The organism is Agrobacterium sp. a22-2, from assembly GCF_012276985.1.
Taxonomy (GTDB): Bacteria; Pseudomonadota; Alphaproteobacteria; order Rhizobiales; family Rhizobiaceae; genus Allorhizobium.
Window position 1 is genome coordinate 55,326 of the sequence record NZ_JAAXMM010000012.1, and the last position, 55,749, is coordinate 111,074.

56 protein-coding genes (2 of these 56 running past the window's edge) are annotated in these 55,749 nt (G+C 62.9%); 19 read left to right on the forward strand and 37 right to left on the reverse strand.

The genetic code is table 11. The features are described 5' to 3' along the window. Both adh and HFC70_RS18710 read left to right on the forward strand, forming a co-directional pair. Positions 1-567, forward strand: the end of a protein-coding gene (adh, locus tag HFC70_RS18705) for an aldehyde dehydrogenase (RefSeq protein WP_168474809.1). 948 nt of this gene lie to the left of the window's left edge; only the last 567 of its 1,515 coding nucleotides appear in the window; the start codon falls outside the window, past its left edge; its stop codon occupies positions 565-567. A 127-nt stretch (positions 568-694) separates the two neighbouring features. Then, a complete protein-coding gene (locus HFC70_RS18710) occupies positions 695-1,069 on the forward strand; it encodes a DUF779 domain-containing protein (protein ID WP_168474810.1) in 375 nt (124 codons plus the stop codon). A gap of 224 nt (positions 1,070-1,293) precedes the next feature. On the opposite strand, the gene HFC70_RS18715 is transcribed toward HFC70_RS18710, so the two are convergent. From HFC70_RS18715 to lgt, 7 genes are all read right to left on the reverse strand, one after another. After that, positions 1,294-3,576 (reverse strand): methyl-accepting chemotaxis protein, encoded by a 2,283-nt coding sequence (locus HFC70_RS18715; protein ID WP_168474811.1) that lies wholly within the window; start codon positions 3,574-3,576, stop codon positions 1,294-1,296. 175 nt (positions 3,577-3,751) lie between these two features. Next, on the reverse strand, positions 3,752-4,684 hold the full coding sequence (locus HFC70_RS18720) for a ribose-phosphate pyrophosphokinase (protein WP_168474812.1): 933 nt from the start codon (positions 4,682-4,684) through the stop codon (positions 3,752-3,754). A gap of 113 nt (positions 4,685-4,797) precedes the next feature. Then, positions 4,798-5,577, reverse strand: coding sequence for a hypothetical protein (locus tag HFC70_RS18725; RefSeq protein WP_168474813.1), 780 nt, complete (start codon positions 5,575-5,577; stop codon positions 4,798-4,800). 96 nt (positions 5,578-5,673) lie between these two features. Then, a complete protein-coding gene (locus HFC70_RS18730) occupies positions 5,674-6,825 on the reverse strand; it encodes a Xaa-Pro peptidase family protein (protein ID WP_168474814.1) in 1,152 nt (383 codons plus the stop codon). Between the two features lies 1 nt (position 6,826). Continuing rightward, entirely contained in the window at positions 6,827-7,621 is a 795-nt protein-coding gene (gene pgeF / locus HFC70_RS18735; RefSeq protein WP_168474815.1) for a peptidoglycan editing factor PgeF, read from the reverse strand. A gap of 127 nt (positions 7,622-7,748) precedes the next feature. Further along, on the reverse strand, positions 7,749-8,849 hold the full coding sequence (locus HFC70_RS18740) for a class I SAM-dependent methyltransferase (protein ID WP_168474816.1): 1,101 nt from the start codon (positions 8,847-8,849) through the stop codon (positions 7,749-7,751). 24 nt (positions 8,850-8,873) lie between these two features. Then, positions 8,874-9,722, reverse strand: a complete 849-nt coding sequence (gene lgt / locus HFC70_RS18745; RefSeq protein ID WP_168474817.1) for a prolipoprotein diacylglyceryl transferase — start codon at positions 9,720-9,722, stop codon at positions 8,874-8,876. Between the two features lie 188 nt (positions 9,723-9,910). On the opposite strand from lgt, the gene HFC70_RS18750 reads away from it, so the two are divergent. From HFC70_RS18750 to HFC70_RS18765, 4 genes are all read left to right on the forward strand, one after another. Next, a complete protein-coding gene (locus tag HFC70_RS18750) occupies positions 9,911-10,171 on the forward strand; it encodes an accessory factor UbiK family protein (protein ID WP_168474818.1) in 261 nt (86 codons plus the stop codon). A 502-nt stretch (positions 10,172-10,673) separates the two neighbouring features. Next, positions 10,674-11,174 (forward strand): YbjN domain-containing protein, encoded by a 501-nt coding sequence (locus HFC70_RS18755; protein WP_168474819.1) that lies wholly within the window; start codon positions 10,674-10,676, stop codon positions 11,172-11,174. A 2-nt stretch (positions 11,175-11,176) separates the two neighbouring features. Further along, positions 11,177-11,995 (forward strand): pyrroline-5-carboxylate reductase, encoded by an 819-nt coding sequence (gene proC, locus HFC70_RS18760; RefSeq protein ID WP_168474820.1) that lies wholly within the window; start codon positions 11,177-11,179, stop codon positions 11,993-11,995. Beyond that, complete coding sequence (locus HFC70_RS18765) at positions 11,992-12,351, forward strand: tRNA-binding protein (RefSeq protein WP_168474821.1); 360 nt, start codon at positions 11,992-11,994, stop codon at positions 12,349-12,351. The genes proC and HFC70_RS18765 overlap by 4 nt, the downstream gene beginning before the upstream one ends. Positions 12,352-12,388: 37 nt before the next feature. Here the strand turns inward: HFC70_RS18765 and HFC70_RS18770 are convergent, their stop codons facing one another. From HFC70_RS18770 to HFC70_RS18785, 4 genes are read right to left on the reverse strand one after another with little or no spacing between them, the layout of a single operon-like run. Continuing rightward, positions 12,389-12,970, reverse strand: coding sequence for a DUF1349 domain-containing protein (locus tag HFC70_RS18770; protein WP_168474822.1), 582 nt, complete (start codon positions 12,968-12,970; stop codon positions 12,389-12,391). Between the two features lie 30 nt (positions 12,971-13,000). Beyond that, positions 13,001-14,383: an ATP-binding protein gene (locus HFC70_RS18775; protein ID WP_168474823.1), complete on the reverse strand. Its 1,383-nt coding sequence runs from the start codon at positions 14,381-14,383 to the stop codon at positions 13,001-13,003. A gap of 39 nt (positions 14,384-14,422) precedes the next feature. Then, complete coding sequence (locus HFC70_RS18780) at positions 14,423-15,124, reverse strand: response regulator (RefSeq protein WP_168474824.1); 702 nt, start codon at positions 15,122-15,124, stop codon at positions 14,423-14,425. Position 15,125: 1 nt separating this feature from the next. Then, entirely contained in the window at positions 15,126-15,641 is a 516-nt protein-coding gene (locus tag HFC70_RS18785; RefSeq protein ID WP_368669730.1) for a MarR family winged helix-turn-helix transcriptional regulator, read from the reverse strand. 409 nt (positions 15,642-16,050) lie between these two features. On the opposite strand from HFC70_RS18785, the gene HFC70_RS18790 reads away from it, so the two are divergent. Next, entirely contained in the window at positions 16,051-16,218 is a 168-nt protein-coding gene (locus tag HFC70_RS18790) for a hypothetical protein (RefSeq protein WP_168474826.1), read from the forward strand. 74 nt (positions 16,219-16,292) lie between these two features. Further along, positions 16,293-16,943 (forward strand): MBL fold metallo-hydrolase, encoded by a 651-nt coding sequence (locus HFC70_RS18795; RefSeq protein WP_168474827.1) that lies wholly within the window; start codon positions 16,293-16,295, stop codon positions 16,941-16,943. A 389-nt stretch (positions 16,944-17,332) separates the two neighbouring features. Here HFC70_RS18795 and HFC70_RS18805 read toward each other — a convergent pair whose 3' ends face one another. The 5 genes from HFC70_RS18805 to HFC70_RS18825 form a co-directional block, all read right to left on the reverse strand. Beyond that, positions 17,333-17,548, reverse strand: a complete 216-nt coding sequence (locus HFC70_RS18805) for a cold-shock protein (protein ID WP_168474828.1) — start codon at positions 17,546-17,548, stop codon at positions 17,333-17,335. Positions 17,549-18,005: 457 nt separating this feature from the next. Further along, a complete protein-coding gene (locus tag HFC70_RS18810; RefSeq protein WP_168474829.1) occupies positions 18,006-18,896 on the reverse strand; it encodes a DMT family transporter in 891 nt (296 codons plus the stop codon). A 122-nt stretch (positions 18,897-19,018) separates the two neighbouring features. Next, on the reverse strand, positions 19,019-20,170 hold the full coding sequence (locus tag HFC70_RS18815) for a PQQ-dependent sugar dehydrogenase (protein WP_168474830.1): 1,152 nt from the start codon (positions 20,168-20,170) through the stop codon (positions 19,019-19,021). Between the two features lie 104 nt (positions 20,171-20,274). Then, the gene (locus HFC70_RS18820; protein WP_368669732.1) at positions 20,275-20,958 is read right to left on the reverse strand and encodes a class GN sortase; all 684 of its coding nucleotides are present in this window, start codon (positions 20,956-20,958) and stop codon (positions 20,275-20,277) included. Next, positions 20,948-23,287 (reverse strand): marine proteobacterial sortase target protein, encoded by a 2,340-nt coding sequence (locus HFC70_RS18825; protein WP_246735865.1) that lies wholly within the window; start codon positions 23,285-23,287, stop codon positions 20,948-20,950. Before HFC70_RS18825 ends, HFC70_RS18820 begins: the two co-directional genes overlap by 11 nt. Before the next feature lie 410 nt (positions 23,288-23,697). Here HFC70_RS18825 and HFC70_RS18830 point away from each other — a divergent pair, with 410 nt between their 5' ends. Further along, positions 23,698-24,900, forward strand: coding sequence for a pyridoxal phosphate-dependent aminotransferase (locus HFC70_RS18830; RefSeq protein ID WP_168474833.1), 1,203 nt, complete (start codon positions 23,698-23,700; stop codon positions 24,898-24,900). Between the two features lie 251 nt (positions 24,901-25,151). Here the strand turns inward: HFC70_RS18830 and HFC70_RS18835 are convergent, their stop codons facing one another. After that, positions 25,152-26,342 (reverse strand): OpgC domain-containing protein, encoded by a 1,191-nt coding sequence (locus tag HFC70_RS18835; protein ID WP_168474834.1) that lies wholly within the window; start codon positions 26,340-26,342, stop codon positions 25,152-25,154. 181 nt (positions 26,343-26,523) lie between these two features. Further along, the gene (locus HFC70_RS18840; RefSeq protein WP_168474835.1) at positions 26,524-27,618 is read right to left on the reverse strand and encodes a calcium:proton antiporter; all 1,095 of its coding nucleotides are present in this window, start codon (positions 27,616-27,618) and stop codon (positions 26,524-26,526) included. Positions 27,619-27,803: 185 nt separating this feature from the next. On the opposite strand from HFC70_RS18840, the gene HFC70_RS18845 reads away from it, so the two are divergent. After that, complete coding sequence (locus HFC70_RS18845) at positions 27,804-28,073, forward strand: DUF2188 domain-containing protein (protein WP_168474836.1); 270 nt, start codon at positions 27,804-27,806, stop codon at positions 28,071-28,073. Between the two features lie 162 nt (positions 28,074-28,235). Here HFC70_RS18845 and HFC70_RS18850 read toward each other — a convergent pair whose 3' ends face one another. Then, entirely contained in the window at positions 28,236-29,141 is a 906-nt protein-coding gene (locus tag HFC70_RS18850) for a LysR family transcriptional regulator (protein WP_168474837.1), read from the reverse strand. A 94-nt stretch (positions 29,142-29,235) separates the two neighbouring features. Between HFC70_RS18850 and HFC70_RS18855 the strand changes: the two genes are divergently transcribed. Together HFC70_RS18855 and HFC70_RS18860 are read left to right on the forward strand one after the other, a co-directional pair. Then, complete coding sequence (locus HFC70_RS18855; RefSeq protein WP_168474838.1) at positions 29,236-30,270, forward strand: NAD(P)H-binding protein; 1,035 nt, start codon at positions 29,236-29,238, stop codon at positions 30,268-30,270. Beyond that, positions 30,267-30,653: a DUF6220 domain-containing protein gene (locus tag HFC70_RS18860; protein ID WP_168474839.1), complete on the forward strand. Its 387-nt coding sequence runs from the start codon at positions 30,267-30,269 to the stop codon at positions 30,651-30,653. The genes HFC70_RS18855 and HFC70_RS18860 overlap by 4 nt, the downstream gene beginning before the upstream one ends. A gap of 253 nt (positions 30,654-30,906) precedes the next feature. On the opposite strand, the gene HFC70_RS18865 is transcribed toward HFC70_RS18860, so the two are convergent. The 4 genes from HFC70_RS18865 to trxB all read right to left on the reverse strand — a co-directional run bounded on the left by HFC70_RS18865 (position 30,907) and on the right by trxB (position 34,815). After that, complete coding sequence (locus tag HFC70_RS18865) at positions 30,907-32,007, reverse strand: alkene reductase (protein WP_168474840.1); 1,101 nt, start codon at positions 32,005-32,007, stop codon at positions 30,907-30,909. A gap of 74 nt (positions 32,008-32,081) precedes the next feature. Continuing rightward, complete coding sequence (locus HFC70_RS18870; RefSeq protein WP_168474841.1) at positions 32,082-32,375, reverse strand: metalloregulator ArsR/SmtB family transcription factor; 294 nt, start codon at positions 32,373-32,375, stop codon at positions 32,082-32,084. A gap of 549 nt (positions 32,376-32,924) precedes the next feature. Continuing rightward, complete coding sequence (locus HFC70_RS18875) at positions 32,925-33,821, reverse strand: LysR family transcriptional regulator VtlR (protein ID WP_168474927.1); 897 nt, start codon at positions 33,819-33,821, stop codon at positions 32,925-32,927. 19 nt (positions 33,822-33,840) lie between these two features. Further along, positions 33,841-34,815, reverse strand: coding sequence for a thioredoxin-disulfide reductase (trxB, locus tag HFC70_RS18880; protein WP_168474842.1), 975 nt, complete (start codon positions 34,813-34,815; stop codon positions 33,841-33,843). 244 nt (positions 34,816-35,059) lie between these two features. On the opposite strand from trxB, the gene HFC70_RS18885 reads away from it, so the two are divergent. Next, positions 35,060-35,527: an Lrp/AsnC family transcriptional regulator gene (locus HFC70_RS18885; protein ID WP_168474843.1), complete on the forward strand. Its 468-nt coding sequence runs from the start codon at positions 35,060-35,062 to the stop codon at positions 35,525-35,527. A 15-nt stretch (positions 35,528-35,542) separates the two neighbouring features. On the opposite strand, the gene HFC70_RS18890 is transcribed toward HFC70_RS18885, so the two are convergent. Genes HFC70_RS18890 through gmd form a run of 4 tightly spaced genes read right to left on the reverse strand, consistent with a single transcriptional unit; the run spans position 35,543 to position 39,650 of the window. Then, positions 35,543-36,511, reverse strand: coding sequence for a mitochondrial fission ELM1 family protein (locus tag HFC70_RS18890; RefSeq protein ID WP_168474844.1), 969 nt, complete (start codon positions 36,509-36,511; stop codon positions 35,543-35,545). 1 nt (position 36,512) lies between these two features. After that, on the reverse strand, positions 36,513-37,643 hold the full coding sequence (locus HFC70_RS18895) for a glycosyltransferase family 4 protein (RefSeq protein ID WP_256368936.1): 1,131 nt from the start codon (positions 37,641-37,643) through the stop codon (positions 36,513-36,515). Position 37,644: 1 nt separating this feature from the next. After that, complete coding sequence (locus HFC70_RS18900) at positions 37,645-38,580, reverse strand: GDP-L-fucose synthase (RefSeq protein WP_168474846.1); 936 nt, start codon at positions 38,578-38,580, stop codon at positions 37,645-37,647. Further along, positions 38,580-39,650, reverse strand: coding sequence for a GDP-mannose 4,6-dehydratase (gene gmd, locus HFC70_RS18905; RefSeq protein ID WP_168474847.1), 1,071 nt, complete (start codon positions 39,648-39,650; stop codon positions 38,580-38,582). Before gmd ends, HFC70_RS18900 begins: the two co-directional genes overlap by 1 nt. Before the next feature lie 157 nt (positions 39,651-39,807). Between gmd and HFC70_RS18910 the strand changes: the two genes are divergently transcribed. Further along, on the forward strand, positions 39,808-40,539 hold the full coding sequence (locus HFC70_RS18910) for a hypothetical protein (RefSeq protein WP_168474848.1): 732 nt from the start codon (positions 39,808-39,810) through the stop codon (positions 40,537-40,539). Positions 40,540-40,681: 142 nt separating this feature from the next. Here the strand turns inward: HFC70_RS18910 and HFC70_RS18915 are convergent, their stop codons facing one another. The 8 genes from HFC70_RS18915 to HFC70_RS18950 form a co-directional block, all read right to left on the reverse strand. Then, entirely contained in the window at positions 40,682-41,791 is a 1,110-nt protein-coding gene (locus HFC70_RS18915) for a glycosyltransferase family 10 (RefSeq protein ID WP_168474849.1), read from the reverse strand. A gap of 143 nt (positions 41,792-41,934) precedes the next feature. After that, positions 41,935-42,411, reverse strand: a complete 477-nt coding sequence (greA, locus tag HFC70_RS18920; protein WP_168474850.1) for a transcription elongation factor GreA — start codon at positions 42,409-42,411, stop codon at positions 41,935-41,937. A 183-nt stretch (positions 42,412-42,594) separates the two neighbouring features. Beyond that, positions 42,595-44,136 carry an MFS transporter gene (locus tag HFC70_RS18925; protein WP_168474851.1) on the reverse strand — a complete coding sequence of 514 codons (1,542 nt, stop codon included), beginning with the start codon at positions 44,134-44,136 and terminating at the stop codon, positions 42,595-42,597. Between the two features lie 300 nt (positions 44,137-44,436). Continuing rightward, entirely contained in the window at positions 44,437-44,913 is a 477-nt protein-coding gene (locus HFC70_RS18930) for an SRPBCC family protein (protein ID WP_168474852.1), read from the reverse strand. A 2-nt stretch (positions 44,914-44,915) separates the two neighbouring features. Further along, entirely contained in the window at positions 44,916-45,362 is a 447-nt protein-coding gene (locus HFC70_RS18935; protein WP_168474853.1) for an SRPBCC family protein, read from the reverse strand. Beyond that, a complete protein-coding gene (locus HFC70_RS18940) occupies positions 45,355-45,708 on the reverse strand; it encodes a helix-turn-helix transcriptional regulator (RefSeq protein ID WP_168474854.1) in 354 nt (117 codons plus the stop codon). Before HFC70_RS18940 ends, HFC70_RS18935 begins: the two co-directional genes overlap by 8 nt. A 563-nt stretch (positions 45,709-46,271) precedes the next feature. Then, a complete protein-coding gene (carB, locus tag HFC70_RS18945; RefSeq protein WP_168474855.1) occupies positions 46,272-49,760 on the reverse strand; it encodes a carbamoyl-phosphate synthase large subunit in 3,489 nt (1,162 codons plus the stop codon). 295 nt (positions 49,761-50,055) lie between these two features. Continuing rightward, positions 50,056-50,244 carry a hypothetical protein gene (locus HFC70_RS18950; protein ID WP_168474856.1) on the reverse strand — a complete coding sequence of 63 codons (189 nt, stop codon included), beginning with the start codon at positions 50,242-50,244 and terminating at the stop codon, positions 50,056-50,058. 147 nt (positions 50,245-50,391) lie between these two features. On the opposite strand from HFC70_RS18950, the gene HFC70_RS18955 reads away from it, so the two are divergent. Both HFC70_RS18955 and HFC70_RS18960 read left to right on the forward strand, forming a co-directional pair. Beyond that, positions 50,392-51,057, forward strand: coding sequence for a glutathione S-transferase family protein (locus HFC70_RS18955; protein ID WP_168474857.1), 666 nt, complete (start codon positions 50,392-50,394; stop codon positions 51,055-51,057). A 123-nt stretch (positions 51,058-51,180) separates the two neighbouring features. Beyond that, on the forward strand, positions 51,181-52,107 hold the full coding sequence (locus tag HFC70_RS18960) for a neutral zinc metallopeptidase (protein ID WP_168474858.1): 927 nt from the start codon (positions 51,181-51,183) through the stop codon (positions 52,105-52,107). A gap of 54 nt (positions 52,108-52,161) precedes the next feature. On the opposite strand, the gene HFC70_RS18965 is transcribed toward HFC70_RS18960, so the two are convergent. Then, positions 52,162-52,992, reverse strand: coding sequence for an SDR family oxidoreductase (locus HFC70_RS18965; protein ID WP_168474859.1), 831 nt, complete (start codon positions 52,990-52,992; stop codon positions 52,162-52,164). A gap of 129 nt (positions 52,993-53,121) precedes the next feature. Between HFC70_RS18965 and HFC70_RS18970 the strand changes: the two genes are divergently transcribed. Beyond that, positions 53,122-54,015 (forward strand): LysR family transcriptional regulator, encoded by an 894-nt coding sequence (locus HFC70_RS18970; RefSeq protein ID WP_168474860.1) that lies wholly within the window; start codon positions 53,122-53,124, stop codon positions 54,013-54,015. A gap of 86 nt (positions 54,016-54,101) precedes the next feature. Beyond that, positions 54,102-54,434, forward strand: a complete 333-nt coding sequence (locus tag HFC70_RS18975) for a carboxymuconolactone decarboxylase family protein (protein ID WP_168474861.1) — start codon at positions 54,102-54,104, stop codon at positions 54,432-54,434. Between the two features lie 33 nt (positions 54,435-54,467). Here HFC70_RS18975 and HFC70_RS18980 read toward each other — a convergent pair whose 3' ends face one another. Further along, a complete protein-coding gene (locus HFC70_RS18980; RefSeq protein ID WP_168474862.1) occupies positions 54,468-55,466 on the reverse strand; it encodes an aldo/keto reductase in 999 nt (332 codons plus the stop codon). 120 nt (positions 55,467-55,586) lie between these two features. On the opposite strand from HFC70_RS18980, the gene HFC70_RS18985 reads away from it, so the two are divergent. Beyond that, on the forward strand, positions 55,587-55,749 hold the 5' portion of the coding sequence (locus HFC70_RS18985; protein WP_168474863.1) for a LysR family transcriptional regulator. Its footprint extends 755 nt past the window's final position; the window shows 163 of its 918 coding nt (coding positions 1-163); it begins with the start codon at positions 55,587-55,589; its stop codon lies beyond the right edge, outside the window.

The window sequence follows — 55,749 nt, forward strand, 5'->3', positions numbered from 1 at the left end:
GAGAAGGCGCTGAAGCGCGTTGCCGCCATCAAACAGGGCAACCCGCTCGACATGTCGACGATGATCGGCGCCCAGGCCTCCAGCGAGCAGCTGGAAAAGATCATGTCCTACATGGATATCGGCCGGCAGGAAGGCGCCGAAGTGCTGATCGGTGGCGAGCGCAACAACCTCTCCGGCGATCTCGCCGGCGGTTATTACGTCAAGCCGACGGTATTCAAGGGCCACAACAAGATGCGGGTGTTCCAGGAGGAAATCTTTGGGCCTGTGGTCTCGGTCACCACCTTCAAGGACGATGCAGAAGCGCTCGAGATCGCCAATGACACGCTTTACGGCCTGGGCTCGGGCGTGTGGAGCCGCGATGCCAATCGCTGCTACAATTTCGGCCGCGACATCCAGGCCGGCCGTGTGTGGACCAATTGCTACCACGCCTATCCCGCACATGCGGCCTTCGGCGGCTACAAGCAGTCCGGCATCGGCCGCGAGACCCACAAGATGATGCTCGACCACTACCAGCAGACCAAGAACATGCTGGTGTCCTACAGCCCGAAGGCGCTTGGGTTCTTTTGAGGTATCTTCCTTCTCCCCGCTTGCGGGGAGAAGGTGCCCACAGGGCGGATAAGGGGCCGCTCGGATTTGCCCCTCACCCTAACCCTCTCCCCGCAAGCGGGGCGAGGGGACTATGCCGGAGCGAGCCATGAACGACATTGCAGGCACAGAACCCCGCGTCATCGCCACCGCCGCCGCGCTCGCGTTCCTTGCCGAAATCCGCAACGACCATCCCGATGTGCTCTTCCACCAATCGGGCGGTTGTTGCGACGGGTCGTCGCCGATGTGCTATCCGGCCAGCGACTACCGGGTTGGCGAGACCGATGTGAAGCTCGGCGAGATCGGCGGCGTGCCGGTCTATATCAGCGGCAGCCAGTATGAGGTGTGGAAACACACGCAACTGATCATCGATGTCGTGCCGGGCAGGGGCGGCATGTTCTCGCTCGACAACGGCCGGGAGCGGCGGTTTCTGACGCGCTCAAAGCTGTTCGGTGCCGGCGAAGCCTGCCCGCTGCCGGTATAGAGTTTTCGAGACGGGACTGATTGGCTCTTGCGGGGATGCCGAGCCACAACCTCCCCTTGAGAGAGAGGGTCGGGGCGTAACTCCGGGGGGACCGGCCACGCTTGCAGACATCAAAGGATCACTCCCATCCGCGCGTTCCGCGCGACCTCCTCCCTCAAGGGGGAGGTGGAAAACCCCGCGGCCTTTGGACCGCGGGGTTTCTGATCTGTGCGTGCCGGTGCCGATCAGGCGGCGCGGCGGGCTCCGGCCTGCGGGCGGCTCTGGCCGATGGCGAAGTGGCTGACCTGATCGTTCAGGCCATCGGCTTCGCTGGCCAGCGCAAAGGCGGCGGCGGTGGTCTGCTCGACCATGGCGGCATTCTGCTGGGTGACATGGTCCAGATCGTTGACCGAGGCGTTGATTTCGCCGAGCCGGGACGACTGGTCGCGCGACGATGCGGCGATGGCGCCGATATGCTCGTTGATCGACGCGATGTTGGCCTCGATGCGGTGCAGGCTCTCGCCGGTCTTCAGCACCAGCGCCACGCCGCCTTCGACATCGGTGGTCGAGGTGTTGATCAGCTGGCTGATATCGCGGGCCGCACCAGACGACTTCTGCGCCAGTTCGCGCACTTCCTGGGCGACGACCGCAAAGCCCTTGCCGGCTTCGCCGGCACGGGCGGCCTCGACGCCGGCATTGAGCGCCAGCAGGTTGGTCTGGAAGGCGATCTGGTCGATCACGTCGATGATCTGGCGGATCTTGGACGACGAGCTTTCGATGCGCTCCATGGCGACGATCGCCTCGTTGACGACAGTGGAGGACTCCTTGGCGCCTTTGAGTGCGTCGGACGCGACATTGACGGCCGTTTCGCAGCGCTTCAGGGCATCGTTGACCGAGCCGGTCATTTCGCCGAGGGCGGCGGCGGCTTCTTCGAGGGAGGCGGCCTGGCGTTCGGTGCGGTGGGCGAGGTCTTCAGAGGCGCTCTTCAGGTCTCCGGAACCGCCGCGAATGGTGTCGGCGCTGGCGGTGATGCTGCGGATGGTTTCTTCGAGCTTTTCAACGGACTGGTTGAAGTCGATACGCAGGTGGTCAAGCGAGGGCACGAAGGCGGTGTTGATGCGCAGGTTGAGCTTGCCGTTCGACAGGTTCTGCAGGCCGGTGGCAAGAGCCGAGACGGCTTCTTCCAGTTCCTGGGCGCTTCTGGCCTTCTCGACTTCGCGCTGCTGGCGCTCCTCGTCGATCTGGCGGGTACGGGCGACCGATTCGGCCTCCATGCGCTCCTTTTCCAGCGCATTCTGCCGGAAGGACTCCAACGCACGGGCCATCGAACCGATCTCGTCGGCGCGGTTGGCCGAAGTGATGTCGATCGACTTGTCGCCCTGGTTCAGGCGGTTCATCAGGGTGGCAAGGTCGGTCAGCGGACGTGTCAGGCTGGAGGAGACCAGCACGCCGACGCCGCCCATGGCGACCAGCACGGCAACGGTGGTGAGGAGTGCCGACCAGGCCAGCTCATTGGCGGAGGCAAGGACCGTTTGTTCGTCCTGGCCGACCACCAGCAGGTTCTTCTGGCCGAACAGGTCGACCGGCAGGTAGGAATAGAACAGGCTGCGATCGCCCGAAATGGCAAAATCGGACCCCTTTGCGGCGGCACTTGCCGCCTTGACCAGCGTTTCCGGGACGGCAGCGCCGGCACCGGCGGAAATTGTGCCGCCGCGCAAGGCGCCTGTATCGCTGAGCAGGAAGGCGTCGTCGATCGTCTGGCCGAGGCCATCGGGTGCCAGGTTGGCGGCCAGCTTGCCGGTCGCAACCCGCATGATGACCACGCCCTTCTTGACGGTCTTGCCCCAGACGGAGATGGCCAGTGGCCGGGCGATCAGCGCGGATATCGTGTCGTCCTCGGTCGCCATGGCGACGAAGCCGGAATTGTGGGTCTGATCCAGCGCGCCTGAATTGGCCGTATCGTAAATGGTCTTCAATGCGGCATTCTGCGGCTCGCTGACATTGCTCAGGAAGTCCTTGCCCTTGGTGACCGAGTAGACGATCAGCCCGGCATTGTCGATGACGTAGATATCGCTGACGCCGGTGTTTTTGCGGGCACTGGCCAGGGTGCCATGGATGCCGGCATGGCGGACGCCATAGAGAAGCTTCAGACCGGAACCGTCGAACGCGGCGCGCTCCTCGACCGATTTGGAGGCATCCTGGAAGGCTGTGCGAATGTCCTTGGCCTCGATGCCAACCAGGTTGGCCACTGTCTCGGTGGCTTCGCCGATGGCCGTGTTCTGGGCCAGTTCGGCGAGCGATTGCTCGATGCGCTGATTGTAGGCGATCAGCGCCTTGGACTGGTTGGCGGCAACCGACTCCAGCCGCAGCTTGCTGGCCTCGATCAGGCCGCTCTTGCCGACCTGGTAGCTCAAGATGCCGACGGACAGGCAGGAGACGAGCGTGGCGCCGACCACGAGGGCGGCAAACTTGGCCTTCACGGACGACAGAACGCCGATCCGGGCACTGGGTAAATTGTTAGGTGACATAAAAAATCTGCTCCTCCAGCATGTCCATATCCGCCACAGTCTGGTCAAAATTGCTTACGGCACGGTTAAGTGCGCGTTACCGGTTTTGCCAGAGCAGGGATATGTCAGGCTGGATGCGCTCACCAGCGCGGAACGCGACCGATGTCGACGGGCTCGATTATTGGCTGCGACCGAATCAATCGAACAGGCTGGAGACCGATTCTTCCTGGCTGGTGCGGTTGATCGCTTCGCCGAGCAGATTGGCGGTGGTCAGGACGCGGATATTGGGAGCGGACTGGACGGCGGTGGTCGCCTGGATCGAATCGGTGATCACCAGTTCGCGCAGTTTCGACGAGGCGACGCGCTGGGCGGCACCGCCCGACAGAACGCCGTGGGTGATATAGGCGGTGACGCTGGTCGCGCCATGCTTCAGCAGCGCTTCGGCGGCATTGCACAGCGTGCCGCCGCTATCGACGATGTCGTCGATCAGGATGCAGTCCTTGCCGGAGACGTCGCCGATGACGTTCATCACTTCCGACTCGCCCGGCCGATCGCGACGCTTGTCGACGATCGCCAGCAGACAGTCGAGCCGCTTGGCCAGCGCGCGGGCGCGTACCACGCCGCCGACATCGGGAGAAACGACCATCAGGTTGGCGAGGTCGTAATGTTCCTTGACGTCGCGGGCGAGGATCGGCACGGCGTAGAGATTGTCGGTCGGGATATCGAAGAAACCCTGGATCTGGCCGGCATGCAGGTCGAGCGTCAGCACGCGGTCGGCGCCGGCCTCGGTGATCAGGTTGGCGACCAGCTTGGCGGAAATCGGCGTGCGCGGACCGGTCTTGCGGTCCTGGCGGGCATAGCCGAAATAGGGAAGCACGGCGGTGATGCGCTTGGCGGACGAGCGCTTGAAGGCATCGATCATGATCAGCAGTTCCATCAGGTGATCGTTGACCGGGAAAGCTGTGGACTGCACGACGAAGACGTCCTCGCCGCGGACGTTTTCCTGGATTTCGACGAAGATTTCCTGGTCTGCAAAGCGTCTGACGCTGGCTTTTCCGAGTGGAACGTTGAGATATTTGCAGATTGCCTCGGCCAGTTGCCGGTTCGAATTACCTGCGAAAACCTTCATTATGGCGCGCCCGTTCCAATGCTGATGGGCGCTTTTTAGCGTCCTTGCCTTCGAATGCAATAGGCTAAGGCCGATACAGGTTTTTTTTAATGAAAAGTTTGTGACTGTCTGCGTCAGCCACGGCCGCCCGGCCGCCATGCCATGTATTGCGCGATGGTCTTGGTGGCGATCTGCTGCATGGTGGACGCCGGCACGGCCGCCCATGGATCGGTGGCATTGGAGCGGATGGTTTCCTGGCCCTGGATGCGGTGAAGCCGGCCGCCATTGGCATCGAGGATATCCCAGACATAGACGACGTTCACATTGCCTTCGCTGGCAAAGGCGGAGAAATAACCTTTCAGGATATGTTCGCTGGCCGGATCATTGGCGCCCTTGATGGTCAGTCCCTTGGCGCGGGCCTCGGCGCCCAGTTGACGCGACAGCGGCGTCACGGCCTGCACCGGCGCACCGATGATCGGCAGGAAGCGCACGGTGCCGGCGGCGGCGGTCGTCGGCGCGGCTGCCGTCTGCTGGGGAGCGGCGGTTTGCTGAGATGGTGCCGCCGGTGGTGCTGCGGCCGATGATGCTGCGGGCGGCGGCTGCAGGTTGCCGCCAGAGGACTGGCCGGGAGCGGCCAGCGGTGCGGAGGCGACGGAATTGCTGCCGGCCGTCAGCGCCTGGGCCTGGGCTTCAAGAGTGTTCTGCGGATTGGCGGCATAGCCGGGCTGCGTGTTGCCGCCCGGCGGGGAGGCGGCATTGGCCGCCGACTGGAGATCGGCATCGGTCAGCGGTGCGGAAGATCTCGTGCCATTGGTGCCGACATCGACCTGCGGCGTCAGCGCATCCGAGGTGCTGCAGGCCGACAGGCCAAGCGTCAGTGCAAGGGTCGCAATCGCAAGTCCGATGAGCCTCATTCGGTCTGTCCTTCTCGCTCCGGCCGTATCAGTGCGCCCCCTTGGCAATTTATGAGAGCCGTTCGCCCCTTCTGTCAATCTCCGCCTGCTCCAGGACTATTTTACGATCAGGTCCAGGGGATGGCGGGAGAGGGCGCGCGGTGCTTCGGCGGTGGTGAGGTAGGTGTGGCCGAGGGTCATGGCGGTGTTGCGCTCGGAATCCATGATGATCATGTGCACGAACAGCGTCATGTCGGGTAGGATCGGCTGCGGATTGCCGGTATGGAACATTTGCTGCTCCATCCAGGAGGGCGAGAAGCGGGCGCCGAGCGAATAGCCGCAGGCATTCAGCCTGTGGCGGGTCAGGCCTCGCTCGTCCATGATGCGCGCATGGGTCTCGAAGACGTCGCCGAAGGTGTAGCCGGGGCGCAGCACCGTCTCGATGGCCTTGATCGCCTCGAAGCAAGCGGCATAAAGCTCGCGGTGGCGCGCCGATGGCTCGCCGATGACGACCGTGCGCATCATCGCCGCATGGTAGTGGGCGCTGACGCCGGCCCATTCCAGGGTCAGCTGGTCGGCGGCATCCAATGTACGGCGGCCGGCCTTGTAGCGGCAGAGCAGTGCATCGGGGCCGGAGCCGATGATGAATTCGTTGGCCGGATAGTCGCCGCCGCCGGCAAAGACGGCGCCCTGCATGGCGGCCAGGATGGCGGCCTCATTGCCGCCGGCATGGATCAGCGGCAGGGCGGCATCCAGCGCGTCGTCGGCAAGGGCTGCGGCCCGTTCGGCATGGGCGATCTCGGCCGGGCTCTTGACCAGGCGCAATTCGCCGACCAGGTAGGAGGCGTCGATGATCTGGCAGAAGCTGGTCAGCTGGTTGTCGAGCAGGCGCGCCACCCGTCCGGTCATGCCGTGGGTGTCGTATTCGACGCCGATGCGGCAGCCGAGCAGGTCCATCTCGCTCAGCATGTTCTTCAGGTCCATGGTCGGGTCCGCGTTGACCCGGTCGACCCAGATGACGATATCGTCGATGGTCGAGGTGTGGCGGGCCTGGCGCAGGTCGGCCGAGCGCGTCAGCAGGGTCATGGACCCATCGACCTTGACCACAAGGGTCTGGAAGAAGCAGTAGCCGAAAGTGTCGTAGCCCGTCAGCCAGTACATGCTTTCCTGGGCAAACAGCAGCAGGGCGTCGAGCTTGTCGTCGCGCATCCTGGCTGTCAGGCGGTCCAGTCGGGCGGCATATTCGGTCGCATCGAATTGCAGTGCCATATCAGTTCTCCATGATGGCTATCGCGGATATCTGCCGCCCATAATCCGGTTCCCCGGCATGGGTGGTGCGGCGATAGGAGTAGAATGTCTGCGGGTCGGCATAGGTGCACAGGCCGATGGTCTCGGCTCTGACGCCGGCATCGGTCAGCCGCTTCAGGGTCAGCGCCGGAAGATCGAACATGGCGTGGCCGTCTTTGGGCGATGGCGTGAAAAATACCTGGTAGGCCGGGTCGTGGCTGACGAATCGGTCGATGAATTCCGGACCGACTTCATAAGAGGCCTTGCTGATCGACGGGCCGAGGCATGCGACGATCTGGCGGCGGTCGGCGCCGAGCGCCACCATGGCGTCGACGGTGTTTTCCAGAACGCCGGTGAGGGTGCCCTTCCAGCCGGCATGGGCCGCGCCGACAATGCCATTCTTGGCATCGGCAAACAGAATGGGGCCGCAATCGGCCGATAGCACGCCGATCACCACGCCGGGCGTTACCGTGACCATGGCGTCGGCTGTCGGCCGGGCGCCGTCGTAATCGGCGGAAACCGTGACGACGTCGGGCGAATGGACCTGATGGACCGTCGCCAGCCGTTCGGGTTGCAGGCCGAACCAGCGGCTGACGCGCGCCCGGTTTTCCAGCACCCGATCGCGGTCATCATTCGAGCCGAGTCCGACATTCAAGCCGCGATAAATGCCTTCGGAGACGCCGCCGCGGCGGGTGAAGAAACCGTGGCGAATACGGCTTTCTGGCGCTTCGGCCAGAAGCGGGCTGACGATCGGCTCGGGAAAAGCTTGATCCTGCATGGCGTCCTGATGATGGCGTTGGAGGTGAGGTGACGGGTGTTCACTCGCCGGTTTGCCGCGGGGGCCGGTGCTTTTCTCGCATGCCGGCTCAGGTCGGCGGCGATGTTGACCATTGGGATGCTGTCTGTCAATCCACCGGCCTGAACGGTGCGAGCGACAGTTGCGGGCTGGAAACGGCCAGGACCTTGAACAGTTCGCCCATGCGCCCTTCGCCGGCGCCGGCCAGGCGGTCGACCGCTTCCAGTATGGCGCGCTGCGTCAGCGCGCTCTTGTCGCGGCCAAGCGCCGAAGCCCGATCCTCGAGACCAAGGCCGACCAGGAAATCGCCCTGGCGAAGGCAGCCGTTGATATGGACGCTGGCCGCCCGCGCCGTCCTGGCAAGATCCTCGAAATCCACATGGCTGGTCAGATCGGCCCGGCCGGGATGGGCGAGCGGCGGATCGAATGCATGGGACAACACCGCCTGCAGCGTGTCGCCGAAGCCGGTGGCCAGATGGCCGTAGTCGATGACCAGGGCGGTACCGCCGGATTGGGTCAGGCGTTCGCAGATTGCCACCATCACGGCCTGACGCGCCGGTGCGTATTCGAAAATGGTGCCGATCGGCGGTGTCGGTGCGCCGACCGGCAGCAGCGACGGATCGAGGCCGGCGATGCCGACGGTGAAGGCGAGCTCGCCGTCTGCGTCGAGGCCGACCATGCGCTCGCGAAAACCGGCTGATGTGCGGACGAACTGGCGGATGGGGATCGCGTCGAACAGTTCGTTGGCCGCCAGCAACGTAAAGCCCTCCGGCAATTCGTCGAAGCCGGAATGCCAGTCGATCTTCTCGATATGGTCGGCCAGCGTCTGGCGCTGCACCTGGCGCAGCCGTTCGCTGGTCTCCACCAGATGGACCGTGGAGGAACGGTAGAAATCCGGCGCCAGCCTGGCGATGACGCGCAGCATGTCGGCCATCATCGTGCCGCGGCCGGGTCCGACCTCAACGAGGCGCACCGGGGCGGGACAGGCGTGGCGCTGCCAGGCGTGCACCATGAACACGCCGAGCATTTCGCCGAACAGCTGGCTGACCTCCGGCGCGGTGACGAAATCGCCGGCCCGGCCGAAGGGGTCTCGGGTCTGGTAATAGCCGAAATCCGGATCGGCCAGGCACAGCGCGAAATAGTCGGTTACGCTGATCGGGCCGCTGGTGCGGATGAGGTCCTTGATCTTGTCGCTGAGGGCAGTGGTCACGTCGGGCGCCTCACTGTTCTTTTCTCAGTGCTTCGCGGCGCTGCAGCGCGCCCGAAGGATGGCCCAGAGCCCAAGCGCCAGCATTGGAAGTGACAGGACCATGCCCATGGTGAGCCAGCCGCCCGCGAGATAGCCAAGCTGCACATCCGGCTCGCGGAAGAATTCGTTGAAGATGCGGGCCAGCGCATAGCCGGTGACGAACACGCCGGTGACGAGGCCGGGGGTGCGAAAGGCGAAGCGGCTGCGGATCAGAAGCTGCAGGACGGCAAACAGCAGCAGACCTTCGAGGCAGGCTTCATAGAGCTGGCTCGGATGGCGCGGCATCGGGCCGCCGGTCGGGAAGATCACCGCCCAGGCGACATCGCTGGTGCGGCCCCAGAGTTCACTGTTGATGAAATTGGCAAGCCGGCCGAAGAAGATGCCAACCGGCGCGACGCTGGCGACGATATCGAACAGGCTCCAGGTCGCAATGGCATTCCTGCGGGCAAAGAGGATCATGGCGATGGTCGCGCCGGTAATGCCGCCATGGAAGGACATGCCGCCGTTCCAGACCTCGACGGCGCGGATCGGCTCTTCAAGAATGGGGCCGAGATCGTAGAACAGGATATAGCCGATGCGGCCACCCAGCACGATGCCGATAGCGACCCAGACCAGGAAGTCGTCGAGATGGCGGTGGGTCAGCGGCGCGACCTGTCCCGGCCAGAGCTCGGCCTGGCTCACCATGCGCCGCGCCAGCCACCAGCCGAGCAGAATGCCGGCGACATAGGCCAGGCCGTACCAGCGGATGGCCAGAGGCCCAAGGGATATCGCCACCGGATCGATCTCCGGGAAGGGCATGATGGCGAGTTGGGCGGCTGCTGTGAACAAGGGCATGCTTTCTTTGGTTTGGCGGAAAATGGCGTTCCGATGCGGGGTGGTCAAGATGGAATCGTGAGGGGTGCTGAAGCAGCGCTGCCGCAGGCGGGACTTTTCCCTTGCAACGGCAAAGGTGAATGCCTACCTGAATTTGTGCCGTCCACGATATCCAGCGATGGCGCCGAATGCAAAAGGGAGCCAATCTGATGTCCACCGGACCGAACCGCATTATGGACGATTTCGCCAAGCTGATGACCGATGCAGCCGGCGCCGCGCAGGGCGTGCGCAAGGAAATGGAAACCGCGTTTCATGCCCAGGCGGAACGCTGGCTGAACAGTATGGATGTGGTCAAGCGCGAAGAATTCGAGGCCGTGCGTGAAATGGCGGCCAAGGCACGCGACGAGAACGATGCCCTGCGGGCTCGGATCGAAGCGCTCGAAGCGCGACTCGTGTCCGACGGCAAATAACGGAGCCGAGCGCATTTCCGGCCATCGTCCCGGTGGCCGGCCAAGGTCGGCCGGAGTGATTCCGGCACGACTTGCCGTTTTGATTCCTCTGCGGGCAGACCGAATCGTGAACCGATCCGCAGCGCCGCCGGCGCGCCCCGCGCCATTCGACCGGATAGCCGTCCTGGTTGAAAAAAATCGGGCCCACTGTCCACATCCCCCAGGACCTGAAAAAAGCCAATTGCCAGAGTCGCTTAAGGCACCTGCCTGAGACAGCGCGCCAACGGCTGTCCACAGCGCTGAAAGCCAAATCGCCCTTCTGGGGCTGGCGCTGGCTCCTTGGCATTATACACTGATTTTAAATGATGATTCGAAACGAACCCGGCAAGTTTCGGGCAGGGTGCAGATCGTAACCTTGGGGTCGTCAGGTAATCATCCGAAGTGTTGTTTCCGGTTTTTCGTATGTGTCCAACTGATGTCGTTGCGCAGATTGTCACATTCATTCCGGTCAAGAAGGTGCCGCATGAGCCTAATGGAAATACAATTTGAGCGTCAGTCCAACCCGGTCGACATGATCGAGTTCGTCGCAGCCACGAATGACTGGTCATTCGAGCGGTCTGGCGAGGACGAGATTGCCATGACGGTGGAAGGGCACTGGGCCGACTATCACGTGTCCTTTTCCTGGATGGAGGAATATGAGGCCCTGCATCTGGCCTGCGCCTTCGACATCCGTATACCCGACGCCCGGGTCAACGAGATCATCCGCCTGCTGTCGCATGTCAACGGCCAGGTGCTGATGGGGCATTTCGATCTGTGGCGCAACGAAGACGTGGTGATCTTCCGGCAGTCCCTGCTTTTGGCCGGCGGTGCGGAGCCGACCAACCAGCAGGTCGAAGTGCTGCTGTCGAGCGCCATCGATGCCTGCGAGGCTTATTTTCAGGCCTTCCAGTTCGTGGTCTGGTCGGGCATGGAAGCCAAGGCCGCCATGGATGCCGTTCTGTTTCATACCGTCGGAGAAGCGTAAGCATGACTGCAGCTGTCGCCGGTCCGATCGTGCTCGTAGGGGCGGGCAATATGGGGGGCGCCATGCTTTCGGGCTGGCTGAAGAGCGGGATACCTGGCTCCTCCGTGATCGTCATCGATCCGGGCCCGTCCGAGCGGATGATGGCGCTGATCGGCGATGCAGGCGCGACCTACACCCAGACCGCCCCGGCCGATCTCAAGGCCGGCATTCTGTTTCTCGCCGTCAAACCCCAGGTCATGGATGCCGTGCTGCCGGGCCTCAAGGGCTTGATGGGCGCAGATACGGTTGTCGTCTCGGTGGCCGCCGGCAAGACGCTCGGTGGCATGGAGGTTCATCTCGGATCGGCCGCCATGGTACGCGCCATGCCCAACACGCCGGCGATGATCGGCCGCGGCATTACCGGCGCCTTTGCCAATGACAAGGTGAGTGCCCCGCAGCGCGACCTGGTGCACCGGCTGCTGAAAGTCAGCGGCCCCGTCGAGTGGGTGCAATCGGAAGCCGATATCGATGCCGTCACCGCGCTGTCGGGCAGCGGCCCGGCCTATGTCTTTTATCTCGTGGAGTGCATGGCTGAGGCGGGCCGCAAAGCCGGCCTGCCGGCGGACCTCGCCATGCGTCTCGCGCGGGAAACAGTCGCGGGGGCTGGTGAACTGCTTCATCAGTCCCCCGACGACGCCTCCATCCTTCGCAAGAACGTCACTTCGCCCGGCGGCACCACGGCGGCAGCGCTGTCGGTGCTGATGGCCGAGGAGGGCATGCAGCCGCTGTTCGACAAGGCGATTGCCGCTGCCCGCAAGCGCGCCGAGGAACTGGCGGTATGAGCGACGCGACCGTGTCCGGCGGCGAGATCACCTATGGCGATTTCGAGAAGGTCGATATCCGGGTTGGCACGATCATCGAGGCAGAGCCTTTTCCGCAGGCCCGCAAGCCGGCCTTCAAGCTGAAGATCGATTTCGGACCCGAGATCGGTATCAAGAAGTCCTCGGCGCAGATCACTGTGCACTATACGCTGGAAAGCTTGATCGGCCGGCAGGTGCTCGGGGTCGTCAATTTCCCACCGCGCCAGATCGGGCCGTTCCGGTCCGAGGTGCTGACGCTCGGTTTCGAGGATGAGGCCGGCGCCATCGTGCTGGCCGCCGTCGAGCAGGGCGTGCCGAATGGGCGCAAGATGATGTAGGTCCCCACGCTGCGGGGGAAGGCGGTTGTCACCCGTTTCAGTGGATGTCGCGCGACACGGGATCCGTGAGGCTAAAGGACAGGAAACGGGCCTCGAAGCCGGCACGCTTCGGCGAACAGGCGGTCGGGCCGACCAGAACCTCGGCAAACTGCGGTGGGAAATAGGCAAGGCGCGCCATTAGCCAGGGGCCGATGCCGTCCAGCCGGTACTGCACGAACAGCGCATCGCCGAGCCGGCTCACGCGCACATGCATCACCTCGAAATCGCCGGTCAGCGCCATGGCCGACCAGTCCGAATGACCGTTGGTCACCACTGTGCTGAAATGGCGAAGGCCGTCGGTATATTCGATACCGCATTTCATCCAGTGTCGCTCGTCGTGGCGGACCATCAGTCCGGCCTGGTCGTAGAGCGTCTGGTAGTCGCCGGTAAAACTGATCTCCGCGGTGAAATCGCCGCTGCGCGGGCGGCTGAGAAAATGCCCGTTGTCGTGATGGAAGCCGTAATAGGTGCCCTGCCAGAAATCGGTGCTGTCGGCGGTGTGCAGGACAAGGCCGGCCGGTCCCATCGCGTGATGGGGCGGCGGGTTGAGCCAGGTCATGTTTTGGATGTCGAACGCCATGGCTGGTTCCTTCTTTGGGCAGTGGATATGCTATACCGGGATGCGGATCGTGGCGCGCAGGCCGCCGAGCGGGCTGTCGGCCAGCATGACATTGCCGCCATGGCTGCGGGCGATATCGCGGGCGATGGCAAGGCCGAGCCCGGTGCCGGAGGCATCGAGATTGCGCGCCTCGTCGAGCCGGAAGAACGGCTTGAACACGTCGTCGCGAAATTCGCGGGCGATGCCCGGTCCGTCGTCATCGAAAACCACTGTCAGCCATTTGGCGCTCTGGCGGGCGTCGATCTCCAGCCGGTTGGCATAGCGCATGGCGTTGGAGGCGAGGTTGCCGACCAGACGGGCAAAGGCATTGGGGCGAACGGAAATTTCCTCTTCTCCCTGAATCGCATAGGTCAGAGACTTGCCATGCAGGGCGAAGTCGTTCTGAAGCTTGTCGAACAGGGCGCGCAGGTCGAGCGTGCCGAGATCCTCTTCCGCCTCGCCGCGGGCAAAGGCCATGTAGCCTTCCAGCATGGTCTGCATGTCCTCAACGTCCTGGCCGAGCGCGTCGAGTTCGGGATTGTCGCCGGCCAGTGCCAGTTGCAGCTTGAAGCGCGTCAGGATGGTGCGCAGGTCGTGGCTGACGCCGGTCAGCATGGCGGTGCGCTGCTCCATCTGCCGCTCGATACGCTCGCGCATCAGGATGAAGGCGAGACCGGCCCGGCGCACTTCGTCGGCGCCTCTCGGGCTGAAATCCTCCGGGGGCTTCTGGCCCTTGCCAAAGCTCTCGGCGGCCCGGGCCAGCGACAGGATCGGCCGGATCTGGCCACGCAGGAACAGCGTCGAGATGATGATCAGCACCAGCGAGGTGCCGACCATCCACAAAAGGAAGATATGGGTGTTGGAGGCATAGGCCTGGCTGCGGTTGGCGAAGATCCGCAGGATCTTGCCATCAAGCCTGATGCGGATCTCGACGAACTTGGAATCGCCGAGGGTATCGATCCAGAACGGCCGGCGGATCTGCTGGGTGATCTGGTCGCTGAGGATCTGGTCGAGAATGGAGAAGAACGGTTTTGGCCGCGGGGCCGGCAGTTCGCCATTGGTTTCCACCGATACGGTCAAGCCAAGCCTATGGCGGGCGATCCGCACCATGGTGGCATTGTCTTGCGCCGAGGGGTAGGTTTCGATCAGGTCGATGACGGCGGCGATGTCGCGGGTGACGGCAGAGGACAGCCGCTGGGTCACCATCTGCCAATGGCGTTCCATGAACAGGAAGGCGAGCACGGTCTGCAGGATCAGCATGGGCAGGATGATGATCAGCAGGGAGCGGGCGTAGAGCCCTGTCGGCAATTGCCGTCGCAGCCAACGGGACATCCAGCGCAAGCCGAATTGCGGCGGGCGGTCCGGATCTCGCCTCAGGGAATCAAAGATGGCCATCCTGCTTTGGATCTCTTTTCATGTTCGGGCGACCGGCGATCAGTCCATGCTGAGGCGATAGCCGATACCCCTGACCGTCTGCAGCCAGACCGGATTGGCCGGGTCGTCCTCGATCTTGCGGCGCAGGCGGTTGATCTGCACGTCGATCGTCCGCTCGCCGACCTCGGCATCGCCGCCGACCAGCTCGTGACGCGGAATGGTGTCGCCGGCCCGCATGGCAAACAACAGCATGATGTCCTGCTCGCGGTCGGTCAAGCGGATGACCTCCGAGGCCTTCTTCAATTCCTTGCGCAGGATCGAGAAGGTGTAGGGACCGAACATCACCTGCTCGATCTTTGGCGTTTCAGGCGCGGCATTGCGCCTCAGGATATTGTTGATGCGCAGCACCAGCTCGCGCGGATCGAAGGGCTTGGCGAGATAGTCATCGGCGCCGGCTTCCAGGCCTGCAATGCGGGCGTCCGCCTCGGCGCGGGCCGTCAGCATGATGATCGGCGCCTGCTTTTCGCGGGCCAGCGACTGCGCAAGCGACAGGCCGCTCTCGCCGGGCATCATGACATCGAGGATCAGCAGGTCGAAGCTCAGGCCTTCGAGCCGGCGCCGGGCCTCGCGGGCATCGGCGGCCACGGTGACGCGATAGCCCTGCTCGGAGAGATAGCGGTTCAGAAGATCGCGGATGCGGGTATCGTCATCGACCACCAGCAGATGGGGGGCATCGTCGGGAAGGTGAACCTTTTTCATCATCTCAATCCGTTTCGCTGTCCGATGGATCCGGCCTGGCACTTCCGCCGGCCATGGCCTGCAGGAAGAGCTTGACGCCCTCGCGCATCTCGGGCTTCAGCGTCTCAAAGGCCTGGGCGATGCGCTGCGACTGCGGCTCCGACAGAGCGAGCGCCAGTTCGCGCCCGGCCAGGGTCGGATAAAGGCGGCGCTGGCGCCGGTCCGCCGGACCGGTCATCTGGCGGATATAGCCGGAATCGATCAGCTCCTTCAGCACCCGGGCCAGGCTCTGCTTGGTGATGCGCAGGATGGTCAGGAGATCGGCCACCGTCATGCCGGGGCGTCGGCTGACGAAATAGACGACGCGGTGATGGGCGCGGCCGTAGCCGATCTTGGCGAGGATTTCGTCCGGATCCGAAATGAAGTCCCGATAGGCGAAAAAGAACAATTCGATGGTCTCGAAATCGATCGTCTTGTCGTCAATGACAGGCATTTCCGGCAGTAGCTTCTTGGCAGCCCTTGCCATCGACTGTGTCGGCACGATTGTTCTTCCTTTTCGCTCAGGCGGTCCCCGGATTGTGAACAGGGGACCGATCGAAATCCGCCTGTCACGGCCGCCTGGAATTGTCATTTCGCCATGCACAGAGCAGTGCCGTCAATTTTTTGGCAAAACTAAGCTCAGTTCCCGAAAAACTCCAATGAAAAGAGCGATTATACGCGGCAAGTTTGAAAGATGGCAGGGCGTCTGCCGAAGGATCGGCCGGGTCGGGAAGGGGCGGTGGCCGGGCATCGGCATCCGCGTCCGCTCCTGTTGCCGAGTTGCATCACCCGCCTGTCGAATGGGTTATCCGCCTTTCCAAAAATGAAACGATTTCGTGAGTAGAATCTTAAGGCAGAAGCAAGGTCGATAGTGTATGCGACTGTCACATCTCATTGAAGGAAGACTGTTCATGGCGAAGGCGCAACCAGACCATAGCGAAGCGTCCGTCCAGGCATTGCTGAAGCCTGTCGTGGTGACCGTGCTGGCGGCCAAGCTGGCGGTGGCCTGCATCCTGATCGCCAATGTGGCGCTGCCGGGCTATGCCGCGGCCGATACGGAAATTCTGGCCGAAAAGTGAACGTGGCGATGGCATAAGGTCGTTCTTCGACTATATGCTTTGCCATCGTTCGTTCATTCAGGGCAGAGAACCTCATGGGTCAGCTTCAGGCCGGGATCATCCCGGTGACGCTTTTTCAGCAGAATTGCACCATTCTTTTCGATACCGACACCAAGGAGGGCGTGGTCGTCGATCCGGGTGGCGACGTTGATGCGATCGTTCAGGCCGTCCAGCAGAACGGCATTACCCTGAAGGAAATCTGGCTGACGCACGGTCATCTTGACCATGCCGGCGGAGCTGCGGAGCTGAAGGAGAAGCTCGGCCTTGAGATTGTCGGCCCGCACGAAGACGACCTGCCGCTTCTGCAGCGCATCGAAACGCAGGCCGAAAAGTTTGGCGTGCCGCCGGGCACCATGCGCAATGTGTTGCCGGACCGCTGGCTTGCCGATGGCGATCGGATCTCGTTCGGAGACCATGTGTTCGAGGTCTATCATTGCCCGGGCCATGCGCCGGGCCATGTGATCTTCTTCAATCGCCAGCAGAAATTCGCCCATCTCGGAGACGTGCTGTTCAACGGGTCGATCGGCCGTACCGATCTGCCGGGCGGCGACCATGCCACGCTCTTGGCGTCGATCCGCGACAAGGTGCTGCCGCTCGGCGACGAGGTCGGCTTCATCTGCGGCCACGGGCCTGGCAGCCGCATCGGCGACGAGCGGCGCGGCAATCCCTATCTCGTCGGCCTTTAGAGCGTTTCCTGGTTAGATTGAAACATTCTGTTGGCTCAAACGGAGTCGGATGGTCGCCCGGCCGGCGCGCGTCGTAGCCACGTCCTACGGCCAAGCCGGCCGGGCGATCAGGCGGCCCGTTTCAGCCAACCCGAAGGGCCGGGCATCTTCCCGCCAGGATCAAAGGCGATCGGCTCGGACGTACCTTCAGGTATGCCCTTCGCCAATCGCCTTTGCCCTGACGAAAACCTGCTCCGGCAGAATGCTTCAATCTAACCAGGAAACGCTCTAAGCGATCGACACGCTGGCCGCTTTTCTGCCGCACTGTCGCGGTAATAAAAAAACCCGGCAATCTTGCCGGGCCGCAACGCGAATAACAGAGCTTGGAATATCAAAGCCTGGTCGTGGGTTCAGCCATCGACCTGAAGATTGACGGCCTTCGGCCCCTTGCCGCGGCGGTCCGGTTCCGTATCGAAGCTAACTTTCTGGTTTTCAGTCAGTCCGTTCAGCCCGGAAGCCTGAACGGCGGAGATATGCACGAAGATGTCTGCTCCGCCATTGTCCGGCTTGATGAAGCCGAAGCCCTTGTCGGTATTGAAGAATTTTACAGTGCCAGTTTCGGCCATGCGTCAGGTCCTTTTGTCTCTGTCCGGTGTCGGCGGACAGCATTGCAATAAATCCCTCAACGGGTGTGCGACAGGCATTTCTTGAAATGTGAGGAAAGGGGCCTTGCTACCGCAAACCAGAGACTGGTGTTCGACCAAAGGTCGGTTTCATCTGCTGGTGCCCGGAACTTCTGCGTCTCCGGCGCGCATGAAATTATAAGCTCTTCCCGTGCTCGCAAAATTGCCCGAACACGGCAAGATTGCTTCGTTTATTAAGAATTGGCAAGCAAAAGTTTTTTAACGAAGTCCTTCAAATGCAGGACATGCGGCCGTCTGTGGGACACCGGACGGCGGGTTTCATGGGCACAACCTCTGCCTGGCGCTCAAAACTGCATCGCCTGCGATGCTTTTTGACGATTCCAGGCGGTTTTGGCGTGCCATTTCGACCGAAAATACAAAAATTCATCGGACCTCAGAATCAGGCGGCTTTTGCCTGTCGCCGGGTCAATTCCGGCACCAGTTCGACCAGCAACATGGCGGAAAACAGGGTGGCGCAACCGATATAGCCGATCGGCGGCAGGGTCTCGCCGAGCAGCCAGGCGCCGAATAGGGCGCCGAACAGGGCTTCCGACGAGAGGAAGATCGCCGCCTGCGGGGAAGTGGTGTAGCGCTGGCCGACAACCTGCAGCACGAAGGCGACGCCGGAGGACAGCAGGCCGGCATAGAGGATCTGCGGGATCGCGGCGGAGATGCCCGCCACGTCGAAGGGCTCGACAGCAGCGCCGGCCAGCGTGGCGCCGAGGACGCAGACGGCAAACTGCATGGCCGAGAGCGCCATGGGCCGGCCGCTCAGGCGGACCATCAGACCGGTCAGGATGATCTGGCCGGCGATGAATAGCGCACAGAGAATGATCAGCAGGTCGCCGCCGTTCAGCGCCGAGAGCGTGCCGCCGCTCAAGAAAAAGATGCCGACCAGCGAGAGCGGGGCCGCCGGCCAGATGACCCAGTGAGGCGCGCGCCGCAGGATGAGGACCGATATGACAGGGACGAGGACCACGTAGAGGCCGGTGAGGAAGCTGGCATTGGTCACGGTGGTCGTCTGGATGCCGATCTGCTGGGCGGTTTGGCCGGCCAGCAGGCAGAGGCCGGCCAGCGCAAAGCCGGCCCATTCGCGCAACGACAGTCTGGTCGTCGCGCGTTTGGCCTCGTGCCAGACGAAGGGCAGGATGGCGCATAAGGCCAGGCCGAAGCGCAGGGCGTTGAACCAGTTCGGTCCGATATGGGCCATGGCCTGGGACTGGGCGACGAAACCGCCGCCCCAGATGGCGGCTGCCAGGAGCAGGGCCAGATTGGCCTGGATACGTGTCATGAAGGCTGCAACTCACCGGTTCGGTGTTTTTGGGGTCCGGTGAGCGTTAGCAGGCACGTCCGAGGCAGACAAGGGCGGTTCGGCCACGGGTGGTTCCGCCGGCTGGCTTCCGTCGATTTCCGTCAACTGGAAGGGGCGCGGGTGATCCTGAGCAGGGCGCCGTCCTCTTCGTCGGTGAGCAGCAGCACGGAGCCGTCGGGCGCCACCTTGACGTCCCTGATCCGGCCGTAGTCACTGCCGAGCAGCCGTTCCTCGCTGATGACGGCGCCGCTGTCGTCGCGCTCCATGCGGGCCAGCAGCTGGTATTTCAGCGCGGCGACGAGGAAACTACCGTCCCATTCGGGGAACATGGCGCCGCGATAGACATCGATGGCGCCGGGCGCGATGGACGGATCCCAGTAATAGACCGGCTGCTGATAACCGTCGGCGGCCTGTCCGACGCCGATTTCCGCGCCGGTATAGTGCTTGCCGTAGGAAATCACCGGCCAGCCGTAATTCTCGCCGGCCTTCGGCGCATTGATCTCGTCGCCGCCACGGGCGCCATGCTCAACGGTGTAGAGCGTACCGTCGGCGGGATCGATGGTGATGCCCTGCGGATTGCGATGGCCGATCGACCAGATCTCCGGCAGGGCGCCTTGCCGGGCCAGGACATTGCCATCGGCGGGCGTGCCGTCGGCGTTGACATGGAGGATGGAGCCGGCGTGGTCCTTGACGTCCTGAGCGCGGTCCATCTCGCCGCGATCGCCGATGCCGAAGAACAGGCTGCCGTCCTTTGCTATGGCGATGCGGGAGCCGAAATGCTGGGTCGTACCGGTAAAGCGGTTCATGGCGAAGATCTGCTTGACGGAGGACAAGCCCTCTTCATCCTGATCGAGCGCAGCCTGGAAAAGAGCCGTGCCCTGGCCGCCCTTGCCCTTGACGGAGGCGGTAAAGAACAGGTGGCGGCTGGTGTCGAAATCGGGCGCCAGGGCAATGTCGAGCAGGCCGCCCTGGCCGCCGACGAACAGGTCCGGCAGGCCCTGCAACGGCTCGCTGATCTTTCCATCGCGGACGATGCGCATGCGGCCCGGCCGTTCCGAGACGATATAGGCACCATCCGGCAGAACTTCGACCGACCAGGGGTTTTCGAGGCCATCCGCGACGGTCTCGACGTCAAGCTCGACCTTCTGGCTGGGGACGCGGTCGCCGGCCTGCGCCGATCCGGTTGCCAGGATTGCGCCGCACAGCAGGGTGGCGGCAAGGGTTGCGAGCGGGCGGGTGTTTCCATCGGTCATCGTCGGGCCTCCGTCGGGATCGTCTCCACGCTATTTGGGGACGCGCCCGGCTTTGACAAGGACATTTCCGGTCGCGATTTCGTGATCGCACGGCTGCCGGCAGTTCACAGCGCCTTTGCGGCGGTCCTCAGCGATGGCCGCTCGGCGTTGGTTGCGACCGACTGCGTGGCGCCGATGAGTTCGGCTTCGAGAATGTAGCGCAGCGGTCCTGGTTCTCGGGCGTCGAAGGGCCAGCAGGTCGAGAGCGCCAGGTTGCGGCCATGGGCCTCCGGGTCGATGCCGCTTTCGTCCCAGCGGGCAATGCGCCCGCCGAGCGCCTTGAACGCCAAGTGCTGGCCGTCCCGGCGGGTGATCTCGATGGTATCGCCAGGGCGGACATCCTTCAGCCAGCGGAAATGGGTATCGCGATGGGCGGCGATGACGGCGGTGCCTTCGTCGCCCGGCTGTGGTGTGCGGCTTAGCCAGGCCGGACCGAAGGCCAGCGTCTCGCCATTGGCGCCCGACAGTACGATGGCGGATTGACCGATGCGCGGTGCATCGATCCGCGCCTCGGTGACGAAATCGGCCCAGGGCCAGGGGCGCGCACCCTCGATGCCGGCGAGGTTCTGCCGGAAGCTGCGCTCCAGCAGGACCTGCGAGAGCGAAGCCTTGGCCTTGATGTAGAGGCCATTGCCGATCAGCGCGACACCGGCAAGGGCTATTGTCGCCAGCCCTGCGGCAATCAGCTGTTCGGTCGGGCTCAGCCGCTGCCAGAAGGGTGGGCGGCGGCGGGGGTGCTCAATAGCCACGGCGCTTGCCTTCCGCCTGTAGCACATCCTTGATACTGCGCCGCCAGAAGGCCATGCAGGCAGACGCCATGGCGACGAAGCCCAGCATCAGCAGGCCCATCATGATGCGCCGGTCGGCTGGTGTCGCGGTCTGCGGCAGGGTGACGCCGGCGGCCGTCTTGGCCAGGATGCTGGCGGCGGCAGGCGTCGGAGCCGGGGCCATCATCTGCACGGCGGCGAGTTCCGCCATCTCCGGCTCTGCCGGATTGACGATTGCGGCCTGATCCGGGCCAGTGTCGGCGTTTGTGTCCGGGGTCACCTGGCGCTCGGCGCCGCCCATGACCTTCTCGAAGTCCCAGCCTTCCGGCAGGTTGAGCGGGAGCTTCGTCGAGGCGAGCGGCTCACCGGCCGGGCGGGAGGGCGTGACGTCGACGGCAACCAGGCTGGTCATGCGCGAGACCAGGTGATGGGCCATGGCGACCTTTTCGATCTCGCGGTCGGTCGCCTCCGGCGTATTGGCCTGATAGGCGCTGGCCTCGATATCGTCGATCTTGCGGCGTGCCCGGAGTTTCGAAATGCCCTTGCCCGAGGCGGCATTGGCGATATCCATCTCGACGCGCCACGGCTGGTTGCCGGATTTGCCGATGATCTGCAGTTTGCCGGTCGGATTGTCGCCGGCCATCTCGGCGGTCAGCGTCACGGGTTCGCCGGCATAAAGGTCCGGCATCGGGTTCGGGGTGATTTCCAAAGCCGTCGAGCCTTCGAAACTGGCGGCCATGTCGGTCATCACAGGGTTTTCGAGCTTGTTGAACAGCTCGCCCATGCGCTCGGCGACCTGCTGTTCCGAGCCGATATGGGTGAATGTTCCGCGGCCGAATTCGGCGGCCTTGCTCATGAAATGCGAGTTGGGGGCCGAGCCGATGCCGACGGTGAAGACCCGGGCGTCGCCACGGTTCCGGGAAATCTCATCGAACAGCTGCGCCTCGTTGCCGATGGCGCCATCGGTGAGGAAGACCACCTGGCGGAGCGCGTCGGGGGCTTTCGGCCCCTGATCACGCAGGGCGGCTTTGAGGGCCGGCAGCATTTCCGTGCCGCCGTCCGCGGTCAGGCCTCTGACATAGGCGATGGCCTTTTCGCGGTTGTCGCCGGTGGCCGGCACCAGGCCTTTAAAGAAATCCGTCATGGTGTCGTCGAAGCGGATGACGTTGAAGCGGTCGTTGCCACCAAGCCGCGATATGGCAAGCGCCAGGCTCTGGCGGGCCTGCTCGATCGACGGGCCGGACATGGAACCGGAATTGTCGATGACGAAGACCACTTCGCGGGCGGCGGGCTTGGCGGCGGTGTCCGGTGCAGAGGGTGGCGTGACGAAGGCGAGCAGATAGGTCTTTCCGTCGCGCACCTCCTTGAACAGGCCGGCGCTGGGGGTCTGACCCGCGACCGCCTTCCAGGTCAGTTCGAAATCGCGATCGGCCGGCACGCTGTCGGCTTTAAGGGCAATCTTGCGGTTCTGCTCGCCGTCCTGCGTGATCGTGACGTCATGGAACGGCGCCTTGACCTCGCCGAGCGGGAAGCCGGCCTTCAGGTCGACGGTCAGGGACACAGGGTTGATCCTGGCGTTTTCGCGGGGATCGAGAACCGGGGCCTCGATCTTGTCGCGGTTTTCGACCGGGTCCCTCGGTACCGCGAAGCCGGCATTGCCGTTGAAATCGACGGTCTGGACGATCGGCGCCGGATTGTAGCGGGGGGCGACCACCATGGGGAAGCGCAGGGAGAATTCGCCGCCGGACTGGTGCACCGACTGCTGATACTCGATCTGCACCACCACGGTTTCCTTCGGGCCGATATTGGCCACCTGGTTGGTGAAGATATTGGGGCGCTGCTGCTCCAGAAGAGCCGTCTTCTTGCCGTCCTGCTTGGCCTGCTCGTAGATCTGCCGGGCTTCCTCGCGCGGCTTGATCTGGCCCTCGATGAAGCGGTCGCCGATCTGCATGCGCAGGCTGTCGACGGCGGAGTCATCGGGTAGCGGAAAGACATAGGTGCCTTCGACCCAGCCGGCACTGGGGTTTTCGAAACGCTGGGTGACCTTGACCCTGGCGATCGGGCCGGAGACGTCGATGGAGACATCGGTGCCGAGGCGGGGGGCCTCGACGAAATAGCCGGGCTCGCGCGACGGGAAGAGCAGTGCGCCGCTGTTCATGTCATTGGGGCGGACAAGGGCTGCGGCGGCGGCCTTGGGCGGCGCCGTCACCTCGGCATGGGCGGGGACCATCAGGCCGAATATCATAAAAATACAGGCCAGGAGCGCTGCCGCCGTCATCCGGGCCTGCCACAATGGACGCCGGATGAGCATAGTGCTTTCCTCTTCATCACCCAAAAACATAGCAGATCCCCTCGATCCTTATTGAACGCTGCCGTATTTGAAGCCCTCCAAATGGACGGGACGGGGGAGAAATTGCGGCGAACCGTGGCAATCATTGCGGCGTTCTCGTGATTTGCATCGAAAACGGCGCAATCGCCTGTCCTGCAAGGGCAAGGGCCTGTCGTGTCATCCCGACACGATTGGTTTCAGCGGCCGACGAGATGTCATTTGACATGCCGAATTATCGCGTCGTTTGGGTCAGACGACGCCCATTGTTACAAAACATCGTAACCGAGACAGGTTTAAGCTTGAAAGCCCGCAACGAATTCGCCATAGACCTTGAACCTGGAGCCTTGGCGCTGTCGAGGCATCCGCCCGATCAACAGCTCAGGACACTGACCATGGCATTTCTCGCCGACGCTCTTTCCCGTGTAAAGCCTTCCGCCACCATCGCCGTCTCGCAGAAAGCCCGTGAACTGAAAGCCAGTGGGCGCGATGTGATCGGTCTGGGCGCCGGCGAACCGGATTTCGATACGCCTGACAATATCAAGGCGGCGGCGATCGATGCGATCAATCGCGGCGAGACAAAGTACACGCCGATCTCGGGCATTCCGGAACTGCGCAAGGCGATTGCCGAAAAGTTCAAGCGCGAAAACGGTCTCGACTACAAGCCGGAGCAGACGATCGTCGGCACCGGCGGAAAGCAGATTCTTTTCAACGCCTTCATGGCGACCCTCAATCCGGGCGATGAAGTGATCATCCCGACGCCTTACTGGGTTTCCTATCCGGAAATGGTGGCTTTGTGCGGCGGCACGCCGGTGTTCGTGGCGACCACCCAGGACAACAATTTCAAGCTGACGGCGGACGACCTTGAAAAGGCGATCACCCCGAAGACCAAATGGTTCCTGTTCAACTCGCCGTCCAACCCGTCGGGTGCCGCCTATAGCCATGACGAGCTGAAGGCGCTGACCGACGTGCTGGTCAAGCATCCGCATGTCTGGGTGCTGACCGACGACATGTACGAGCACCTGACCTATGGCGACTTCAAGTTCGTCACCCCGGTCGAGGTGGAGCCGACGCTCTACGATCGCACGCTGACCATGAACGGTGTGTCGAAGGCCTATGCCATGACCGGCTGGCGCATCGGCTATGCCGCTGGTCCCCTGGCGCTGATCAAGGCCATGGACATGATCCAGGGCCAGCAGACCTCGGGCGCCTGCTCGGTTGCCCAATGGGCTGCCGTCGAGGCGCTGAACGGCACGCAGGATTTCATTCCGGTCAACAAGAAGATCTTCGAAGGCCGTCGTGACCTCGTCGTCTCGATGCTCAACCAGGCCAAGGGCATCGTATGCCCTTCCCCTGAGGGCGCGTTCTACGTCTATCCGTCCTGCGCCGGACTGATGGGCAAGACGGCGCCGACCGGCAAGGTCATGCAGACGGATGAGGATTTCGTGTCCGAGCTGCTGGAATCGGAAGGCGTTGCCGTCGTGCACGGTTCGGCCTTCGGCCTCGGCCCGAACTTCCGCATTTCCTATGCGACCTCGGAAGAGCAGCTGGAAGAAGCCTGCAAGCGCATCCAGCGCTTCTGCGCCGCCTGCAAGTAATATCTGCGATTTGATCGCCTATGTGGCCCCTCATCCGGCTGCCGCCACCTTCTCCCCGTGAACGGGGAGAAGGGACGACACAGCAGCCGTCTCGCGCTACGCCCGGAACGGGGCACGTTCCCTCTCCCCGCTTGCGGGGAGAGGGTTAGGGGGAGGGGCAAAGTTGTCGGCACATGCCAAGCATAAAAGCGATCGGGCCGGATGAGGGATCATCCGGCCCGATCTGCGTTTGCGGTTTTGCGGTCTTTCGCTCAGGCCTTCTTCGGCTCGGCGGGACCGGCTGGCCAGAAGGTCTCACGCTCGCGGTAGATGGCCGGCAGGGCCAAGAGGGCGACGCAGGAGATGGCGATGGCGGTCTTGGTCAGCTCGGAGAAATCAGGGCTGATGCCGTCGATATAGCGCACCAGAAAGACGATGATGACATGCCAGACATAGACATGCAGCGAATGGCGGCCGAGCAGCTGCAGGAAGCTGAGGCTGAACACGCCGGTCAGCACGGCAGCGGCCTTGCGGATATAAGGATGCTCGTGGCGCGGACCGGCGATCAGAAGCCAGGCGACGCCAGCGGCAAGGGCCGCGAAGTTCAGCAGGTAGACCGGGCCGAAATCGGCGCGGATTTCCATGGTGCCGAATTTTTCGAGAATGAAGCCGGGCATCAGGTCGTGGGCCGTGGCAATGCGCAGCGGCAGGAAGAACAGCAGTATGGCGGCGGCGACCTTGGGGATCAGGGTCTTTTCCGGGCTGAAGATGCGACTCCATTCGATCTTCTTCATGGCGGTCAGCGAACCCGCCACCAGGCCCGAGAAGAAGACGATCTGCCAGCCGAGCAGGTTGAAGCTGGCGCGAATGCCTTCCTGGTCCGGCGCACCGAGCATGCCGTCGATCGGATAGGTGACGAGGCGCTGCAGGCCGAGCTGGCCAGCCATCCAGATAACCAGCGAACCGATGGCCACCCAGGTCCAGCGACCGGTGATGCACAGCCAGATCAGCGCCGGGGCAAAGATCATGTAGACGATGTATTGCGGCAGGATATCCATGAAGGTCGGCTGGTAGAAGAATGTCGCAATTGATGTGAGGCGCCAGGGGTCGTTGAGCGCAATGACGCCAAGCCAATCCTGCCAGATGGCGGTCGCGCCGGGCAGCAGCAGACGGGCCGCCAGGATGAACAGCACGATGCCCATGGCATAGCGATAGAGCTCGATGGCGCGCGCCCAGATCTTGTCGCGCCCGGCCTCATAACCGCTCTTCAGCATCTTGCGGGCATAGACCATGCCGACCAGAAGACCGGACATGAAGACGAAGCCCTGCGCGTCCTCCACGAAGGTCAACTGGCGGTGATTGATCTCCACAAGCCAGTATCCGCCGGCAAAAATGAGGTGGTTTAACAACATGAAGACGAGGAAGTAACCACGCATCCCGTCGAGAACATCTAATCGTTTCACTGTCTCGGCTCCCGAGTTGGCCCGACCCCCAGGCGGGTCGTTTCTTCACTCGCATCGTGGTGACAATGCGGCGCTCTCGGTGTCGTGAGGACGGAGGTCGCAGGTTTTAAACGGGTTTTTTCTCGAAAGGTTCCCAAAAAAATCGACCTGAAAATGCGTCGACACGGGGATGAAGCAGAGCTCAGAGGCCGAGGAAGGACAGCATGATGAAGGTCGCAAACAGGATGAAGTGGGTCATGCCTTCGATGGCATTGGTCTCGCCGTCGTTGAGGTTGATGGCCGCGACGATGAGGGTGATGAAGACCATGACGGTCTGCACCGGCGTCATCGCCATGATGAAGGGCTGGCCGGTATATAGGGCGATCGCCTCCATGACCGGGACCGTCAGGATCACCGTGGAAAGCGAGGCGCCCATGGCGATATTGATGGTGGCCTGCATGCGATTGGCAAGGGCGGCGCGAAGGGCTGTGAGGATTTCCGGGGCTGCCGAAATGCCGGCCACCAGAATGGCGGTCAGCGCCACCGGCGCGCCGGATCCTTCCAGTCCGGTGTTGAGGAAGACCGACATCATCTCCGCCAGAATGCCGATCAGCAGAACGCCGAACAGGATGACGGCGATCGAGGCGCCGGCCGGATCGTCCGTGGCTTTATCGGCATGGCCGCCTGCCTGCGACTCCGTGTCGCGCCGCGGGTAGCTGTAGCTGAAGAAATAACTGTGGGTTCCAACCTGCTTGCGCAGGAACAGGGCGTAAAGCGCGATCATCGCGACAATCGTGAAGGCCGAATAGAACTGCCATTTGGCCTCAGGAATGAATTCCGGCACGATCATCGAGATGCCCATGGCGGTCAGGATCATCACGCCATAGGTCTTGCCGCTGTCGTCATTATAGGGCTGCTCGCCGTGCTTCAGGCCGCCGAGCAAAGCGGCGAGGCCGAGGATGCCGTTGATGTCGAGCATGACCGCCGAATAGATCGTATCGCGCGCCAGGGTCGGCGAGCCCTCGTTGCTCATCATGATGGCGAGGATCAGCACCTCGACGGCGACGGCCGACAGCGTCAGGATCATCGTGCCATAGGGCTCGCCGACCTTGGTGGCCAGCACTTCGGCATGATGGGCAACGCGCATCGACACCAGCAGGATGGCGCCGATCAGCACGGTTGCGGCAATCACCGAAACGAGCTTGCCCTGAGCCAGGATGTCATGCTCGCTCCAGAAACCGATGGCGGCCAGCAGCAAAGGCAGAAGGAGGAGTCGTTCCTGTTTCAGGATGGACATGACGGGTCTTTCGATGGCGGTTCAGGATTTTCGGCGAAGCGGCCGGCGTGCGGGCATTGTCACCCCGAACCTAACGCGATCCGCTGCGGCATCAAGGCTGGGCCGTTCGATTTGCAGTTCCGGGCGGATGATGAGATATTGCTGCTTCGAGAGGAGAAGACGAAAATGCCATCGAGGAGAGAGTCATGACGAAAATGACCTATGAGATCGTGCCCCATGACGGCGGCTGGGCCTATCGGGCGGACGGAGTGTATTCCGAAACCTTCTTCAGTCATGCCGAGGCGCTTGAGGCGGCCCGGATCGTCATGAACGAGCAGCAGGTCGGCGACGAACCCGTGCAGATCAGCTATCAGGACGAGAAGGGCAAGTGGCACGCCGAATACAGCGACGGCGGCGACCGGCCTGAAGTCGAGATCGTCGACCGCTACGACGCGTCCGGCAACGCCACGGCCTGAGCTGTAGGGCGCTGGCACTGAGTCTCTTCAAGGGGATAGCGGTCTTCGCTCATCTCGTGGAGCAGCGTTTGATCGGCTGCTTCAACATCTTCATGTTTTGAATCAACTTCGTTTCGGGATGGCGATTTCGGGCTCGAGGTGCAGCTCCCCGACCGGCCCTGCCTATCCGCCACTTGCCGATGCGACATAGGCGCTTAAACCCTTGACCAGTGCATCGAAGGTGGCGCGGCAGCGCGGGGCGGTTTTCAGGTTTTCGTGCATCACCACGAAGGTTTCCAGCGCCAGGTCCAGCGCGCCGGGCAGGACCTCGACTAGGTCGGGGTCGCGTCGGCCCAGCGCCAGCTGGCACATGCCGATGCCGCCGCCGGAGCGGATGGCGGCCAGTTGTGCCAGGTTGCTGTCGGTCCGGAACGAAAAGCGGATATCGGCGAGATCCGGGCGATGCTTGAGGATGGCGCGTACATAGGTCAATTGCCGGTCGAAGCCGATCAGCCGATGGGTGGCGAGGTCACCCTGGATCTCCGGGGTGCCATGCTTTTCGAGGTAGCGCCGGTGGGCGAAGAAGCCCAAGGGGATGCGGCCGATGCGGCGGCTGACCAGGGCGCCCTGGGCGGGCTCGACCATGCGCACGGCAATGTCCGCCTCCTGCTGCAGCAGGTCCTCCACGGCATCCGATAGGGACAGTTCGATGCTCAGATCCGGATGGGCGTCCTGCAATTCGGCGAGCATCGGCGGCAGGACGTCGATGCCGATCACCTCGCTGGCGCTGATGCGCACCGTGCCGCTGACGGCGGCGGCCGAGCCGGAGGCCATGCGGGCAAGCGAGGCGACCGTGGCCGCCATGGTCTCGGCATGAACCCGCATCTGCTCGGCCGTCTCGGTCGGCAGCAAGCCCTGCTGGGTGCGCAGGAACAGGGACGCGCCGCTCGCCTGTTCCAGCGCATCGATATGGCGACCGACGGTGGGTTGGGTCAGGCCCAGATCGCGGGCGGCGGCCGAGAGCGATCCGTGCCGGAGCACGGCAAGCAAGGTGCGGTAGTGATCCCAGCTCGGCGTGGTGTCGTTCATCTATTTCCGTATAGCAGAGATAGAATAATAGGCAATTCCGTATGGTCGGGTTTGGCCGGATATTGGCTCCATCGAAACGCGAAGGAGATCCGACATGACCCATTCAACTGAAATCGACCGTCCGACGGTCCTCATTCTTGGCGCGACCGGCGGTATTGGCGGCGCGGTGGCCGCCAAGCTCCACGCGCGCGGCTATCGCGTCCGGGCACTGCATCGCAATGCGACGGAACTGCAGGCCCGCATGCCGGCCTACGACTGGGTCGGCGGCGACGCGATGCGCCGCGACGACGTGGTGCGGGCGGCTAAGGGCGTCAGCCTGATCGTGCATGCCGTCAATCCGCCGGGCTACCGCAATTGGGGCCAGCTGGTGCTGCCGATGATCGACAATACGATCGCGGCGGCCAAGGCCAGCGGCGCGCGCATCCTGATGCCGGGCACGGTCTATAATTACGGGCCGGATGCCTTTCCTGTTCTGCGCGAGGACAGCCCGCAGAATGCCTTGACCCGCAAGGGCCGCATCCGCGTCGCGCTGGAGCGCCGGCTGGAGGTGGCGGCGGGAGAGGGCGTGCCGGTGATCCTGCTTCGGGCCGGCGATTTCTTCGGGCCGAAGGCCGGCAACACCTGGTTTGCACAGGGGCTGGTGACGCCGGGCAAGCCGGTAACCTCGGTTGCCAATCCCGGTGCGAAAGGCGTCGGCCATCAATGGGCCTATCTGCCCGACGTTGCCCAGACCATGGTCCGGCTGGTGGAACGCGCCGAGTGCCTGCCGTTGTTCGCGCGGTTTCACATGGATGGTTTCTTCGATGCGGATGGCGAGCAGATGATCGCGGCGATCCGACGGGTAACGGGGAGGGCCGACCTGAAGGTCAAGGGCTTCCCGTGGTGGCTGGTGCGGCTCGCTTCGCCCTTCGTGCCATTGTTCCGGGAGCTCAGCGAGATGCGCTATCTCTGGCGAGAGCCGCTGCGTCTGGACAATGCTCGGCTGGTGGCGGTGCTGGGCGAGGAACCGCGCACGCCGCTCGATCAGGCGGTGCGTGCCACGCTTGAAGGCCTCGGCTGTCTGGAGCCGAGGGATTCAGCACAGTCGGGGCACATGCTGACGGCTGCGCCGCGGAGGGCCGGGGCATGAGCGTGGCGCAGCGGCAGAACCGCATATCGGCGGTGCCGGTGTTTGCCGTGCTTGCGGCAAGCGTGGTCGTCGGCATTGCGGGACAGGTCTTTCTGGCGGGGCTGGCGGTTTTCGGCGGGGCGGCGGGCTTCGATCTGCATGGCGCGTTCGGCGGCGCCCTGTCGCTGCCGATCCTGGCTCTGGTCGTCCTGGCGCTGCGGCGCGGCCCGGCGCGACGCTTTCTCGGCCATACGGTGGCGCTGCTGGCGCTTTATATCCTGCAGTTCGTGCTGATCATTTCCGGACGGGATCTGGGCCTGCCGGTTGTCTCGGCATTGCACCCGGCCAATGCGGTGGTTCTGACGACAGTGGCGGTGCTGCTGGCGCGGAGAGCGATGGGGTGAAGAAGAGCGACATGCCGGCTGCAAGCTTCCGTCCGGGGGCCGGGCACTTCGTTTTCCGTCGTCCGGGCCTTGAGCCGGGATCTAGCGTGATCAAGTCCTTGATCACCAGAGACTTATCACCGCGCAGACGTGCCGTGGCTGGATTCCCGCTTTCGCGGGAGTGACGGAAGAGGGAGGCCGCTTGTGTCGGGAGAGATTTTTCCGGCAGAGGAAGGGCCCGCCGCATGATGCGACGGGCCTCTGTCGTGTCCGATCAGCCGAGCGTCGGGTAGTCCGTGTAGCCGGGGGCACCGCCGCCGTAGTAGGTGTCGCGATTGCCCTGGTTGAGGGGGGCGTCCTGCTTGAGGCGGGCCACCAGGTCCGGGTTGGCGATGAAGGCGCGGCCAAACGCCACCATGTCGGCCTTGCCCGACGCGATGGCCTCCAGCGCCATGGCGCGGTCGTAACCGTTGTTGACCATCCAGGCAGCCTTGCCGCCCTTGGCGCGGTAGGCTTCGCGCAGCGCGTCCCAGTCGAAGGGCACGTTGTCGCGCGGGCCGCCGGTGGCGCCTTCGATGACGTGGATGAAGGCGAGATCGAGCGGCGCCAGCTGTTCGATGAGATAGGTGAACAGCGGCTGCGGATCAGGATCCGAAACGTCGTTGGCCGGTGTGACCGGCGAAATACGGATGCCGGTGCGGCCGCCGCCGATTTCCTTGGCGACGGTCTCAGCCACCTCGATGGCGAGGCGGGCGCGGTTCTCGATCGAGCCGCCATAGGCGTCGGTGCGCTGGTTGCTGCTTGAACGCAGGAACTGGTCGATCAGATATCCGTTGGCGGCGTGGATCTCGACACCATCGAAGCCGGCATCGATCGCGGCGCGGGCAGCGAGACGGTAATCCTCGAGAATGCCGGGGATCTCATCGAGCGTCAGGGCGCGGGGCTCCGAGGTTTCGGCAAAGGAGCCGTGGCCTTCCGCGTCGATCAGGTAGGTCTTGGTCTTGGCGGTGATCGGCGAGGGGGCGACGGGCTGGCCGTTGTTCGGCTGCAGGCTGGTGTGCGAGATGCGGCCGACATGCCAGATCTGCGTGACGATCTTGCCGCCTGCCTTGTGCACGGCATCGGTGACGCGCTTCCAGCCATCCAGCGATTCCTTTTTATAGAGGCCGGGCACGTCGGCATAACCCTGGCCCTGCTGGGTGATCGGCGTGCCTTCGGTGATCAGCAGGCCGGCGCTGGCGCGCTGTTCGTAATAGGTGACGTTGAGGTCGTTGGGCACGGCCTTGGGCGACCGGTTGCGGGTCAGCGGCGCCATGGCGATGCGGCTCGAAAGCTGCATGTCGCCAACGGTGATGGGGTCAAACAGGGTTGTCATGAAATGTCCTTTCAACGGGTCTTGCGGGAGTGTCGGGGAGGGATAGGAGGGGAGGGAAGCGGGTAAGCAGGCGGTCAGAGGGCCGCGCTGAGCTGTTTGAGAAAGGCGTCGATCGTCTCTTCGTCGCGTTTGTAGAAAATCCACTGGCCGACACGGGACGATTTGATCAGCCCGGCGCGCTGCAGGGTCGCCAGATGGGACGACACCGTCGACTGCGACAGGCCGCAACGCTCGAACTGTCCGGCGCAGACGCCCATTTCCAGCGGATGGGCCTGTTCGCTGAAATGGTTCTGCGGTTCCTTCAGCCATTGCAGCATCTCGACGCGAGTCGGATGGGCCAGTGCTTTGAGGATCTCGTCGATGTTCACGGTGGGCTCTCTCGATGCTATATCGGAAATTCCAGATATATGTATCGACGATATTCGATATTTCAAGGCCGAGGAGGAAATTAAGATGCGCCCGCGTTCCGGGCAAAAAGAAAGGGCGTCCAGCGTGTGCCGGCGCCCTTGAGGGGTGAAGGTCAAGGACCTCCAGAGGGGAACAGCCAACGCGGCGCAAACGATAAGCATGCGCAGGATGCATCAGCTGCACTCTCATATGGTGCAAGGATGGAGATATGCAAGGGCTTTGAATAGTGACCTATGGATTTTTTTGTCGCCGGCCCAACGGTCGTGGCCTAACCTGCCGTAAGGTACGGGCAAAAAAAAGGGCCACCGGATTACTCCGGGGCCCATAAAGTGTGAAGGTCAAATAACCTCCAGAGGGGAACAGCTGCTGCGGTGGAACTGGGAGGAAAAAGCCACCATGTGCATCAGCTGAGTGCGATATGGTGGTTTTTTGTGCAGTGAACAATGCTTTTTTATGCATGTCAGGCATGCGCTGTCCGCAGGTCTGTGCGAAAGTCATGCTTTTCGTGTTTAAAAGTTCCAATTGCGGGCTTTTGCGACGATAAAGTCGCGAAACACCTTCAACTTTGCGGCGTTCTTCATTTCGTCCGGGTAGCAGAAATAGGTGTCGAAGGACGGAACGTCGGCGCTGATGGCCAGCTGGATCAGGCCGGGATCGCGCCCGACGATGTAATCGGGCAGCAGTGCCACGCCGATTCCCAGCAGGCAGGCGCGCTTGATGGAGGTCTGGCTGTTGATCTGCAGATGCGGCGTGCGCGGATTGTCCGACGAGCGGCCGGCCCCTTCGAGCCAATTGACGTCGAGCAGATAGTTGGGCGCCGGTTCCCCGAACGAGATGATGCGGTGCTGATCGAGATCCTCGATCGACTGCGGCTCGCCATAGCGGTTGATATAGGAGGGCGCCGCATAGACATGCATATGCACCGTGAACAGTTTTCGCTGAATGAGGTCCGACTGCTGCGGCTGGCGCAGGCGGATGGCGCAGTCGGCATGGCGCATGTTGACGTCGAGTTCCTCGTTGTCGAGGATCAGCTGGATCGACATGTCGGGATAGAGTTGCAGGAATTCCTGCACCTTGTCGGTGAGCCAGCCCTGGCCGAGGCCCACGGTGGTGGTGACGCGCAGCTTGCCGCTCGGCTTTTCCGTGGTCTCGGTCAGCTGCATCTTGACGGTTTCAAGCTTCAGTAGCACGTCATGGGCGGTGCGATAGAGCAATTCGCCCTGCTCGGTGAGGATCAGGCCGCGGGCATGGCGGTGAAAGAGCTTCACCCCCACGTCCTGCTCCAGAGCGCTCACCTGCCGGCTGATGGCCGATTGCGAGAGATGCAGCTTGTCGGCTGCGTGGGTGAAGGAGCCGGCTTCGGCCGCTGCGTGGAAAATGCGCAGCTTATCCCAGTCGAGCGGCATGCCTCCTCCTCTCATGATGTCACTCCGCGGCTTCGGCCGGAGCCAGTTGCGCCGCCAGATAACGTTCGGCTTCGAGCGCCGCCATGCAGCCCATGCCGGCAGCGGTGATCGCCTGCCGGTAGATGTCGTCGGTGACGTCGCCGGCGGCAAAGATGCCGGGCACGTCGGTCGCCGTCGAATCAGGGGCGGTCCACAGATAGCCGTTGGATTTCAGCTTCAGCTTGCCCTTGAACAGTTCGACGGCCGGCGCATGGCCGATCGCCACGAAGACGCCGTGGATCGGCATTTCGGTGATCTGGCCGGTCTGGGTGTTGCGGATGCGCACGCCGGTGACAGACGGCGGCATCGGCGGCTTGGCGGCATCGCCGATGATCTCATCGACGGCCGAGTTCCACAGAACCTTGACATTGTCCTTGGCAAACAGGCGTTCCTGCAGGATCTTTTCCGAGCGGAAGCTGTCGCGGCGGTGCACGACCGTCACGGACTTGGCGATATTGGAGAGATAGAGCGCTTCCTCGACGGCCGAATTGCCGCCGCCGACCACCATCACATCGCGGTTGCGATAGAAGAAGCCGTCGCAGGTGGCGCAGGCCGAGACGCCAAAGCCCTGGAAATGCTGCTCGCTCTCGATGCCGAGCCATTTGGCCTTGGCGCCGGTGGCGATGATCAGCGTGTCGGCCGTCCATGTGGCGCCCGAATCGGTCTTGACCGTGAAGGGGCGGCGGGTCGTCTCAACCTCGGTGACGAGGTCGTTGACAATCTCCGTGCCGACATGGATCGCCTGCTTCAGCATCTGTTCCATCAGGAAAGGACCCTGGATCGGATCGGCAAAGCCCGGATAGTTTTCCACGTCCGTGGTGATCATCAACTGGCCGCCCTGTTCCATTCCGGCAATCAGGACGGGTTCGAGCATGGCGCGGGCGGCATAGATCGCGGCGGTGTATCCGGCCGGGCCGGATCCGATGATCAGCACCTTGGCGTGACGGGCAGACATTGTTATTCCTTTCAGGTCGGCAGCAAACAGGCATGTTGCGCGGGTGTGGGCTATATAGTGTGTCCACCCTGCCTGTACGCGGCTTCATTTATGATTGATCCATGCATTTATTCAAGGGCAGCCTTGCGTTAACAACAGGGCAAATTGGCGCATGGCAATCTTCGGTCTTGGCCGGGACAGATTCTTGCGTATTCTACCGTCTCCGTTAAAAGATGCGCATCGAAACCCTCGAAAGGCACATGCTTTGTTTCGCGCCGAGTTGGACGCCATAGACCTGAAGATTCTCCGTGAACTGCAACGCGACGGGCGGATGACCAATGTCGAGCTGTCCGACCGGGTCGGCATTTCGGCGCCGCCGTGCCTGCGGCGCATGCGCAAGCTCGAAGAGGCCGGCATCATCGAGGGCTATCACGCGCTCTTGAGCGCCCCCAAACTCGGCTTCGACCTCGTCGCCTTCTGCATGGTCGGGCTGAAGCACCAGTCGGAGGCCAATCTCAAGGCCTTTGCCGCGGCAACCAACGGCTGGCCTCTGGTGCGCCAGGCCTGGATGGTCAATGGCGACAGTGATTTCCTGCTGCATTGCGTGGCGGAAAACCTGACGGGCTTCCAGGATTTCGTCATCGAGACGCTGACGGCCAACGAGCATGTCGACACGGTGCGCACCATGCTGACCATCCGGCAGGTGAAACGGCTCGGGCTGGTTGAGATTTGATCTGGATCGGCAGGGTTATTGGCCTGTCCGCGCCCGCCAGGCCGACAGGATCGCTGCGGCAATTCCCGGCGTGCTGTTGATGGCCGGGTAGCTGTCGTCAACGCAGGCATCCGGAAAGTGTCCGATCGCCGCCTGCTGGCCGAGCGCTGCCAGGAAACGGGCGATTTTCGGGTGGCCACCGGTCGGGTGAAAGACCTGGATGGGCTTGCCGGTCGTGGCCGCCTCACCGACCATATTGGTGGAGTCCGCCGTGACCACGATTTCGTCGGCAAGCGCCAGATAGGCGACAAGCGGGTTTTCCCCCGTTCCATCCCAGAAGACGGCATTGGGCTGAGAGGAGAGCGCGACGAGGGCGGCTTTCAACGCTTGCGGCGTACGGCGCGAGGCGGTGATCATCAGCGAGGCGCCGGCATCCAGCCGGGCGCGAAGCCCGGATACCAGGCGGTCGATGTCGACTTGCTCAAACCGGTGATGGCGGCTGTTGCCACCGACCAGGACGGCCAGACGCGGCGCGGGGAGGGCGGCAAGGCTTGCCGGCGGCGCCTGTCGAATGGCGTCCAGCCGGGAGACCGAGATCCGGTTCGGTGCTGTCGTCACCACCATCACATCCCGGCCGGCCAGCCGATCATGGCTCTGCACGACGACCAGATCGGCCCCATTCCAGCGGGTGCGGGGATCCTTGACGAAGACCGTCAGAGTGCGCGGCGACCTTCGCTTGAGGGCGCGCAGATAGGCGACGGCCCGGCGGCCGGTGGCAAGGCAGATGTCGGGGGCGGGGCCTTCGAGCGGCGAGCCCGGCTGGTTCGGTCGGTCTTTCGGATCGATCGGTCCCCACGGCATCAGCAGCGCAAAGGGCTTGCGCGGCGCCACATGCCGCAGTGAAGGCACGACGCCCATCTCTTCGGCGAGGCCGATCAGCGGCTGCTCGTCGCCAGCCTTGCCGTCGGTGAGGATCCAGATGGTCTGGGGGCGGCGATCCGCCATGTCATGCCGCCTCTGCGCGCGACGGCGTTTCATATGCCGCGCTTTCCGCTTCCAGCATGCGCTGCAAGGTGAAATTGGCGAGGACGTGGCGGCGGGCTTCCTTACCCATCAGCAGCAGTCTTGCCCGATCGGAGAGCGCATGCCGGATCGTGTCCGTCATTGCCGAGGGGTTTCCCGGCTCCACGAGCCAGCCGGTCTTTTCATGAACGACGGTTTCGAGGCTACCGCCGTGCGCTGTCGCGATCACCGGGACCTCCATGGCCTCGGCCTCGATCGTCGTCAATCCCAAGGCTTCCGGGCGAACCGAGGCGGAAAACGCCAGGTCCGTCGCGGCCAGCACCGGCCTCACGTCGCTCAGCCCGCCAGTCCACGTGATGCGTTTTTCGAGCCCAAGTTCCGCCGAGAGCGCCTGAAGCCTCCGCGTCATCTCCGGTGTGCCGGATCCGACGAAGACCATGTGCCAGTCGAGATCGCGAACCTGGGACAGCGCCTTCATCAATTCGGAATGCCCCTTGAGAGGGGTCAGGCGGCCGATCATGGCGAGCATGGCGGTCTGGTCGCCTAGTCCGAGTGCCGCGCGCTGCTCGTTTCGCGCTGCTTGCGATATGGCGGCGGGATCGAAACGTGCCTCGTTGATACCCCGCGGTGCCAGCAGGATCTTTGCCGCCGGGACTTTGTAGACCGTGCAGATGTGATCGAAGATGAATTGCGAGGTGGCGACGACGCAGTCCGAGCGCACCATTGAACTGTTATAAAAGCGCTTGAGAGCGTTCCCGTGGCCGTGGGCGCCGTGGACGGTCGTCACAAACCGCACCGGTCTGCGGACCATCAGCCGGCAGGCGATCCAACCGACCCAGGCCGGCGCTCGGCTCAAGGCGTGAACGACATCGATCCGCTCTTCTCGGATAAGGCGGCTTATCCGGCAGGCGTTAGCCAATATTGCCCAAGGCGTCTTGCGTCCGATTGGGATGACGACATGCCGCGTGCCGGCCGGCAGTTCGGACACCAGGGGACCGCCGGCGCTCGCGACCCAGTTATCCACGCCCTTTTCGTCGAGATGGCGCGCCATGTCCACAGCGCATTTCTCGACGCCGCCTTCTTTCAGGGCCGGAAGAAGCTGGAGAACGCGCATATCATCTACCCAGGTTTTCGAGATACCACTGATAGGTCCGGGAAATACCCTGGCGCAGGTCCGTCTTCGGGCGCCATCCCATCGCGGCGAGCTTGGCGTTCGACATCAGCTTGCGTGGCGTCCCATCCGGCTTGGAAGGATCGGTCTCTATCCGTCCGGTAAAGCCGACGACCTCGGCGACGGTCGTCATCAGATCGAGGATCGAGACGTCGTTGCCGGAGCCGACATTGACGTGCTCGTAGTCCTCGTAATTCTTCAGCAGGAACACCAGCGCGTCGGCGCAGTCCTCGACGAACAGGAATTCGCGGCGAGGCGTGCCCGTTCCCCAAATCGTCACATGGTCGAGGTCGGCCAGCTTCGCCTCGTGCGCCTTGCGGATCAGGGCCGGCAGGACGTGGCTGGACTGCAGGTCGAAATTGTCATTGGGACCATACAGATTGGTTGGCATGGCCGAGACGAAGCGCGCGCCCTTTTCCTTCATGTAAGCCTGGCAGAGCTTGATGCCGGCGATCTTGGCGATCGCGTACCATTCGTTGGTCGGTTCGAGCGGGCCGGTCAGAAGGGCGCTTTCCTCGATCGGCTGCGCGGCAAGCTTCGGATAGATGCAACTCGACCCCAGGAACAGCAGCTTTTCGACGCCGGCATCGTAGGCCGTCTTGATGACGTTGAGTTCCATCGACAGGTTTCGCTGGAGGAATTCCACCGGCTGCCGGTCGTTGGCGAGGATGCCGCCGACCTTAGCCGCGGCCATGATCACGGCTTGAGGTCGGTTCTCGTCGAAGAAGCGTTCCACATCGGCCTGGCGTTCCAGATCGACGCGATCGCGTGGTGCGACGAGGACCTCGCAGCCTTCGCTTTCAAGCCGCCTGGCAACGGCACTGCCGACCATGCCTCGATGGCCGGCGACCCAGATGCGCTTTCCTGATAGCCCGTACATCAGTCGCGGCCCTTGTTCGTCAGCTCCCGCCGCATCAGCTTGATGTCTTCGCGCACCATCTCGCAGGCCAGTTCCCGGGCACTGGTCTCGTGACGCCAGCCGAGAACCCTGTGGGCCTTCGAGGGATCGCCCAGAAGCAGATCGACCTCCGTCGGGCGGAAGTAGCGCGGATCGATGCTGACGAGCAGCTTGCCCGTCGTCGCGTCGAAGCCTTTCTCGTCGCGTCCCGTGCCCTCCCAGCGGATGTCGATGCCGGCTTCGGAGAAAGACCATTCGACGAATTCGCGCACCGTCGTCGTCGTGCCGGTCGCCAGCACATAATCGTCGCTCTGTGGTTGCTGCAGCATCAGCCACATGCCGCGCACATATTCCCGGGCGTGGCCCCAGTCACGCTTGGCGTCGAGATTGCCGAGGAAGAGTTGATCCTGGATGCCGAGGGTGATGGCGGCGACGGCGCGGGTGATCTTGCGCGTCACGAAGGTTTCGCCGCGCATCGGGCTCTCGTGGTTGAAGAGGATGCCGTTCGAGGCATGCAGCCCGTAGGCCTCGCGATAGTTCACGACGATCCAGTAGGCATAGAGCTTCGCGGCGGCATAGGGCGAGCGTGGGTAGAAGGGTGTCGTCTCGCTCTGCGGGACGTCCTGCGCCTTGCCGTAGAGTTCGGAGGTCGAGGCCTGGTAGAAACGGGTCTTCTCTTCCAGCCCGAGAATACGGATCGCCTCAAGCATGCGCAAAGTGCCAATGGCATCTGCATTGGCCGTGTATTCGGGGGTTTCGAAGCTCACCTGGACGTGGCTTTGGGCCGCCAGATTGTAGATCTCGTCCGGCTGGGTCTGCTGCACGATGCGCACGAGATTGGTTGCGTCCGTCATGTCTCCATAATGGAGAACGAAACGCTGGTCCGGCTCGTGTGGGTCTTCGTAGATGTTCTCGATACGTCCGGTGTTAAACGAAGAGGACCGGCGCTTGATGCCGTGGACAAGATAGCCCTTGTCCAAGAGAAACTGCGCCAGGTAAGCGCCATCCTGGCCGGTCACGCCGGTTATCAGTGCCACGGGTTTCTTGGACAATGCGGTTCTCCAGCGGAAAGTCGGTGCGGCTTATACCAGAATGGTCACGCGATCAACAATGGCGTCGCACGCCCAGGCCTGCCCCGGCTTGTTTGCATTCCCGCATCACCTTGGCTATAGCCCTGCGAGATATTCTCCTTTAGGCGAGCCAAGATAGATGCAGACCATCATATGCATAAAGTGGGGTGACCGATATCCGTCGGATTATGCCAATCGTCTCTGGTCGATGATCCAGCGCAATACGAAGCGCCCGACCCGGCTCGTGTGCTTCACCGAGGATCCGGTCGGCCTGCATCCCGACATCATCGTGCATCCCCTGCCGCCGATCAAGATTCCGGAAATCGTGCAGTGGAAGGGCTGGCGCAAGATCTCGCTGTGGCAGGCGCCGCTGGCCGATCTGGAAGGCGAGGTCCTGTTTCTCGATCTCGATATCGTCATCACCGGATCGATCGACGAATTCTTCGACTACGAGCCGGGCAAATTCTGCATTGCCGAGAACTGGTCGCAGCCCGGCGAGGGGATCGGCAACACGTCGGTCTATCGCTGGAAGATCGGCACCAACACGCATGTCTTCGAGGATTTCATCAAGGACGGCGACGGACCGGTTGCCAAGTATCGGATTTCGCAGCGCTACATTTCGGCGGTCGCCCACGACATGACCTATTGGCCGAAGGAATGGACGGCGAGCTTCAAGCATGACCTGCTGCCGAAATGGCCGATGAACTTCTTCAAGGTGCCGGAACTGCCGAAGAGCGTGCGCATCGTCGCCTTTACCGGCAAGCCCGATCCGGACGAGGCAGCGATCGGTGTCTGGCCGGTCAAGGCCTGGTGGAAGAAGCTCTACAAGCACGTCCGCCCGACGCCGTGGATCGACGAATTGTGGCGTTGATCCCGGCCCAGGAAACGCTCTGAGCGGTTGGATAAAGCGTGTCGCGATCTTTCAGGCTCGCTCGTCACGCTTTCTCTCTTTGTTTTATCACATGTCGTTGTCCCGAAACCGGTTCCCACTTTCGGGCGCCATGCTTTAGACCTTAGCGACGGTTGGCGAGGCGGTTTTTCAGATGAAGCGCCTCGCGGAACAGGGCGTCCACGGCCGAGAGCACCGGGTGGGCCTTCTGGGCGGCGCGCTGGCTCATGATCGTGCCGTTGCCGACGGCAAGGTTGCGGCCGGCGTCGTCGCGGATGACCCGGCCGACCAACGGGAAGAGGTTGTGTTCTTCCAGCACGCGCCGGCGGGCTTCGCGGATGGCCGGCAGGCGTTTTTCGTATTCGTGGCCGTCGATGGCCTCGCGGATGATGCGCAAGGCGTCTTCCGGCTGGCGGATGTCGATGGCGATGAAGCTTTCCGCCGGGACATAATCGGCGGCGTTCGGCGCGCCGAAATAGAAGGGCAGTGCCAGCCCCAGAAACGGGTCCGCCAGCTTTTCCGTGAAATGGTGGGCGCCGATGTGGTTTTCGATGGCCAGGTGGTATTTGTAGGCGTCGATCGCTTCGGCCTTGTCGTCGAGCGGGCGGTGGCCGCGTCCGTAGACATCCAGTTCCGGCAGGCGGGCTGCGGCAAGCTGGGTGAAATCATAGCGCAGCCGATGCAGGGTGTGGCCCTGGCGCTTGGTGGAGCAGACCGTAGACAGGACGGCGGTCTTCACCGGCTCGTGGGCAGCGATCTCATCGGCCGTCATCGCGTGGTGGGCGCCGTCGCCGTAGAACCAGCGCAGCCCCGACTGTCCCCAGATGCGGCCCGGATGGCGCAGCGCAAAGGGCTCCTGGCTGGTGACGACATGGCCGAACTGCCGGGTATAGGCCCGGCCATAGATCTTGATGGAACTCGGCTCAGTCGTTAGGAGAATGGTGTTGCTCTGCGGGCAATCCAGCCGCTCGATCCGCATCGGCCGCCGCTCTGCCTGTTCCGGCGGCAGGTTCTCATAGACCACAAGCCAATCGTAGCCGCGCGCCTCAGGATCGAAGGTGAACTGCAATCCATGGGCCTGCGCCCATCCGTCCATCAGCTGCCGCGACAAGCGGCTGACACCGTTGAAGTCATCGACCCTGCTCATCACCTTCACGAGCAACGGGCGTGCCGGCGCGCGGTCGCTGGTTGAGCCCGTTGCGGGACTGGTCTTCAGATCAAGGCTTGCTGTCATGTCCGTCTCATTCCGGTCTCCGGTCCTCCGGGGGCCTTTCAAAACAAAGCCGGCGTTCGGGGTAAACCAATCGCCGGCATGTCTGTTTTCTCAGCCGATCCGCGACGCGCCATGAGGCCTGGTCGCGGATCTATCGTCAGGGCTCAGCCCCAGTTGACCGCGAGGATCTCGTAGGCCTTGGAGCCGCCGGGGGCGACGACTTCGATGCTGTCGCCGACTTCCTTGCCGATCATCGCGCGGGCGATGGGCGAGGAGATCGAGATGCGGCCCTGCTTGACGTCGGCTTCCTGGTCGCCGACGATCTGATAGGTCTTTTCCTCTTCGGTGTCTTCGTCGACGAGCTTGACCGTGGCGCCGAACTTGATCTTGCTGCCGGACATTTTCGACAGGTCGATCACCTCGGCACGGGCGATGAAATCTTCCAGTTCGCCGACGCGGCCCTCGTTGTGGCTCTGGGCTTCCTTGGCGGCGTGATATTCGGCATTTTCGGAAAGGTCACCATGGGCGCGCGCCTCGGCGATCGCCTCGATGATTCTCGGACGCTCTTCCTGCTGACGCCAGCGCAGTTCTTCCTGCAGCCTGGCGAAGCCGTTCTGCGTCATCGGTACCTTTTCAACCATTTCCTCTTCCTTCACTCTCCCATGACCGCATCGGCGGGCACAAAGAAAAACAGGTTCCGAAGCAAAGCCCCGGAACCATGTTTCAAATCAGATCTGTCATGACTATAGCAGAGTGTGACCGCGCATTTCCAGAAATTTCGTTATCCGATTGGAAACCCATTTCCGGAACTCCGCCCCATGCCGTCAGTGGCCGCCGCGCTCGATGATCTCGGACCTGCCGTAGACGCGGTGGGCGAGCGCCACCAGCAGGATCAGCGTGACGGCGGAAATGGCGCAACAGACGGCAAAGCCGAGCGAGAAGCTGTCGCGCGCCAATTCGAGCCAGGGCGCCACCGTTCCTGACCCTTCCAGGCGAGCGACGTCGACCGCGCCGGCCAATGTGGAGCGCACGGCGGCCGCCTTGTCACCGTCCATCGCGCCGAGATCGGCATCGGCCATTGCGAGGCGATAGATCAGGCTGCCCAGGCTTCCCAGAAGGGCGACGCCCAGGGCGCCACCGAATTCCGCCCCGGTTTCCGATATGGCTGATGCGGCGCCGGCGCGCTCCGGCGGGCTGGACCCGACGATCAGGCCGGTCGTCGTCAGAACCACTGGGACGAAGCCGAGCCCCATGAGCATGCTGGCCGCCAAGACGCCATAAAGGTTTTGATTGTAAGCGGCGATCCCCATGACCGCCAGGCCCAGTGCATCGACGAGCAGGCCCAGAAACACGGTACGCACGGCACCCAGCCGGTTGGTGATGCGATAGGCCTGAAAGGACATGACGGTGAAAACGATGCCGGGGGCTGCCGACCAGATCGCCGCCTCAATCGCGGAAAGGCCCAGTACCAGCTGCAGGAATAGGTTCTGAAACAGGAAGGTGCCGAAAATGAAGAAGACGCCGGCCAGATTGATCAGCAGGGAGGTTGTGAAGGCAGGAATCCGGAAGAGGGCGAGATCGATCAGAGGATCTGCAAGCCGCTTCTGTCGTCGGACGAACAGGACGCCGAAGGCGAGGCCGGCTGCGATGGGAAGGAGATGGCTCACCATCATGCCATCGGTCGCGATCTTCTTGAAACCGTAGATGACCGGCAGCACCGTCGCGAGCGACAGCGCCACGCTCGCAAGGTCGAGGCGGCCGCTCTCGCCACTGCGATATTCCGGAAGCAGGAACGGCGCCAGCACGATCAAGAGCAACATGACCGGTACATTGATCAGGAAGACCGAGCCCCAGTGAAAATATTCGAGCAGCACGCCGCCGATCAGCGGGCCAATCAGGCCGCCAAGGGCAAAGCCGGTGCCCCATATGCCGATTGCCCGATTGCGCTCGCCCTCGTCGCGAAAGAGGTTGACGACCAGCGAAAGCGTCGACGGCGCGATGGTGGCGCCGGCAATTCCAAGCAGAGCGCGCGCCAGGATCAGCATCGATGCCGATGTGGAGAAGGCGGCGAAGATCGAGGCCGCGCTAAAGGCGGCCGCGCCGATCAGAAGCACCTTGCGGCGTCCGACACGGTCGCCAAGGGTGCCCATGGTGACGAGGAAGCCAGCCACCATGAAGCCGTAGATATCGTTGACCCATAGCAATTCGGCGGCCGACGGATCGAGGTCCGTGACGATTGCGGGCATGGCCAGGAACAGGACCGAAAGGTCCATGGAATAGATCAGGCAGGCGATCGAGAGGATCGCAAGTCCCGTCCATTCCCGGCGACCGGCCAATTGTGGCGTCGATGTCGTCATCTCGTGCATGGTCATCCTCGTATGGGGCAAAGACGTCCGTGTCGGACCGCTATCACCAAACAAATGTCAAATATACACGCCGCAGCCAAGCCGCGGCGGTGCGTGCCATCCGGCTGTCATGTCGATGTCCAGCCGCGTCCTATAGGAGCCTGACGGCTTTGAAAAGAACATAACATGAACAAAATAGTTGAAATCGGCCGATGGGAGACCGCATCCGTCGGAGCAATGGTGGCATGACCTGCGGTTTGGGCGTCATGCGGGTGAGGTCCCCGCATGACAGTCGCGACTGTGTTTGCCGGTGAAACCGTTTCAGCCGACCTGTGTGCCGAGATAGGTGCCGAGATAGGCGTCGAGCTTGGCGAGCGTCTGGTTGCCGCCTTCGACCGCGCCGAATTTCAGCGTTGCGTCGCGCGCTTCTGCCGTTGGGAAGACAAGGCTCAGCGTCACGCGGGTCTTGTCGCCCTCTGCCTCGAAGCTGATCACTCCTTCGAAATGCCGGGGCTCGTCGATTTCGCCGCCGTGGTCATAGACGAGGCGTGTCGGCGGGCTGATCTCGCGGTAGCGGATCCAGTTCGGCCAGTCCTTGCCGTCCGGGCCGTGCATGGTGTAGCGCCACAGGCCGCCGACGGAAAAATCCATTTCATGGGTTTCGTTGGTGAAACCGTCCGGCCCCCACCAGGCGTCGAGATGCTCAGCCGTGGAGAACATCCGGAAGACCCGTTCGGGCGGTGCACTGATGAGGCGGGAGACGGAAAGGGTTCTGTTCGGTTCTGCTGGGACTGTCATGGTCAGGGCTTCCCGGTTGCGTGATGAAGGTGGCTTTCCAGGCGATCGAAATTCTGCTCGTTGGCGGCCGCCAGGAATTTCGAGAGTTGCAGGTTTTCCTCAGTACGCTCGAACAGCATGCGCCAGGTGAGCCGGGTGCCGACCGCTTCTTCCTCGAAGGTCATGATCATGGTGAAGACATGCATCGGCAGATGGTGGATGTAGCTGATGCGCTCGGGCGCAACGACCTCCTCGAACGTGCAGTGGTTGTCGAAATCCGTGCCGTTGGAGGCGGTCATGACGATCCGCCAGGTACCGCCGGGCCGGAAGTCGAATTCGGGAATGGTATTGGTAAAGCCATGCGGACCCCACCAATGCTTCAACTGTTCGGGCTGGCTGAAGGCGTCGAAAACCGCCTGACGGGCGGCGGTAAAGACACGCGTGTTGAGGATTTCAAGCGTTTCACTCATGGTCGTCGCTCTCGTTGTCCGCTTGGGTCTTGATGGTCTCGAGATAGGCCTCCAGCCGGTCGAAGCGCTGTTCCCAGAGATTGCGATAGTCGTCGAGCCAGGTGTCCAGCTTCTGCAGCGGCTCGGCCTCCAACCGACAGGGACGCCATTGCGCGGAGCGTCCTCGCGAGATCAGCTTTGCCCGCTCCAGCACCTTCAGGTGCTTGGAGACCGCTGGAAGGCTGATGGCGAAGGGTTCGGCCAATTCGTTGACGGTTGCCTCGCCCAGCGCCAGCCGCGCCAGGATCGCCCGGCGGGTGGGGTCGGCGAGCGCCGACAGCGTATCGGAGAGAGGGTCGGAAGACATTGTTTATCCGATTGGTTAATTAACTAGATGGATAAATACAATGGAATACGATTGTGGTCAACACCGTCTGCGGGTTGTGGCGGGATCGTTTGGGCGGGGATGAGCTCCCCGCGAGCGGGTGAGGGAAGGGGCGATGGGCAGCCTTAGAAAAAGGTCATCGCCAAGCGCCAGAAGCCTGCGAGGGCAGCGATCGCGGCTATCCAGACGGTGACCGAGAATACGGTCGCAATCAGAAGATATTTCATCCGCGGGGTCATGGTTGCGATCCGTCCTGGGCAGCGTTGCCGGTCGCAATCTTAATGCCTCGAGGTGGATTTTTGTGTTTAACCCTTTGTTAGTGTTTATATTTCCTTAACGTGCGCGCCGCTTGGGCGCCGAAGGGTCGCAGCACGGCACAGGCTGTGCCAGCACCGGTCAGGAGAATGGCGAACCGTCTGTGGATAACGATGTGCGAGGTGGTGGTGGCATGCCGAGGCGAAGAGGGCGGCGCGTATGACAGCACAAAAAAAGACCCCGCCGGTTCTACCCGGCAGGGCCTGTCATTCGGCGATCCTTGGCAGGTCTTATGCGAAATAGCTCTGCAACGGCCGCACTTCCAGCTGGCCCTTCTTCAGCGCCTGGATGGCCTGGGCAGCAGCAAGGGCGCCGGCCATGGTGGTGTAATAGGGTACTTTCTGCATCAGCGCGGCGCGGCGCAGCGATTTGCTATCCGAGATCGCCTTGTTGCCGTCGGTGGTGTTGATCACCAGCTGGACCTGACGGTTGCGGATGGCATCCTCGATATGCGGGCGGCCTTCCAGCACCTTGTTGATCTTGACGGCGGCAATGCCGTTTTCGGCGAGGAAGCGCTGCGTGCCGCCGGTCGCCATGACCTTGAAGCCGATTTCGGTCAGCAGTTGTACGGCCGGCAGGACGCGCTCCTTGTCCTCGTCGCGGATCGACACGAAGACCGTTCCGTCGCGCGGCAGTTCGACGCCGGCGCCGAGCTGGCTCTTGGCAAAGGCCAGCGCGAAATCGGTGTCGAGGCCGATCACTTCGCCGGTCGAGCGCATTTCCGGGCCGAGCAGCGTATCGACGCCGGGGAAGCGGGCAAACGGGAAGACTGCTTCCTTGACGGCGATGTGCTTCAGGTTGCGCGGATCGGGCTTCTTGCCATAGGCGGCAATGGCGGCTTCGAGCGTTTCGCCGGCCATGATGCGGGCAGCGATCTTGGCGATCGGCGCGCCGATGGTTTTTGCGACGAAGGGCACGGTGCGCGAGGCGCGCGGGTTGACTTCCAGAACGTAGATCGTGCCGTCCTTGATGGCATATTGCACGTTCATCAGGCCGCCGACATTGAGCGCCTTGGCGAGCGCCGTGGTCTGGCGTTCCAGTTCGTCCAGCACCTCTTCGCTCAAGAGGCGCGAGGGCAGCGAGCAGGCGCTGTCGCCGGAGTGGATGCCGGCCTCTTCGATATGCTCCATGATGCCGGTGACGAAGACGTCCGTGCCGTCGCACAGCGCGTCGACATCGACTTCGACGGCATTGGTCAGGTAGCTGTCGAACAGCAGCGGGTTCTTGCTGAGCAGGGTGTTGATCTGGCCGGTCTTGTCATTGGGATAGCGCTGCTTGATGTCTTCCGGGACGAGGCCCGGAACGGTGTCGAGCAGGTAGCTCTGCAGCATGGATTCCGAATGGATGATCTGCATGGCGCGGCCGCCGAGAACATAGGACGGGCGCACCACCAGCGGGAAGCCGATTTCGGCCGCGACAACACGGGCCTGCTCGACGGAATAGGCGATGCCGTTGTTCGGCTGGTTGAGGTCGAGCTTCATCAGCAGCTTCTGGAAGCGGTCGCGGTCTTCGGCCAGATCGATCATGTCGGGCGCCGTGCCGAGGATCGGGATGCCGTTCTTTTCGAGCGCTTCGGCCAGCTTCAGCGGCGTCTGGCCGCCGAACTGCACGATGACGCCGACCAGTGTGCCGTTCTCCTGTTCGGCGCGCATGATCTCGATGACGTCTTCGGCGGTCAGCGGCTCGAAATAGAGACGGTCCGAGGTGTCGTAGTCGGTCGATACGGTTTCCGGATTGCAGTTGACCATGATCGCTTCATAGCCAGCATCCTTCAGCGCGAAGGCGGCATGGCAGCAGCAATAGTCGAACTCGATGCCCTGGCCGATGCGGTTGGGACCGCCGCCGAGGATGACGACTTTCTTGCGGTCGGAGACCAGAGCTTCGGAGCGGGCGCTGCCGACGAAGGGCGTTTCGTAGGTCGAGTACATATAGGCGGTCGGCGAGGCGAATTCGGCGGCGCAGGTATCGATGCGCTTGAAGACCGGGCGGACGTTCAGGGCATTGCGCAGCTCGGCCACTTCCTTTGGGCGCTTCGAGGTAAGGCTGGCAAGGCGCGCATCGGAAAAGCCCATGGCCTTCAGCATGCGCAGGTTCTCGGCGTCGGCCGGCAGGCCATGCTCGCGCACGCGGGCCTCCATGTCGACGATCGCCTTGAACTGGGCGATGAACCAGGGGTCGATCTTGCAGCCTTCGTGGACTTCCTCCGGCGACATGCCGAGGCGCAGGGCCTGGGCGACCATGCGCAGGCGGTCCGGGGTCGGCGTGCCGATGGCGGCGCGGATGGCATTCTTGTTGTCGCCATTGTCGTCGAGGCCGGGGATCTCGATCTCGTCGAGGCCGGTCAGGCCGGTTTCCAGGCCGCGAAGCGCCTTTTGCAGACTTTCGGCAAAGGTGCGGCCGATCGCCATGACTTCGCCGACCGACTTCATCGCGGTGGTCAACGTCGGAGAGGCGCCGGGGAACTTTTCAAAGGCAAAACGCGGGATCTTGGTGACGACATAATCGATCGACGGCTCAAACGAGGCCGGCGTTGCGCCGCCGGTGATGTCGTTGTCCAGCTCGTCCAGGGTATAGCCGACGGCGAGCTTGGCGGCGATCTTGGCGATCGGGAAGCCGGTGGCCTTGGAGGCCAAGGCGGAGGAGCGCGAGACGCGCGGGTTCATTTCGATGACGACCAGGCGGCCGTCGGCCGGGTTGACGGCGAACTGCACGTTCGAGCCGCCGGTCTCGACGCCGATCTCGCGCAGCACCGCGATCGAGGCGTTGCGCATGATCTGGTATTCCTTGTCGGTCAAGGTCAGCGCCGGGGCAACGGTGATCGAGTCACCGGTATGGACGCCCATCGGGTCGATATTCTCGATCGAGCAGATGATGATGCAATTGTCCGCGTGGTCGCGGACGACCTCCATCTCGTATTCCTTCCAGCCGAGCACCGATTCCTCGATCAGCACTTCGGTGGTCGGCGAGGCGTCGAGGCCCGAGCCGATGATCTCGAAGAATTCCGAGCGGTTATAGGCGATACCGCCGCCGGTGCCGCCCATGGTGAACGACGGGCGGATGATCGCCGGCAGGCCGACGACGTCCAGCGCCTGGGCGGCGATCGCCATGGCATGGTTCATGTAGCGCTGCTTGCGGTCGGTCTCGCCGAGGTTCCACTGGTTTTCCAGCGCGTCGAGCGCGGTGTCGAGCTCGGCACCGGACAGGCTTGCCTTCAGCTTGTCGCGTTCGGCGACATGGGCCTTGCGGTCGAGATCCTTGATGTCCGTGGCATTGGCCAGCAGGGATTTCGGCGTTTCAAGGCCGATGCGGGCCATGGCTTCACGAAACAAAGCGCGGTCCTCGGCCATGTCGATGGCGGCGGGCTTTGCGCCGATCATCTCGACATTGTAGCGCTCCAGTACGCCCATGCGCTTCAGGGACAGCGCGGTGTTGAGTGCGGTTTGGCCGCCCATGGTCGGCAGCAGGGCGTCGGGACGCTCCTTGGCAATGATCTTGGCGACCACTTCCGGGGTGATCGGCTCGACGTAAGTTGCGTCGGCCAGGCCCGGATCGGTCATGATCGTCGCCGGGTTGGAGTTGACCAGGATGACCCGGTAACCCTCTTCCTTCAGCGCCTTGACGGCCTGGGTGCCGGAATAGTCGAACTCGCATGCCTGGCCGATGACGATCGGTCCAGCGCCGATGATGAGGATGGACTTGATATCTTGGCGCTTGGGCATGGTTCTCTATCCGTTTTCAGGTTGCGCAGAAAACCGGCCAAGGTGATGAGGCTCACCGGCCGGGCGCAGAGATCTGGTGTTTTCAGGCTAGAAGCGGCTTATAGGGAAATGTTTCCCCGAGCGGAACCCCGAAAATGGAGCAATCGACAGGAAATATGGCGCGATAGTTACGTCATGCAAAACACGTCTGCAGGGCGGCGTCTTGGGTTTGATGGGCAGGCTTGGTCGATATCCCGCGAATGGTATGGCCAGGAAACGGCAATCGCCGGCTTGACGCAGCGATTGCCGCTGAATATCAGGATTCCTGCTTGGTCCCGGCGCTCTTGCCGTCGGAACTTCTGGAGCGCTCCTCGAAACGATCGGCGCCCTTGGCGAGATCCGAGCCTTTCTGGCGTTCCACTTTCTTTTCTTCCTTTGCAGCGCTCTTGCGCAGACCGCGCGCTGCCTGCTTGCCTTTTTCCGTCGGTGCCTGTTCGATACCCATGACAACTCCTCCTCCGCTCAGGGTTTCTAACTGACCTGAACGGATTGCCGGGGCCGCTTGTTCCCTGCGGACCCGTCATGCACCATCGACTTTTTGTCGGAGCACGCTAGGTTCGAGCCCATGCCGGCCGCTTGCGAAAGGACACCCATGATCACCGTGCACTATCTCGAAAACTCGCGTGCCCATCGCATCCTCTGGCTGCTCGAAGAGCTTGGCCTGGAGTATCAGGTGAAGACCTATAAACGGGCGCCTGATATGCGGGCGCCGGGGAGCCTCAAGGCGGTGCATCCGCTCGGCAAGTCGCCTGTCATCGAGGACAAGGGACGGGTGATGGCCGAAAGCGGCGCGATCATCGAATATCTGGTCGACACCTATGGCGGGGAGGCCCTGCGTCCGGCACATGGGTCCGACGAGCGGCTGCGCTATACCTACTGGTTGCATTATGCGGAGGGCTCGGCCATGCCGCTGCTGCTGCTGAAACTGCTGTTCTCCAGATTGCCGCAGCAGATGCCGCTGGTGCTGCGGCCGGTGGCCCGGCTGATCTCGAAAGGGGTCAGCGCCAAGTTGATCGATCCGCAGCTGGCCGATCACGTCGCCTTCTGGGAGCGCGAATTGGAACGGGACGGCTGGTTTGCCGGCAAGGCCTTTTCGGCGGCCGATATTGCCATGAGCTTTCCGGTCGAGGCGGGCATGACCCGGATCGAAGCGCGGGAGACGGCAGCGCTTCGCCGCTACATGGATGCGATCCGCGCCAGGCCGGCCTATCAGCGCGCGCTTGCGCGTGGCGGCGCCTATGTCTACGCGACCAGCTGACGTCCGGGGTTGCCCGGATTTCGATCTTTAGTGGATGCTTATTTCGCTTGGTGGCCGGGAACGCTTTCCTTTATAGACAGTTACCAGCGGGGACATTGCACGCGATCAGGAGAGGTTTGCGCCATGGAATGGAAGGGCCGACGTCAATCGGACAATATCGAGGATCGCCGGGGTGCATCGCCTGAGCGCTCCGGCATGGGGCGCAACCCGTTCGGACGCAGCGGCATCCAGCTGCCCGGCGGCAGTTCGCGGCGCGGCGGCGGTCTCAGCATCACCACCATCATCTTCCTTGTCGTCATCTATTTCGTCCTGAAGATGATGGGCATCGATATGCTGCAGCTGCTCGACGACGGCTCGACGACAAGTTCCAGCTATGAACAGTCGACCGGCCAGGGCCAGTCCTCGGCCGCCAGTGACGAGATGAAAGCCTTCGTGGCGACCGTGCTGGCCGAGACCGAGGACACCTGGAACGGCATTTTCCAGGCCGAGGGCGAGACCTACCAGGAGCCAAGCCTGGTGCTGTTCTCCGGTCGGGTCAATTCGGCCTGCGGTCTGGCATCGTCGGCGACCGGTCCGTTCTATTGCCCGGGCGACAGCAAGGTCTATCTCGACACGGCCTTCTTCCATGAACTGGAAACCCAGTTCGGAGCGTCTGGCGATTTTGCAGAGGCCTATGTGATTGCCCACGAGGTCGGCCATCACGTGCAGAACCTCACCGGCATCCTGCCGAAGTTCAACCAGATGCGCCAATCGATGAGCGAGACTGAAGCCAACCAGATGTCGGTGCGGGTCGAGCTGCAGGCCGATTGCTTCGCCGGAATCTGGGGCAAATATACCGAGCAGAAGGGCCTTCTCGAAGCCGGCGACCTGGAGGAGGCGCTGAACGCCGCCCGCCAGATCGGCGACGATACGTTGCAGAAGCGCAGCCAGGGCTATGTCGTGCCGGAAAGCTTCAACCACGGCACCTCCGCGCAACGGATGAAATGGTTCAAGCGCGGCTTCGACAGCGGCCAGATGAACTCCTGCGATACGTTTTCCGGAGCGATCTAATGAGCCTCCAGCCGGCGGGCTTCATCTGCGGGCCGGCTGGATCCAGACTTGATATTACGCGTCGATATCGGTTGACAGCGTCACGGCCTTGTTCGCCTCAAGCTCGGCCAGCCGGCCGTGCAGCACGGCGCCGATTGCGGCATAGCTGCTGCTGCCGAGCGCCAGCCGTTTCGGCAGGGTGGCACGGTCGGTGCAATCGATGATGGCCTGCGCCATCTTGGCCGGATCGCCAATGATCTCGAAGCTGCCGGCCGCTATCCCTGCGCGTATCTGTCCGGCCGGCGTTGTCGCATAAACCTCCATTGGTGCGGCGTTGACGATGCCGCCGCCGAACGCGGTGCGAGCCGGGCCGGGCTCTATCAGCGCGATCTCGATGCCGAACGACGCCACTTCCTGGGACACCGATTCAACGAAACCCTCGATGCCCCATTTGCTGGCGTGGTAGAGGCTGAAATTCGGATAGGCGATCTGCCCGCCTTCCGACGAGACCTGCAGGATGCGTCCGCCGTCCTGGGCGCGCAGATGCGGCAGTGCCGCGCGGATGACCTCGATCGAGCCGATCAGGTTGGTGTCGATCTGCCGGCGGATGGCGTCGCTTTCAAGTTCTTCCGCCGCGCCGCACAAGGCGTAGCCGGCATTGTTGACGACGACGTCGATGCGGCCGAGGTCGGCGAAGGCGCGGTCGATGACCGCATGCACGGCCGGCGTATCGGTCACGTCCAGTGTCGCGACCCAGAGCTGGTCGCCATAGCGTGCCTTGAGATCGTCAAGGGCGTCGGCCTTGCGCAGGGTGGCCGCGACGAGGTCGCCGCGGGCGAGCAGCTTTTCCGTGATGATCCGGCCGAAGCCGGAGGAGGTGCCGGTGATGAACCAGGTCTGTGTCATGGTGGAGTCCTTGTTGATGTTCAGGGTTGAGGAGCGGCGTGCTTGCCGCCTTGATACCGAGGACAAAATAAGGGCTTGCGTATTCTGCGACTATCGGCACAATCTCGCATGAACTACTGAAATATAGCCATGAATAACAGACCCGGTCTCGGTGACCTGACCGCCTTTGCGGCGATCGTCGCCCATCGCAGTTTTCGCAAGGCGGCCGATGAACTCGGCCTGTCGCCCTCCACACTGAGCCACATGATCCGCACGCTGGAGCAGACAATGGGCGTGCGGCTGCTGAACCGCACCACCCGCAGCGTCGCACCGACCGAGGCGGGTGCACGGCTGGCCGAGCGGCTGGCGCCGGTGATCCGGGATTTCGATCGGGCGCTGGAGGAGGTCGATGCGTATCGCGGCCGTCCGAGCGGCACGTTGCGCATCAATGCCAGCGAGATCGCCGCCCGGATGCTGATCCAGTCGGTGGTGCCGACCTTTCTGGCGCGCAACCCGGATATGTCGCTCGACCTGGTCACCGAGGACCGGTTGGTCGATATCGTTGCCGAAGGGTTCGACGCGGGGATCCGGCTCGGCGAGGCGGTCCCGCAGGACATGATCGCCGTACGCTTCGGCGGGGAGGCGCGCTTCGTCGCGGTGGCGGCGCCCGCCTATCTCGCTGCCCACGCCGCACCGCGCGTGCCCGACGATCTGAAGGACCATGCCTGCATCCGTTTCCGGCTGCGCAGCGGCAAGCTGTTCCGCTGGGAATTCGAGAAGCACGGCCAGGAGATCAGCATCGACGTGCCGGGTGCGCTGGTGCTCAATCATCTCGACCTGATGGCCGAGGCGGCGGCCGGCGGTCTCGGTATCGCTTATGTTTCGGAACACGCGGCCGCACCCCATCTTGAGCGCGGCACGCTCGTCTGCGTGCTTGAGGACTGGTGCCCGTTCATTCCCGGTCTGTTTCTCTACTATCCCGGCCACCGGCACGTGCCTGCCGGCCTGCGGGCCTTCATCGACGTGCTGAAGGAGGTCGGCTGAGGGCCGGCCTTGAGCTGGATCAAGACATTCGGCCGCCTTCCGGGCATTCTTTGGTCTCCCGTAGACCTGCATAGGAGCGTCCGATCATGGAGAACACGTCCGCACTCAGCCCGGCATTTCTGACCTTTCTCAAGGAGGCACCGGCGCAAGCGGCGGCCTGGACCGGCGCGGCGCAGGCGCTGGGGACGGCAAGCGAGCTCGAACCGAAGACCGAGCATCTGGCCTATCTCGCCGTGCTCTCGGCCCTGCGTCTGCATGATGGGCTCGCCTTTCATGTGGCGCTCGCCAGAAAAGCAGGCGCCACACGCGGCGAGATCATCGGTGCCGTGCTGGTCGGGTTGCCGGCAGCGGGCAATGCCGTGGTATCGGCGCTGCCCATTGCGCTTGCGGTCTACGACGGCGCTGAGCCCGCGGCGTAACGGTTACGCGGCGGCTCAGCGTCGCCTTGGTCGCTATTTCTCGCTGTCGAGATGGGCCATCTGGGCTTCCTGATAGCGGCTGCCGGCGGCCGAACCCTTCGGCACGGCACGTTCGATCTCGGCCAGGTCATCGGCGGTCAGGACAAAGTCCAGGGCACCCAGCGCTTCCGCCAGCCGGTCGCGGCGCCGGGCGCCGATCAGCGGCATGATATCGTCGCCTTGTGCTGCCACCCAGGCGATGGCGGCCTGGGCCGTCGTCATGCCCTTGGCGGTGGCAACTTTGCCAAGCGCTTCGGCGAGCGCCAGATTGCGGGCCTCGTTGTCGCCCTGGAAGCGCGGTCCATGGGCGCGGAAATCGCCGGCGACGCCGCTGGCGGCGGCTTGTTTCCAATGGCCGGAGATCAGGCCGCGCGACAGCACGCCATAGGCGGTGATGCCGATGCCGAGTTCGCGGCAGGTGGGCAGGATCTTGTCTTCCAGACCGCGCGACACCAGCGAATATTCGATCTGCAGGTCGGCGATCGGATGGACGGCGCTGGCGCGGCGAATGGTGTCGGCGCCGACTTCCGACAGGCCGATATGGCGGACATAGCCTGCCTTGACCAGGTCGGCGATGGCGCCGACCGTCTCTTCGATCGGCACATTGGCGTCGAGACGGGCCGGGCGGTAGATGTCGATATAGTCGGTGCCGAGGCGCTGCAGCGTATAGGACAGCGCCGTCTTGACCGCCGATGGTCGGCCGTCGAAACCGATCCAGTTGCCGGCCGGATCGCGCTGCGCGCCGAACTTGACGCTGAGCAGAGCCTTATCGCGTTTGCCGCCTTTCAGTGCCTCGCCGATCAGCATCTCGTTATGACCCATGCCGTAGAAATCGCCGGTGTCGAGCAGCGTCACGCCGGCTTCCAGAGCGGCATCGATGGTCGCCAGGCTTTCGGTGCGGTCCGATGGTCCGTACATGCCCGACATGCCCATGCAGCCAAGCCCGAAGCGCGAGACTTGCGGGCCGGTCTTTCCAAGTGTCATCATTTGCATCGTCATTCTCCCGTTGCGACAGCCGCTCATCTTTGCGGCCGTCTCTGGGGCTCTTTTAACGCAGCCTGGGTTGTGCGATAATCCGTTCATTACAGAACAGGTTGTTTGGATTTTCGTACAATGAATGATCTTCCCCTGGCCGAACTCGAAGCTTTTTCTGCCGTCGCACGGCTCCGGAGCTTTCGTGCCGCCGGCAAGCTGCGCGGAGTGTCTGCCTCCTCGCTGAGTGAGGCGATGCGCAGGCTGGAAGACCGGCTCGGTCTTCGCCTGCTCAACCGGACAA

Coding starts and splice junctions, on each gene's coding strand:
- HFC70_RS18710 (WP_168474810.1), top strand. CDS start 695: ATGAACGACATTGCAGGCACAGAACCCCGCGTCATCGCCACCGCCGCC.
- HFC70_RS18715 (WP_168474811.1), bottom strand. CDS start 3,576: ATGTCACCTAACAATTTACCCAGTGCCCGGATCGGCGTTCTGTCGTCC.
- HFC70_RS18720 (WP_168474812.1), bottom strand. CDS start 4,684: ATGAAGGTTTTCGCAGGTAATTCGAACCGGCAACTGGCCGAGGCAATC.
- HFC70_RS18725 (WP_168474813.1), bottom strand. CDS start 5,577: ATGAGGCTCATCGGACTTGCGATTGCGACCCTTGCACTGACGCTTGGC.
- HFC70_RS18730 (WP_168474814.1), bottom strand. CDS start 6,825: ATGGCACTGCAATTCGATGCGACCGAATATGCCGCCCGACTGGACCGC.
- pgeF (WP_168474815.1), bottom strand. CDS start 7,621: ATGCAGGATCAAGCTTTTCCCGAGCCGATCGTCAGCCCGCTTCTGGCC.
- lgt (WP_168474817.1), bottom strand. CDS start 9,722: ATGCCCTTGTTCACAGCAGCCGCCCAACTCGCCATCATGCCCTTCCCG.
- HFC70_RS18750 (WP_168474818.1), top strand. CDS start 9,911: ATGTCCACCGGACCGAACCGCATTATGGACGATTTCGCCAAGCTGATG.
- HFC70_RS18755 (WP_168474819.1), top strand. CDS start 10,674: ATGAGCCTAATGGAAATACAATTTGAGCGTCAGTCCAACCCGGTCGAC.
- proC (WP_168474820.1), top strand. CDS start 11,177: ATGACTGCAGCTGTCGCCGGTCCGATCGTGCTCGTAGGGGCGGGCAAT.
- HFC70_RS18765 (WP_168474821.1), top strand. CDS start 11,992: ATGAGCGACGCGACCGTGTCCGGCGGCGAGATCACCTATGGCGATTTC.
- HFC70_RS18770 (WP_168474822.1), bottom strand. CDS start 12,970: ATGGCGTTCGACATCCAAAACATGACCTGGCTCAACCCGCCGCCCCAT.
- HFC70_RS18775 (WP_168474823.1), bottom strand. CDS start 14,383: ATGGCCATCTTTGATTCCCTGAGGCGAGATCCGGACCGCCCGCCGCAA.
- HFC70_RS18780 (WP_168474824.1), bottom strand. CDS start 15,124: ATGATGAAAAAGGTTCACCTTCCCGACGATGCCCCCCATCTGCTGGTG.
- HFC70_RS18790 (WP_168474826.1), top strand. CDS start 16,051: ATGGCGAAGGCGCAACCAGACCATAGCGAAGCGTCCGTCCAGGCATTG.
- HFC70_RS18795 (WP_168474827.1), top strand. CDS start 16,293: ATGGGTCAGCTTCAGGCCGGGATCATCCCGGTGACGCTTTTTCAGCAG.
- HFC70_RS18805 (WP_168474828.1), bottom strand. CDS start 17,548: ATGGCCGAAACTGGCACTGTAAAATTCTTCAATACCGACAAGGGCTTC.
- HFC70_RS18810 (WP_168474829.1), bottom strand. CDS start 18,896: ATGACACGTATCCAGGCCAATCTGGCCCTGCTCCTGGCAGCCGCCATC.
- HFC70_RS18815 (WP_168474830.1), bottom strand. CDS start 20,170: ATGACCGATGGAAACACCCGCCCGCTCGCAACCCTTGCCGCCACCCTG.
- HFC70_RS18825 (WP_246735865.1), bottom strand. CDS start 23,287: ATGCTCATCCGGCGTCCATTGTGGCAGGCCCGGATGACGGCGGCAGCG.
- HFC70_RS18830 (WP_168474833.1), top strand. CDS start 23,698: ATGGCATTTCTCGCCGACGCTCTTTCCCGTGTAAAGCCTTCCGCCACC.
- HFC70_RS18840 (WP_168474835.1), bottom strand. CDS start 27,618: ATGTCCATCCTGAAACAGGAACGACTCCTCCTTCTGCCTTTGCTGCTG.
- HFC70_RS18845 (WP_168474836.1), top strand. CDS start 27,804: ATGACGAAAATGACCTATGAGATCGTGCCCCATGACGGCGGCTGGGCC.
- HFC70_RS18850 (WP_168474837.1), bottom strand. CDS start 29,141: ATGAACGACACCACGCCGAGCTGGGATCACTACCGCACCTTGCTTGCC.
- HFC70_RS18855 (WP_168474838.1), top strand. CDS start 29,236: ATGACCCATTCAACTGAAATCGACCGTCCGACGGTCCTCATTCTTGGC.
- HFC70_RS18860 (WP_168474839.1), top strand. CDS start 30,267: ATGAGCGTGGCGCAGCGGCAGAACCGCATATCGGCGGTGCCGGTGTTT.
- HFC70_RS18865 (WP_168474840.1), bottom strand. CDS start 32,007: ATGACAACCCTGTTTGACCCCATCACCGTTGGCGACATGCAGCTTTCG.
- HFC70_RS18875 (WP_168474927.1), bottom strand. CDS start 33,821: ATGCCGCTCGACTGGGATAAGCTGCGCATTTTCCACGCAGCGGCCGAA.
- trxB (WP_168474842.1), bottom strand. CDS start 34,815: ATGTCTGCCCGTCACGCCAAGGTGCTGATCATCGGATCCGGCCCGGCC.
- HFC70_RS18890 (WP_168474844.1), bottom strand. CDS start 36,511: ATGGCGGATCGCCGCCCCCAGACCATCTGGATCCTCACCGACGGCAAG.
- HFC70_RS18895 (WP_256368936.1), bottom strand. CDS start 37,643: ATGCGCGTTCTCCAGCTTCTTCCGGCCCTGAAAGAAGGCGGCGTCGAG.
- HFC70_RS18900 (WP_168474846.1), bottom strand. CDS start 38,580: ATGTACGGGCTATCAGGAAAGCGCATCTGGGTCGCCGGCCATCGAGGC.
- HFC70_RS18910 (WP_168474848.1), top strand. CDS start 39,808: ATGCAGACCATCATATGCATAAAGTGGGGTGACCGATATCCGTCGGAT.
- HFC70_RS18915 (WP_168474849.1), bottom strand. CDS start 41,791: ATGACAGCAAGCCTTGATCTGAAGACCAGTCCCGCAACGGGCTCAACC.
- greA (WP_168474850.1), bottom strand. CDS start 42,411: ATGGTTGAAAAGGTACCGATGACGCAGAACGGCTTCGCCAGGCTGCAG.
- HFC70_RS18925 (WP_168474851.1), bottom strand. CDS start 44,136: ATGCACGAGATGACGACATCGACGCCACAATTGGCCGGTCGCCGGGAA.
- HFC70_RS18930 (WP_168474852.1), bottom strand. CDS start 44,913: ATGACAGTCCCAGCAGAACCGAACAGAACCCTTTCCGTCTCCCGCCTC.
- HFC70_RS18935 (WP_168474853.1), bottom strand. CDS start 45,362: ATGAGTGAAACGCTTGAAATCCTCAACACGCGTGTCTTTACCGCCGCC.
- HFC70_RS18940 (WP_168474854.1), bottom strand. CDS start 45,708: ATGTCTTCCGACCCTCTCTCCGATACGCTGTCGGCGCTCGCCGACCCC.
- carB (WP_168474855.1), bottom strand. CDS start 49,760: ATGCCCAAGCGCCAAGATATCAAGTCCATCCTCATCATCGGCGCTGGA.
- HFC70_RS18950 (WP_168474856.1), bottom strand. CDS start 50,244: ATGGGTATCGAACAGGCACCGACGGAAAAAGGCAAGCAGGCAGCGCGC.
- HFC70_RS18955 (WP_168474857.1), top strand. CDS start 50,392: ATGATCACCGTGCACTATCTCGAAAACTCGCGTGCCCATCGCATCCTC.
- HFC70_RS18960 (WP_168474858.1), top strand. CDS start 51,181: ATGGAATGGAAGGGCCGACGTCAATCGGACAATATCGAGGATCGCCGG.
- HFC70_RS18965 (WP_168474859.1), bottom strand. CDS start 52,992: ATGACACAGACCTGGTTCATCACCGGCACCTCCTCCGGCTTCGGCCGG.
- HFC70_RS18970 (WP_168474860.1), top strand. CDS start 53,122: ATGAATAACAGACCCGGTCTCGGTGACCTGACCGCCTTTGCGGCGATC.
- HFC70_RS18975 (WP_168474861.1), top strand. CDS start 54,102: ATGGAGAACACGTCCGCACTCAGCCCGGCATTTCTGACCTTTCTCAAG.
- HFC70_RS18980 (WP_168474862.1), bottom strand. CDS start 55,466: ATGCAAATGATGACACTTGGAAAGACCGGCCCGCAAGTCTCGCGCTTC.